Genomic DNA, 57,671 nt, shown 5'->3' with positions numbered 1-57,671 from the left:
CACTCAGAGAAGAAAACCCCGCCGTGGTTACTGAAGCCCAAATTGGTTTGGCAGACAACCTGCTTTTGAGAAAGGAATATGCAAAAGCTGTTGAACTTGCGCTTGAGCTGCTCTCACAGGAAGAACTTAAACAGGATACTGAACTCAGACTTTCGGTATTGCTCATCCTTTCCAATGTTTATGAAGCCCTGAATGAATTACTTACGGCGGAATCCTATGCCCTCAAAGCGCTCGAAAAACCGGTAAACCTGGAAAGTAAAATGCTGGTATATGAACAGTTAGTAGCACTGTATACTCAAACCGATCAGTATGAACAGGCACTTGCCGCCAAAGACTCATTGTTGAGTTTACATACAGACCTCAACAATATCAAAAACGGAAAGCTGTATGAAACGAACAAAGTAAAGTTTGAAATACAAAATTACCAGCAGCAACTAAGAGAGAATAAACAAAAACTGGAAAAGCAGCGCAAATCCTATTTTCAGTTATTGGGTGGTGCTCTTTTGGCTTTTTTACTCACCGGCTGGGCCTTGCGTAACAGCTATATAAAAAACAAACAAGAGAAAGTGTTGCACCGTCGAAATCAGGAATTGAATGCCCTGGAGCTTAAACAAAAGCAAAGCGACAACCTGCTTCTGGAACAACAAATGCAGGAAAAAGAAACACTCGGTTTACTGGAGCAGGAACGATTGAAAAACGAAATAGAAGTGCGCAATCGCAAACTATCGGCCAAGGCACTCTACCTTTCTGAACGCAATGAACTCATTGCCGCCCTCATCAATGATTTATCAAACAATCCGGAAATCAACGACAATAAAAGCATCAAAGAACAAATTAAAAAGCTGAAAGCATTATTGAAAACTGATGCTGAATGGGATGAGTTTATCAGGCATTTTGAAGAGGTAAATCACAACTTTTTGACGCGCTTGAAAAGGCGTCATCCCAGCCTGAATGCCAACGACATTCGGTTTGTGACCTATCTGTATATGAATTTAAGTCATAAAGAAATAGCAGCCTTGCTCAACATCACCGCCGAGGCCTGCAGAAAACGCAAAGAACGCATTTCGAAGAAAATGGAACTGGAAGACAGCTCTTTACTCTTCAATTACCTCTCTTCTTTAAAATAAGCATCACACTTTTGACCAATCCATGTCACACTTTTTCGGTGTAATTTTTAGATTGATTTCATTTGGTTTTGGAACATTTGGCAAATCAATTTTAAAAACGAATAAAAGAGAACAAATGAAACACTTATTTACTTTAACACTGATAGCCGTTTTTAGCATCATGAATATTTGTACGGCTCAAACTCCTTTAAGCTTTGAAGGAACAGATGCCTATGGACGTTTAGACGACATCACTTTTGACCCCACTACTGAAAATAAGCTCTATGCAGTCACCCTGGGCAACCACATCCTCGTTTCAAACGATAAAGGTGAAACCTGGGATATTTTATTTTCTTTTCCTGAAAATGAAGTATACCTGAAAAACCTGCGCTATCTGAACGGGCATCAGCTAAGTTTTTATGTGGACTACTCAGAGCAAAACAACGGCATTTACATCTATGACCTCAACAGCAACAGCATCGTGAAGGAGTTTATATTGCCCATTCCACCAGATTCTGACAAAGAGTGGGTAATGTTTTATGACTTGCAGGAAAACAATACTGATGTGCTGATTGCCTATCAAGGCTACCGTGTAGGCTTTGCCGGCTTTGGAAAAGTATATTACACTAACGACGGAGGAAGTAACTGGAATGAAATCTATTTTACCGAAAACTATGATGGGGTATTTCCAAACAGTGTAGCGGTGAGTCCCAATAATGCTGAAAAAGTTTTCATCATGCGCGATATTGGCCCCGAATACAATGCCGGCGGAATTATGATTTCTGAAGATGCTGGAGCCACCTGGAGTACCGAGCTTATAGGTTCCTCCTTCTATGCACTGACCTTTCACCCGCAAGACCCTGAAAACATACTGGCGGGTACTTATGTGGGTCATGACGAAAACCACCAGCAAGACCTCTATCATTCACTGGACGGTGGGGCCAGCTGGACGGCATCCAACCTCAGCTGGACAGATGACATTATGAACAATATCAACAAAATTGTCTACAATCCAAACGACCTCAACCACTTGTTATTACTGGAGGAAAATGAGGTACTGATAAGCTATGACGGCGCATCAAACTGGACCAATTATGTCTATCCCACCGAAGATCCAACCATTTATTACTATGGTCTGAATGCTTCATTCAATCCTTTTGCATCAAATGAGGTGTTTATCAATGCAAATTATCACCCCATGTTTTCAACAGATGGTGGAGAAAGTATGAGCAGGCATTACAATAGGTTTTACCATTCAACCCTTGTAAGTATTTTTGAAAACGAAACTGAAAAACATTTGTATCACAGTGTTCAGCAGGGCATAGTCCACACTAATATTAATACTGGTGAGGAACAGCATTATGACATTGTGCCCATTTTTATTTTTTCAAATGAAGGCATTCCTTTTTATAAGGCAGATTCTAATATTCCGGGGCGATTATACTCATTTAGAGGTGGTTTTTCCGGTTCTAACTTATATGTAAGTGACGATCATGGACAAACAACTGAAAGCATTTATCAAATCTTTTTTGACAACCTGGTTCAGCTAACTGCAGATCCAAATGATACACACAAAGTATGGGTATCCTTTTTTGAGTCAGGTGTGAAAATCCTTGATTTTTCAGATATGCTCAATGTCGTTGAAACGGAAGTTGTCTTGCCGGAAACAGGCCTTATCTATGCCATCCACATAGATGAGTCAAACTCAGAGCACGTATTAATTTCGCTCAACAATAAAGTATATGAATCTACTAACGGGGGTACTAGCTGGGTGGATATTTCCAATGGATTATCACTGTCCTCAGAAGATATGATTTTTGACCTGCAACGCAATCCGAATAACCCGGAAATGTATCTGTTGGCAGCACAGTCAGGTATTTACAAAACTACAGATGGTGGTCAAAACTGGGAGCAGGTTCACAGTGATTTCAACGTAAGAAAATTAAAATTTTCACAACATACAGACGGTCATGTGATTGCTGCTGTACCCACTTCCAGTTATAACAGTTCAAAGGTACTTTACAGCGGAGACAATGGTGACACCTGGACTACAATCACTACAGATATGTTTGCCAATACCGGCACATACAGTATGGATTTTAGTTTTGAAGAAGAAAGCGTTGAGGTCTATATGGCTACACTCGATTTGGGGCTGGTGAAGTTTTCTATAGATTTAAGTACTCTGTCCGGTCCTGAATTTGAAAATGCTGCTACGGGTAAGCTACGCATCTATCCCAATCCTGCGCACCAGTTGATCACTGTTGATTTAGCGGGTGAAACCATACAACAGGTGGAGGTTTATACTTCTTCCGGAACGAGGGTTTTACAACACAAAGCACAAACCACCATTGCTTTGGACTCCTTAAGTGGCGGGGTCTATTTTGTAAAAGTAACCTCTGAATCTGGGACTGTTTTTGTGAAAAAAATCATCAAGAAATAGGCTTTAACAGGCTTATATTAAGCTTTCTCAGGCTGAATCAAAACCCTTGTCAATAAGAGACAAGGGTTTTTTTGTTTAAGTTAAAAATGTACTTACGAGTGAGGTTGAAAAAATTAAATTTGACAGGTGACTTATTTATGCATTGAGTAACCTAAGTTACATTCCAAAAAGCACAATCTTTGTATTTTTATTGTTCAAATAAAGTATTATGAAACTTGTCATCGCAGCACTAAGTATTCTCTTTTTATTAAGCAGTTGCAAAAATAAATCAGAAGGCTATGAAGCTCAGGAAACCAATGATGCGCTTGCAATCGTAGAACACCCCGGTAAAAAACTACTGGAAACGCATTGTTATGTATGTCATGCCCCACAGGGTGTGGGTCACGACAACCGCATCGCCCCTCCTATGGCCATGGTACAAAATCATTACATTAATTCAAACACCTCTAAAGAAGCCTTTACCAAAGACTTTTTGACGTTTCTTGAAAAACCTTCAGAAGACATTGCTAAAATGCCGGGGGCCATTCGCAATTTTGGATTGATGCCTTATCAGAAATTTCCGCAGGACGCCCTGGAGCAGATTGCTGACTATTTGTATGAACACAATCCGCTGGATGAAACCCGCCCCGGACAAGGGAAAGGTATGGGCAGAGGAATGCGCCGCGGTATGGGTCAAAACGACACCCTGAAAAACACCCTCGAACGAAAAGCTGAAATCGGTCTGGAGTATGCCCTCTCCACCAAACAACTGCTGGGACAAAACCTGATGACCGCCATTCAAAAGGAAGGAACCTTGCACGCATTGGAGTTCTGTAATATTGAAGCCATGCCCCTTACAAAGCAAATGGAAGACAAACACGATGCCGTCATCAAGCGGGTGAGTGACAAAAACCGCAACCCTAACAACGCTGCCAATGAAGAAGAGCAGTATTATATAGCTTATTTTCAAGAACAAATTGACTTGGGAAACGATCCCAAGCCGGTGGTATTACCTCTGGGAAATCAGACGCGGTTTTACTATCCCATTGTGACCAACAGCATGTGCCTGCAGTGCCATGGCAAACCAAATACAATTGATTTAAAAGTGCTGGATAAAATTAAAGAATTGTATCCCAATGACCTGGCAACGGGTTATGAAGAAAATGAGGTGAGAGGCATTTGGAGCATTGTTTTTTAATGTATAAAATTAGTTTCAAAAACTGATAAATGTCATCGTTTATTTGAAATGATCGAAGTAACTTTAAGCATCCAAATACCATTACGGCCTACTAAATGTTTTTACGTTCATTAAAATTTATGTACCATGATTCCTTTGCGTTACAAAGAACGGTACAAACAGCTATTGCATAAAGACAGAATCACCAAAGAGGATGTCAAGCTGTTTAAAGAAGCCGTAGCACATTTTGTAATCAGGTATCCCGACTGGAAAAACTTAAATACAACCTAGTTTTTCTGATGTTTGTTGCCCCTGGTTCAAAAATGTAAGGATCCACTCCGGTCGCTGACCGGATATTCAGAAGTCGCTACTACCCCCCTTCTGAAATAATTATGCTGCTGTGTTTTCTAAAAAGGAGCACCTCAGTTTCTAAACAATTATACAGGTTTCACTTTAAAACCTTTAGATCATGCCACTTGTTGCCAACAAAAAGAGACGCTTACCTGCGTTTGTTGAACCCTCCATCTTTAAACACCCGTTTTTTGATGAAGTGTTGGATCGACCCAAAGACATTTTTAACATCAACCGCCTATTTCAAGGAATTTCAGATGCGGACATTGACTTCAGTCCGGCAGTTAATGTGAAGGAGCAGCCCAAACATTTCACCATTGAAGTCGCCGCTCCCGGATTTTCGAAAGACGATTTTGACATCACCATTGAAAATGGAATGTTGAATTTATATGCCGAAAAAGAACAACAGTCTGAAGAAGAGAAAGAAGGCTATGTTAAAAAAGAGTTTAGTTACAATCGCTTTACAAGAAGTTTGCGTTTACCGGAAACCGTTAACGAAGAAAAAGAAGTAAAAGCTATTTACAAAAATGGTATTTTACAACTCACACTTCAAAAAATGGAGCCCGAAAAAACCATTCCTCCCAAAAAAGTAAAAGTAACCTAAACTTAAGGGAAGGTGCTTTTGTAGTTGGGAGCACCTTCCCTAAATTAATTTAAAGCACCCATAAAACAATCTTATGCACCCCTACTCACGTACTTTTCGCCTGCTCCACTGGGCTATTGCGTTAACATTCCTTTTTCTGGCGCTCACCATCTTTTTAAGGCTAACCTGGCTCAATAAATTTGGTATCGCCGATATCCTTGAACAAACCCTGGTCGCCTCGCAAAGCACACTTAGCTATGACGAATTGATTGTCATTGCAAAACAAATCAGGAAACCAATGTGGGACTGGCATATTTACAGTGGTTATTTGTTGACAGGCTTAATTAGCCTTCGAATATGGCTGGGAGCTAGCGGAAAAATGGTGTTTCAGAATCCATTTAATAAAAATCTCTCATCCCGGGAACGTTTTCAATATGGGGTGTATCTGGTATTTTATCTATTTGTTGCCGTTTCTCTCATCACCGGTCTTTTGATAGAATTGTTCCCTAAAACGTTTAAAGCCTCCCTGGAAGACCTTCACAAACTTTCAGTTTACTACTTAGCAGCCTTCATCGTGCTACACCTGGCCGGGGTGCTCATTGCCGAATTCAGCCATCATAAAGGCATTATCTCAGAAGTAATTAGTGGACACAAACGGTCCACTGAAAAGTAATTAATGGCCTGTTTGTTTTTCAATTGAAATCTGAGAAAACTTTTTCCCGGTAAGCAAAAAAGCCATTATTTTGCCTTGAACTACAATTGTATTTCTCCATGGCAAACAATCATCGTCATTTTAAAGTGTTTAAACCTTATGGGATGTTGAGCCAGTTTGTGTACAATCAAAACACCCGCAAAAACAAACGATTATTAACTGAGCTAGGTGCATTTCCTGAAGGCACTATGTCCATTGGCAGGCTTGATGAAGATTCTGAGGGTTTGTTGTTACTCACCACCTGCGGTAAAACCAGCGCGGCTGTGCGCAGCAAAGAGATTGAAAAGGAATATTATGTACAAGTGGATGGCCTCATCACGCCTGCTGCGATTGCTGCGCTACAACAAGGTGTTGAAATTTCCATTCAGGGAAGTAGCTATACCACCTTAGCTGCTCAGGTGTATATTCCTAAAAAAGTTCCTCAATTTCCTGAGCGCGCTAAAAAAGTGCGGGACGACCGTCACGGTCCTTCAAGCTGGGTGTCAATTACAATTACGGAAGGTAAGTTCAGGCAAGTGCGAAAAATGACTGCCGCTGTGGGGTTTCCAACCCTCAGACTGGTGCGGGTTCGCATAGGCAATGAGCGCCTGGAAGGATTGCCTTCTGAAGGCGTTCAGGAAGTTGAAAATTTTAATGTTGCTACACTTTAATTTTTTACAAAAACTTCTATCTAATACGTCTGTAATGGATTGTAATCCAGGTTGGTCACTGAGAATTGCAACCATTCAAAGTCGCCTTCGGGAAGTTTCCATACAACACTGCATTGCTGTGGCACCCTGATGCCTTCAAATTCAACATGGTCTAAAATATTGACTACCCAAAGGTGTTTTTCTGCTTGGGCGTTTCCGCCGAAATAGCGTTCCGCTTCAAACGAAATCAAATCACCTTTTTCAGAAAACCGAAAGATTCCCGACACTGTTGTTCCTTTTTGTGTGAATGTGGCTTTTGCCGAAAAGGCATCCCTTTCTTCCCAAACAATATAAGGCGAGGCTGCGGCCGATGGAAACCAGCAAATTTCTGCCAAAAAACGAATCATTGAACCGGAATTGATTTGTGGGGTGTGCTTTTCATTTACCACCGGAAAAAGAGATGCCAGCTTGATCATCATTTCTCCTTCACCTTCCTTGAAAGAATCACGTCCTTTGAGAAATAAGCCAAACCCCATTGATACTTCTGCTGTCCAGTAAAAAGCGGGTTGTTGAGCATTAAAATACTGTTCGGCTGTAAAAGGCATCCAGCCGGCTTCAGGCTTGGTTTTCATTTGGCCTGTTTGCTGCAGTCGCAACCCAAAGGCACGTTGATTTCCCACCACACCTGAACGCTTCATCCAATGTTGAACAACTACCGGCAGATGAGAAACATCTTCGGGAAGTAGGGTGTGATTTTGTGTCGCAGTGAGGGATTGGATAAACTGCTTTTTTTCAATATCCAATTTCTTTTCCTGCGACCGAATGCTAAAAGCTATCAGAATGCAAATCAGGATTATAATGTTGGCAAGAGTTCCCCATTTGGCATCCTGCCAATGAAGAAAAATGAGTATTTGAGAACTCACCAGAGCAACCGCTCCCAATACAATCCATATATCTTTTTTGAGAAAATAAGTGAGGGAGGTAATGATAAACAACAAAGCTGTCATCAACCAAAAAACAGCCATTATTTTAGACACAGAAAAAGATATAGACTCCATTTTAAGAATTTGAAACCCTTTGAGGAATCCGAGAAAGTGAATCAATCCGTGTATAACGAACAGTAGGGGGAGGAGCATTCTCATAGACTGACAATCAACTTGATTTTAGAGTAGCAAGTTACTTTGGCTCACAATATGAATCTATGATAAATATCAGCTTAAAAAAGAATTTACTTAGGATTTCGCGGATGGTCTTCATACCAGTCTTTAAAGGTTTTGTTTGAGGAACGTTTTCCTTGTAAGACTTTAAAAACTGCAATGAGTAACAACACCACAGCAGCAATCCAAAGCACCCACAGATATGAAAATACCGGATTCATTACAGAGAGTATTGCTACTGCCAGCACTGCCAGCGTAGCGATACCTAACCATATGTATTTTTGATTTTTCATACACTTAATATACAAAATTTACTGGGAAGAAACTGTTAAACACTTCTAAAGATTGCGTTAATAGCGAGGGATTGTTTTTTTGGTTTGTGGGAAGGAGATTGTGACCTCGGCAAGAATCGAACTTGCATCTAAAGTTTAGGAAACTTCTATTCTATCCATTGAACTACGAGGCCAATATTAAAATAGGTATCTAAATACCGGTTTTGTGTTACAACTAAGTTACCATTTAAAAAACAAAAAGGGATTGCATAAATGCAACCCCTTTGTTTTAATTAGCTCCTCCGCCAGAGGCGGACTCGAAACTTGCTCCTCCGCCAGAGGCGGACTCGAAACTTGCTCCTCCGCCAGAGGCGGACTCGAAACTTGCTCCTCCGCCAGAGGCGGACTCGAAACTTGCTCCCCCTCTAGGGCTCGAACCTAGGACCCTCTGATTAACAGTCAGATGCTCTAACCAACTGAGCTAAGGAGGAAGGTGTTTTCACCATTTTAAATGCTTAACTTTCGCTAAGCGGATGCAAATATATATTAAATTTTATCTGTTACAAAACTAAAGTAAAAAAATTGATAAGAATAATTATCAGCCCCCGAAAAGCCTATTGAAAACCCGATAATTTTTTGTAAATTTAAGTTCGCTCTTTTTCACTCAAAAAAAGTGTTTAAAACGACCTAATAAGCAAAGCTTATTCTCATATAAGAATTATAATTTAAAATTATACTTAACGCCCATTTTAAATTACTTATTTTGTTTTAAACGAATTAATAAACCAGAAATAACTTCAATATTGAATACAGTATTGAATTAATTAATAAAACCTAATTTAAAAAACAATTTCATTATGAACAACCCAGCAACAGGAAAGTGCCCTTTTCATCACGGTGCCAACACAGGAACCGACAGAAGTGTGATGCAATGGTGGCCCAAAGCACTCAATCTCGACATCCTTCATCAGCACGACACCAAAACCAATCCGATGGGGGAAGATTTCAACTATGCAGAAGAATTCAAAAAACTGGATTTGGAAGCGCTCAAAAAAGATTTAAAAGACTTTATGACCGACAGCCAGGACTGGTGGCCGGCTGACTGGGGGCATTACGGTGGTTTAATGATCAGAATGGCCTGGCACGCAGCAGGAACATACAGAGTAGCTGACGGACGTGGAGGAAGTAACACCGGAAACCAACGTTTTGCCCCTCTCAACAGTTGGCCGGATAATGGAAATCTTGACAAAGCCCGAAGACTACTTTGGCCCATCAAGAAAAAATACGGCAACAAAATTTCCTGGTCAGATTTATTCATTCTTGCCGGGAATATGGCTTATGAATCTATGGGCTTTAAAACCTTTGGCTTTGCAGGAGGACGCATAGATATCTGGCATCCCGAAAAAGACATTTACTGGGGTTCAGAAAAAGAATGGCTGGCTGAAACCAAAAACCGTTATGACAGTGACCAAGACCGTGAGTCTCTAGAAAACCCACTTGCAGCCGTGCAAATGGGATTGATTTATGTAAACCCCGAGGGTGTGGATGGCAAGCCCGATCCGCTCAGAACCGCTAAGGATGTTCGCACTACCTTTAAGCGTATGGCGATGAACGATGAAGAAACCGTTGCTTTAACTGCCGGTGGACATACCGTAGGGAAAGCACACGGAAATGGCGATGCCTCCACACTGGGAGAAGCTCCTGAAGGTGGAAATATCCAAGACCAGGGCTTTGGATGGATCAACCCCAAAGGAAATGGAAATGCCGGTGACACTGTGACCAGTGGCCTGGAAGGTGCCTGGACCACAAACCCAACACAATGGGATCCGGGGTATTTTGATTTATTATTTAAATATGACTGGGAACTGCAGAAGAGTCCTGCAGGTGCTTGGCAATGGGAGCCTGTTAACATTGCTGAAGAAGACAAACCGCTGGATGCTCATGATCCTACTAAACGCCAAAACCCGATTATGACCGATGCTGATATGGCGATGAAAATGGACCCCGAATATCGTAAAATATCAGAGCGTTTCCATAAAGACCAAGCTTATTTTGAAGAGGTATTCGCAAGAGCGTGGTTTAAATTAACACATCGTGATTTAGGGCCTAAAAGTCGTTATTTAGGACCTAATGTGCCTCAGGAAGATTTAATCTGGCAAGACCCGATTCCAAGTGTGGATTACACCTTAAGCGAAAGCGAAATCTCCGATTTAAAAGAAAAGTTACTTAACAGCGGATTGAGTAGTACCGAACTCATCAATACTGCCTGGGACAGTGCCCGAACCTTTAGGGGTTCCGATTTTAGAGGTGGTGCCAATGGTGCAAGAATACGGTTAGCGCCTCAAAAAGATTGGGTGGGCAACGAGCCGGATCGCTTACAGAAAGTACTGAATAAACTCACCGAAATTCAATCCGGTTTGAGTAAGAAAGTCAGCATTGCAGACCTGATTGTTTTAGGCGGAAGTGCTGCCGTTGAAAAAGCAGCCAAAGCTGCCGGTGTAAATGTAACGGTACCTTTCAGTCCCGGACGTGGTGATGCCACCGATGAAATGACCGATGCTGAATCATTTTCAGATCTGGAGCCCATCCACGACGGGTACAGAAACTGGTTGAAAAAAGACTATACAGTCGCCCCCGAAGAACTCATGCTCGACAGAACCCAGTTGATGGGGCTTACTGCTCCTGAAATGACTGTGCTTGTAGGTGGAATGCGTGCTTTAGGCACCAATCACGGAGGCACTAAACACGGGGTATTTACAGATCAACCAGGGGTATTGACGAATGATTTCTTTGTCAACCTTACTGATATGAATTACAAATGGATGCCTACCGGCGAAAACCTTTACAGTATTGTAAATAGAAAAACCGGCGAAACCAAATGGACTGCTACCCGAATTGATTTGGTGTTTGGTTCCAATTCTATTCTAAGAGCTTATGCTGAGTTGTATGCTCAAGACGACAACAAAGAAAAATTTGTTCGCGACTTTGTAAAAGCCTGGGTAAAAGTGATGGATGCCGACAGGTTTGATTTGGATTAAACAAATCCTCATATAAAAAGAAAAGGTGATCTCTCGGTCACCTTTTTTGCATTATGTTAATTTTTTTTGAGCATATCCAGAGCTACATCTACAATCATATCTTCTTGTCCGCCCACCATTTTTCTTCTTCCCAGCTCCTGAAGGATATCACCTGTTTTCAGTCCATATGTTATTGCTGCTTTTTCAGCGTGTAATAAAAAGCTGGAATACACACCCGCATAGCCCAGTGATAAGGTTTCCCTATCCACGCGCACCGGTCTTTTTTGAATGGGACGAACAATATCATCAGCCAAATCCATCAAAGGATACAATTTGCAATTGACCGGGACATTCATTCTGTCTAGCACAGCAATGAGCACTTCCAGCGGACAATTACCTGCTCCGGCACCCATTCCTGCCAATGAGGCATCAAGTCGTGTGGCTCCGTGCTCCATCGCAACAATAGTATTGGCGACACCCAGCGAAAGGTTATGATGGCAGTGAATTCCTATTTGTGTTTTGGGGTCTAATGTGTCTTTAAAAGCATTCATTCTATCTACGACATCCTGCATCAGCAAAGCTCCGGCAGAATCGGTTACATAGACACAATCGGCTCCATAGCTTTCCATTAATTTGGCTTGTTCGGCCAGTTTTTGAGGTGGATTCATATGAGCCATCATCAAAAATCCGGCAACGTCCATTCCTAATTCTTTCGCAGCAGCGATGTGTTGAGCCGCCACGTCAGCCTCGGTACAATGAGTAGCAATACGCACGGATTTTACACCCAGTTGTGCAGCCTTTTTTAAGTCTGAAATCGTCCCAATCCCGGGAAGCAATAATGTGGTCAAAACTGCATGTTCCAGGGTTTCGGCCAGCCCTTCCAGCCAGTCCCAGTCAGTATGTGCGCCGAAACCATAATTAAAGCTTCCTCCTGCCAATCCGTCGCCATGAGCCACTTCAATGGCATCTACTTTGGCTTGGTCCAATGCTTTTGCAATTTGAAATACCTGCTCTTTAGTGTACTGATGACCTATGGCATGCATGCCGTCTCTTAAGGTCACGTCTTGTATGTATATTCCCGCGGAGGCGGAAATCTCGTTGTTATTACTCATAATTACTCTTTATTTAATTAATCCCGGTCCCTGAGCGAAGCCGAAGGGGCCACCATCTTTTCACCCGCAGCCAAAGCTGCAGAAGTCATAATATCCAAATTCCCGGCATACTCGGGCAGGTAATGACCTGCGCCTACTACTTCCAGCATGATGGTAGTTTTGAGTCCGTGAACATTTCCAAGTCCTTCAATAAACACAGGATTGCTTTCGGGAATTTCTTCAAATTGTACTTCTTGTTTGAGTTTGTAACCGGGCACATAGTGCTGCACTTCGGTTTCCATTTGTTGGATGCTTTCGCGTATGCGTTCTTTATCTGTAATTTCACTCAGTGTAAAAACGGTATCCCGCATTACCAGTGGTGGTTCGGCGGGATTGAGGATAATAATCGCCTTTCCGCGTGTGGCACCGCCCACTTTGACGATGGCATCGGCAGTGGTTTCGGTAAACTCATCGATATTGGCTCGCGTGCCGGGTCCGGCGGATTTGCTGGCTATAGAGGCTACGATTTCGGCATAATGTACTTTGGCAACCCTGGAGACTGCAGCTACCATCGGGATGGTTGCCTGCCCTCCACAGGTGACCATATTGACGTTGTCTAATTCTTTAATGCCTTCAAAATTAACTGCAGGAACCAAAAACGGACCGATGGCTGCTGGGGTCAAGTCGACCATTTTCTTGTTTGGAAACGATTTGATTTTATCGTAATTAGAATAATGTGCTTTCGCGGATGTGGCATCAAAAATGACTGCTACTTCTTGAAATTCGGGCATTTCAATCAATCCATCAATACCTTTTGCCGTGGTTTTTATGCCCATTTGTTCAGCGCGTTTCAGTCCGTCAGATTTAGGGTCAATTCCAACAAGAACAGACACTTCCAGCAGTTTTGATGTCCTGATGATTTTTATGAGTAAATCGGTTCCTATGTTGCCGGAACCGATGATGGCTGCTTTGATTTTTTGCATACTATTATTTTGTAAAACTAATATTGATATCACCCAATCCCTCGATGGTGGCCTTAAAGTTGTCTTCTTCCTTTATTTCCACCATTGGACCCAAAGCCCCTGAGAGAATAATGTCACCGGCATTTAAAGGACTACCCAGACTACTCATCTTTTTTGCTAACCATTGAAGTGCTATAAGTGGAGACCCCAGACAAGCAGAACCACAACCTTCAGAAACCAAATGATTGTTTTTAAATAGTTGCATTTCACAACCAATGATATCGATGTCATTAAGTTGTTTTTTTACATCTCCTAAGATAAAGTGACTGGCAGAAGCATTATCGGCAATCGTATCAGTGATTTTAATATCCCAATGAGCGATGCGGCTGCCCACGATTTCGATGGCTCCAACAATATAGTCGATTGCTTCAACTAACTCTTTAACTGAAGGATGTGTCCTGTTGATTTTATTTTTAAGAACAAAAGCTATTTCTGCTTCTGCTTTTGGTTGCATCAATTGTTTTACAGAAATGCTTCCTCCATTGGGAATTTGCATATCGTCAAATAAGATACCATAATCGGGTTGGTTTACACCCAGTTGTTGCTGTACTTTTTCAGAGGTGAGGCCTATTTTTTTTCCGATTATTTTTGCTCCTAAATTTAATCGTTCTTGGGTAAGATAGTTTTGAACCTCATAGGCCAGCTCTTGGTTTGACTCTCCAATTAATTCTCTGATGGGAGTACAAGGGATTTTTGAATGTGCTGCCTGCTGTAACTGACGGGCAGCTTCTTTAATTAAACGCATACTTTTTTTTTCAGTATAAATATCGTAAAAACTTATGAAGTCAACCCAATAAAAAAACAAAAGCTGTTTGAATTTTTCAAACAGCTTTTGTTATTGTGTGAGGTTAATTGAGTTATTTGATATTAATTTTTTTAGAAACCGATCCTTGATCAGTTTGTACTTGTACTACATAGACTCCTGCAGCCAGCGATTGCAATGGCAATTCAATATGGCTTTCTCTACCATTATCAATATTCCAGTTTGTCACATTTTGACCCAGCATATTAAACATTGTTGCCTTTAGAATCGTTGTTTCTTCTGAAGGGTTTGCAATGATAACATAATTGTTTTGGTGATAAACTACAATGTTATCAAGTAATTGTTGTGTATTGAGATTGTTTTCAAGCGCAAAGTTTTTAAAACGCAGTGAAAAACGGGTATTGTATTCGCCCTGAGCCAAATTAACAATGTAATCGCTCTTTCTCAGGTTGTGATAAATTTGTTTTTCGTTATCATACAGATACACTGGGGTGTTTTCAGGGAGGTTTTCAATATGGCCTATAGAAAATGTGTATCTCCCCACATTATCTGCAATGACACCCAGTGGATATTTGTTTTCTTCATCAAAGTAGCCCACGCCCTGAATTACTAATTTTTCTTCCGGGTGCATAAAGTAAAATTGATTGGGGTCTGTCTCACGCAATCTGGCATCATACCCATAATCAATCTCTTCACTCGCCTTGGCTTGCATAAAACCAAGAGCAATCTGATGGGTGTAATCACCGGCCGAAATCAAGTTTAATTTAATTTTTGTTGGTCCATCAAAAGTTCCTGTTGAGGCGTTAGATCCATCAGGCATGCCAAGCATTTGCATACCCCCGGCTTCGTCCTCTTTTACGAAAGCACGTTGACTATTTCTAAAAACTATTTGTGAATTGTTAGAAATACCAGGTTTTGCTGACACAAAGAACCCTTGACCCACAGGAATGAATTGTTGAGGTAATCGATTACTCTCATTGCCATCTACATTTACTGCTTCTATTTGTTCTGTTTTATTTAATTTAGCATATCCGCCTTTGTATGCTGCCAATAAGTGACTGTTTGTTGTTTCAAAATGATCCCAGAACTCCAGGTACCCATCAATAACACTTTCATTATCATCTATAAACTTATCAGCATCCAAAGCTGATGCATAAGGGTTTCCTAAAAGTGATATCTGTCCATCTGAAATAGTGTTGGTTATATTACCCGTAAATGGTACACCAACAAATCTATAGTTTTGTGTATCACTTGGATCGTTGGTTCCACTTCCTTTCATGGTATACCCTAATCCGGCTTGAATTGGGTCATTTTGATAAATCTTTTGCCAATTGGCATACAAAGGGCTTGTGCTTTGAAATTTGTAAAGCCATCTGTTCGAAATTGTAATTGGTGTTGTGGGAGCACCATTAACACCTCCAGTCCATTGAATATTTTGAAAGTTTAAGATATCACTGCCGTCTTTCATAACATTGGCAATTTGATAATTTGTGGTTGTGGTTCCTACCGGTGAAGACCAATAGTTGTAATTATACATGTTTGCCTGCCCTCTTTGATCACGCCACAGTTTACCGGTGGTTGCTATAACCGTAGCACCATCAGGTTGTAGTAATTGTGACTTACCTTCCAACCTTAACACACCGTTTTGGAGATTGAGTTGGTTGTTGACATGTAAGCCCTGGTCGTTACCAACCAGTACTTTAAAATCGTTGGTGGTGTTAACCGTTAAGTTGTAAAAGCTAGGTTCTTCAGATAAATCAAGAATTGTTTGATCTGTGTCAGAACCTACAAATGCAACTGTACCATTTCCAGGTATAAGAGTTCCCCAATTATTAGTCCAATTGCCATTTACTTCTAGTATTGAGTTTATCATTTCTAGTGACTTACCATTCATAATGGTAATATCTCTAACCTCAGCTGTTCCATTCGGCGGTGCTAATGAAGAGCCTGAATCTATAATAGGGTTGTTACTGGCTGTAGTTGGGATAGTAGCATTTATATCCTCATTTGGAACAATTCCTTTGTCCCAGTTTGCACAATCAAACCAATCAATATTAACATTACCCGTCCAGTTTACCTGATTTGAGGTGTCATAAAGCATATCTGTATTAACTGAGCTTATGTTATTATCATAGTTTGAGTCATCTGAACCACTTGATGCAAAAGCAGTATTAATTACCTGAGGTGTAACATAACAATTTGGAACCACATCGATGTATATGTTTATTGGAGGGTCACCAGGCTCAAATTTATTTTGATTGTTTGTTGAATAGGTGACTTCAAGAACTCTTGTAATTTCATCAAATGAAATGGTAATATCTCTTGTGTCAGTTGGACTTTTGTAAATATTTACAATATCAAGATTTACCGGAATACTATCTGTCATTGTTGGTAAAATGGCTTCCTGAGTGGTGTTGGTATTATTTAATAAAGTAAGAGTATACTGCATTTGTTCTCCTATAATTGCGTTATTAGGTCCCGATTTGACAATTAATAAATCAGGTGCATCTGGGTTATTAGGTAGACTATTACCATTTCCGCAGTATGTCCAGGTATGAATCACTTCATAATCTGAAATATTTCCATCGCTTTGTGCTGTAGCAATTAACGCAGTGTAGTTGTTTTTATCGGGTTGTGTGCCTTGAATAGCGGCTATTCTCACTAAAAAACTAAATGTGGCCCCAGCACTTAATTGTGGTGTTGAGTTAATAGGTTCACCTTCTAAAGACAAAATGTCTGAAGCTAGGTTTTGCTCGGTAGGTGCAATATTTTCATCCAAACTTAGATCATATGCTTGCGGTAAGTTTCCTGTATTCCTGACTGTTGCCAACCTGTATGATACCGCCGGAGTTTGACATCTTACATAGCCGGTGTCTGTTAATCCTTCTATTGAAACATCATATTTTAACTCAATATCTATTATATTGGAAGACACATTGAATTGTCCACTACGTAACGCTAAAATTCTCATTTGGTATAAACCCGGCGTATATCCAGCAGCCATAAAAAAGTTATGTTCGTAGCTTCCTGAAGCTCCATCACCAACTGGTGGATTTGTTAAATTAATTAGATCGCTAACTGGCACAAAAGTTCCACCTATTGGCCTGATTTGATGTATGTATCGCATATTTCCTCCATGATAGGGCAAAAAATGCCTGTTCGTACCGTTCCCATTTGTTAGAGTGAAAGTAAGTTTGTTAGCTTGGTCAGGATCAAGTGCTAAAGTTGTAATAGTCTGCGCTCCTACAAACCCAAAAGTCAATAGGGCTATTAAAATCAACACATATTTGGTATACATTTTTTTAAGTAATGTTCTTTCCATAATCTTTTTCAAATAATATCAACTTTTAAGTGTCTGCAATTCAACACTCTATTTTGTGGGGAGAAAGGGTTCAATGTATGTTGTCTACATCGAAAAGGAAATTAAGAAATTCAAAATTTTGATTTCTAATTAGTTTTTAATTAGTCCCCCAAATCAAAACAGATTTCACTTCTTTAATTAATTACACATCAAAAATAGCTATTTGGAGGTGTTTTGTTCCTACAAACAGTAGGGTTTTCGATTAAACGGTTAAATCATTGGATGAACCGCAACAATCCAAGCTTTTTTATAAATTTTTTTGTAGGACATGGTTGAGAAGTAAAACTTAAAGTCACTTAATTAGTGAGCTTTAAAGCAATATGCTTCCGTAAGAAAAAAAACGCTATTAAAGAATTAGCGCGGGTATTTTGATTTGAGATTATTAATCATTTCATCAGTGATTGCATCCAGGTCATAGCTGTGTTGCCAGCCCCAGTCAGTTCGCGCATCCATGTCGTCTATACTTTGTGGCCAGCTGTCTGCAATCGCTTGGCGGAAGTCGGGTGCGTAGCTTATTGTAAACTTAGGAATCTGCTTTCTAATGCTGGCGGCAATTTCTTCGGGATTGAAACTGATGGCTGCCAAATTGTAAGAAGAGCGGTTTTTAATTTGTTCCGCCGGGGCACTCATAATATCAATTGTTGCTTTGATGGCGTCGGCCATATACATCATGGGTAAGGTAGTCTCGCCGTTTAAAAAGCAAATGTACTTCTTGTGTTTTAAGGCTTTGTGGTAGATGTCAATGGCATAATCTGTTGTGCCGCCACCGGGCAATGTTTGCCAGCTAATGATACCGGGATAGCGAATACTTCTCACATCCACACCATACCGCTTGTTGTAATATTCACACCAGCGTTCACCGGTTTGCTTGCTGATGCCATAGACAGTTGAAGGTTCCATCACCGTGCGCTGAGGCGTATCCTGTTTTGGAGTTGTGGGACCAAAAACAGCAATACTTGAAGGCCAGAATATTTTTTCAATCTTTTTTTCTTTAGCAAGATTCAGCACATTAAACAGCGAATTCATATTGAGGTTCCACCCTTTCATAGGGAATTTTTCAGCAGTAGCAGAAAGCATGGCAGCCATTAAATAAACCTCACTTATTTCGTAGCGAATGACAATGTTTTCAATGGCTTCATAGTTGGTAGCATCAATGATTTCAAATGGTCCGCTTTGCATCAATTCAGGCTCACCCTCTCTAATGTCACTGGCAATCACTTTATGGTTTCCGTATTTTTCGCGTAAAGCGTTTGTTAATTCTGTGCCTATTTGACCGCAGGCGCCAAGGATAAGTATTCTGGATTTCATGAATTTATTTTTTGTGGCGTAAAGATAAGAAATAAGCCTTGGAACCTCACTTTGTTTTAACAAATAACCAGTTAGATTGAACTAGGTTCTGTATCCTTTTTTGTAATTTTCGTTTAGTTTTAACACAGGTTTTTACCAAATAGTTTAATTTCGTCTTTCATTATGAGTCCTATGCGTTTTCTATCAGTAAGTTTAGTGTTTTTCTTTTTGTTGATTGCCTGCGATGCAGACAAAAAACAAAATAGCGAAGTCTCTTTTGAAAACAGTGACTCGATTAAAATTTCACTTCCAAAAACCGATGTTACATTTCCCAGACTCAGTCCTCACGCTCAGGATGTCATTACTTCATGGCAGTATTTTCAGGAATTTGAGAACGACTTAAGACGCATCAACAGTGGTAATGTGAGAAATTACCAAACAGAAACCGAGCGTATGGTATCTGTGAGCGACTCTCTCCTAAAAAACATTCCTGAACCTCTTAACACAAACGCTATTTCTTCCCGAATGCGCGTTGTAAATGTGCGGGTAAAACTTCTGGATGAAACGATGCATCAACCCAACGTCGAGACTAATATAATTTCTAAAAACCTAGAAGAAACAAATGTTGCTTTTAGCAATTTGATTACTCAAATCAATGAAAAGTTTGAAAAACAACGCATCGACGAATTGACCCGGTCAAGTCAAAATTCTGAACAAGAGGATAGTCTGAGTATCGAGTAGCCCTTTATGACTCTTGCTTTTTTTAGTTTTATTTTAACACTTAAAATGTAACAATAGTAATATCTTGACCAACTTATTGATATCAACTCCAAAAGTTAAATAATGAAAACCAAAACACTAAAACCCATGCTGGCTGTTGCAGCATTGGCAGTTGCAACCATTGGCTGTAAAACTGACAAAGCAGAACAACAAACAGAAGACACTCACCACGGTATTAACCTGGCTTATATGGACACCACCGTAAGCCCCACCGAAGATTTTTTTAGATATGTAAACGGAACCTGGCTGGATGAAAATCCCATCCCAGAAGATGAAACAAACTGGGGAAGCTTTGGTGCTTTACGTGAGAAAACAAACCAAGATGTATTGAACATTCTCAAAGAAGCCATGGACGACCCAACTATTGAAGCCGGATCTGACCAGGCCAAAGCGGTTTATTTGTTCAAATCTATTTTAGATACTGTAACCAGAAATGAAGCCGGTGTAGAACCAATTCTACCTTACATGGAAAAAATTGCTTCCATAGAAAATATGGAAGACCTGCAAAACTATTTAATGGAAATGCAGTCAAAAGGTAGTTCAGACTTTTTTGGCTTTTATGTTTCAGGAGCACCAAATGACAGCAATAAAAATGTACCCTATCTGGGTGCTTCCGGTTTAGGTCTTCCCGACAAAGATTACTACCTGAACGATGATGCCGATTCAAAAGATAAACGTGAAAAGTATGTGGCCCACATCACCCGTATGCTCCAATTTTTAGGTGACACTGAAGAAGAGGCGGCAGCTCAGGCTGAGCGTATTCTGGCATTTGAAACCAAACTTGCTGAGCACAGAATGGATCGTGCAGAGCGTCGTGATGCCCGTAAAAGAAACAACCCCCGTTCAGTTGAGCAACTTCAGGCGATGGTGCCACAAATTAACTGGACAAAATATTTTGAAGGTATTGGTGCAAAAGAAGTCGATACCATTATTATTACTGAGTTAAAATATACAGAATCACTGAATGAAATTTTTGCTAAAAACAATGTTGAGGACTGGAAAACTTTTTTAAGATGGTCTGGCCTCAACAGCGCTACCGGAATGCTTACCATGGAAATAGAAAAAGCCAATTGGGACTTTTATGCTAAAACAATGAGTGGAGCTGAAAAGCAAAAACCCCTTGATGAAAGAGCCTTATCAACTGTTAACGGTGTGTTGGGCGAAGCAGTGGGAAAATTATATGTGGAAAAAATGTTCCCGCCAGAAGCTAAAGAAACTGCTGAAGAAATGATTGAAAAGGTAGTTCAAGCTTATGATACCCGTATCAAAGCGTTACCATGGATGACAGAAGACACCAAGGAAAAAGCATTGGAAAAACTTCACAAAATCAATATTAAAATTGGTTATCCTGATGAATGGAAAGACTATTCTGAACTTGAAGTAAAAGAAGGAGCCACTTATTTTGATAACAGAATGGCTGCATCACAATGGAATTACAACCGAACTTTAGAAAAACTTGGGCAACCGGTTGACAAAACCGAATGGTTTATGCCGCCACAAATTGTGAATGCTTACTACAGTCCACCTTTCAATGAAATTGTATTTCCGGCTGCCATTTTACAACCACCTTTTTATGACTATAAAGCCGACCCTGCTGTGAACTTTGGAGGTATTGGAGCTGTAATTGGACATGAAATATCTCATGGTTTTGATGACAGTGGTGCTCGTTTTGACGCTGAAGGAAACCTTAACAACTGGTGGACTGAAGAAGACTTAACAGCTTTTGAGGAACTAGGAGAAGGTTTGGCTGACCAATACGGTGCTATTGAAGTATTACCGGGTCAAAACATTAATGGAAAACTTTCACTGGGAGAAAACATTGGTGACCTTGGTGGCACCAATGCTGCCCTTGATGGTTTGAGATTGTATTTAGCTGAAAATGGTGATCCCGGAAAAATTGATGGTTTCACTCAGGAGCAACGGTTTTTCTTATCCTGGGCCACAATCTGGAGAATTCAATACCGTGAGGAAGCTATGATGCGCCAATTAAAACTGGGGCCTCACTCTCCCGGAAACTACAGAGCCTGGGTGCCTATCAGAAACCTGGATGCATTTCATGAAGCCTTTGCAACCCAAGAAGGTGACGCTATGTATTTAGCTCCTGAAGACCGAATTAAAATTTGGTAATATATATTCAAATTTAAATCTAAAAGCTGCTTCGTATTGAAGCAGCTTTTTTTATATACTTCTCTGAAACTGATAATTTAAGCTATCTGTTACAGCCTTTGACATCACCTTTTTATATTCCTTATTATTTTCTTCTGAATACTCCGGAGGCTGTAAATTAAATTTTTTTGCTTTTTGAATATAATAGTCTTTTTTAAAAGGATGCTGCGGAAAGACACCATGAAAGACCTTTCCCCAGGCTTCTTTTTTGATAATTTCCTCAATAATACCAATGCAATCCTGTTGTTGAATTAAATTTACCGGAGCATTCCCTCCCTTAAGATTTTTTCTCCCTGCTAAATACTTTACAGGATGTCTATTGGGACCGATAAGTCCGCCAAAACGAATAATAGTGGTATTAAAGTGTGGGTTGTTTTGAAGTATTTGTTCAACTTTAAAAAGATCTTTACCAGATTGAGTATCCGGTTGTGGAATGGTCTCTTCATCAATTGTACCCTGTTGATCGGCAAAAACCGAAGTAGAACTCACAAATAACACTTTTTTTATATCTGACTTTTCAATATACGGAATGAGAAGTTCCATCTTGCTGCTGAATAATTCTTCAGGATTACTCCTCATTCCGGGAGGAATATCTATGATTAATAAATCACTTTCTTGAAGAAATAAAAGAATGTCTCCTGAAATTTCTTTTGATGAAAGCTCTACTAAAAACGGTGAAATAAAAGCATCTGCAAGGGTTTTCAGTTTCTCTTTTGAAGTAGTTGACCCGTTGAGTTTATATCCTTTTTGTCGCAGTGAAATTGCCAACGGTAGTCCCAGCCAGCCACAACCTAATAGACTAATCTGTTTCATCAGTATCAGAAATGTTTTTGGGTTGAATTATTAAGTTCATAGCATCAGGATCAATTGTCTTTTGAAGAATGATTGCATCATTGGTAATGAACGGCTTGGGTAGTTTATTTTTTGAGCGTTCAGGAATAGTAAATTGCTGATGTTCCAGTAAATCAAATGACATTTCCTGAATAATCAAAGGATATTTTGAGTCCGCATGAACACTATATTCTAACTCCAACGGATCGCCGTCTGAAACATAAAAGTTGAGCAATGTATTGGTAAATCTATTTTCGAAAGCATTGCCGGTGCTTTGGTGTTTGGGCACTGATTGCCCATTTACCACAAAGTTTTTGAAGACTGCTTCTTTGTCAGCAAATAGTGCAATTCTATTTACATTTCTTTGCGGGGTTATAAGTACTTTTACCGTTCTGATTTCGTTGTGAATTGTGTCTTGTAACAGTACGATTTCAGGTGCGGGGATTTCTTTTTCAGGACTTGCTACTGCGAATGAAAAACCGGTTCCGTATTTGCTTTCGGCCACATTTGAAATAAGGTCACCGGCATTTAGAGGTTCCTCTCCAAGGTAATTTTGAGTCCAGTCATCCAAGGTTTGGTCATAGGTTACCCAAAAAGATTGTTGACTATCAACATCCTGAAAATAAACCAGACTGTTGGGTTTTTGTCGTTCTTCGTTGAAATCTGAGGTAAAGTGTGCGCTTAGAAAACAGCCTATTGCCGTTAAAAAAAACAGGTATGAAAAGCCTTTTTTCTTTTTAAAAGAAGCCAAAATGGGTATTAACAGACCGAAAAGTAAAACTGTAAATACAGCACTTGCTACCAACATTCCCAAACCTAAACCAACAGGGAAAAACTGAATTAATGGCACAAAAATAAAAATGGCGGGCACACTCAAAATAAGCATCAACAATGGGCTTGGTTCCTTAAGTCGAATCATTAAAAACAGCATGAACAAACCAAAAATCACCGGGATGATAAAATATGCAGCCCCCTGAAGATAAATTGCCAGTAGCGTGCAAAGAATCAACCAAAAAAAGAGGGGTGCTATAAACAAATTAACAGGGCGTTCTTTGCGATTGAAACTTCCGTACAAACGGAAACAAATGGCGAGGGTTAACGCAACAAAAGTGGCAATGTAAAGATGTCCGTTATAAGTAAAACCGTGGAGAATTTCGGTGTAGCCCGGATAAACTTTTAGTATTAATTTCCAACCAAAATAAGCAATAAGTCCGCTCAACACCAATGTTGAAAAGAAGGGAATAAAACCTTTATAGATTTCTTTTCTTTGTAATTTTCCATTTGAAATGCCATAGAGAATCAAGCTAATAAACACAATAATTGAAAGTAATAGCATAGGGATAATCCAGGAAAACGGATAACTCACCATTTTTATAAAAGGCACATTAAAATAAACGGAATCATCCTCTTCTTTCAGGTTATTAAGGTCAATTGTGGTGAAGTGGCTTAAAATAGCCATGACATAGCTTCCCTGATGTTCCAACGTATTTCTATCAAGGTTTTCAAAGGTGTCAGCTGCCGTGTGATAGTGATAGTGATCATCGATAAATGCAAAGAAATAACTGTCAATATCTGCCAATTCTCTAAAGATTGTGGAATCTGTGTCATTCGGCAGCATTTTATAGACACTATACATTAAGGAGGAAGCAACAGGATGTGAAGGGTTCGCTTTGATAAACTCCCTGACGAGGGTTGCATTTCCCTGATTGGTTTCTAGGATCATATTGGAAGGACCGCCACTTCCTCGTGCCTCAAAATTTACAACAACACCAATATCACTAACCCAGGGATGTTCTTCAACAAAAAGTTTGGCTCCCATCAGACCTATTTCTTCAGCATCACTAAATAGAATAATAATATCATTCTGCGGAATCTGTCCAGATGCGAGGTAAGCTCTCACACCTTCAAGGATTGCAACGACCCCAGAACCGGCATCACTCGCTCCATAGCTTTTAGAATGGGGTGCACTGTCATAATGTGCCAACAACATCAGTGCTTTTCCTTTTTCCTTACCGGCTATGCGTGCAAGAATATTTTTTGGTTTAGCTAAAACATTCCATTTTTTATTTAATGTATATCCTTCCTGAATATGTGCTTCAAGGCCCAACAATTCCAATTGACTGACCAGGTATTCACGCACTTCCTGATGAGCCGGACTTCCAATATAGTGAGGCTTTTCTGAAATGACTTTTAAATGAGTCAGTGCTCTTTCAGTTGAAAACTCTGTTTCCGGAGTGTTTAAATCACTTATTTCAGAGGGCATTAATAACCTGAAACTTAAATATGCCAGCAAGGAAAGAATCAAAAAGGTATATAAGGTGGAGGAATTTGTTAGTTTCATAGGGGATGATTTTTAGCAGTTTAAAGATACATTTTTTATTAAACATAAAAATGGGCTATGTAAAATTGAAATATTTTGTGTATATTACTTAACTAAAATTTATTATAATATGGGTATCAAAAGCTTTCAGGGGAAATTTGAGAAACAGCCCAAGGTAATGGTTGAAAACATTCGGGTTTGTGATTTTATGTCAACTTCATTGACCACTTTCAAACCTGAACAAACCGTTCCTGAAGTAATTGAAATTTTAATTAGAAATAAAATTTCCGGGGGTCCTGTAGTAAACGATAAAAATGAACTTGTCGGTATAATTTCAGAAGGTGATTGTATCAAGCAATTATCAGATAGTCAATATTACAATATGCCCATTGAAAACATAAAAGTGGTAGATTGTATGATAGAAAATGTTGAAACCATTGATGGTAACATGACTATTTTTGATGCAGCCAAACAATTTCTCACAGCAAAACGCAGGCGCTTTCCTATTGTTGAGGATAAAAAATTGGTTGGTTTAATCAGTCAGAAAGACATTTTAAAGGCTTCGCTCAAAATGCAATCTCAAACCTGGGACAGGAACCGACAATAATTTATTTTTAACCAAGACCCACATCAAGAATCATCATAATGATAAATCCGCCTATAAAGCCCATAGTGGCAATGTCGGTAAATTTATCCTGTTGGGTTTCGGGAATTACTTCTTCCACAACTACAAAAATCATGGCTCCCGCTGCAAATGCAAGTGCATAGGGTAAAATAGGCTCAAAAGTCAACACTGCCCAAGCACCAATAACAGCAGCAACAGGTTCTACAATAGCTGAAGCCTGACCGTACATAAAACTCTTTTTCCGACTCATTCCGGCACGTCGCAAGGGCATAGCAACGGCAACACCTTCGGGTAAATTTTGCAATCCAATACCCATTGCCAGTGCCACTGCACCACCAATGGTAGCTCCATCCATACCCATGGCAACTCCACCAAATAAAACCCCCACGGCAAGCCCTTCAGGAATGTTGTGAAGGGTAATTGCTAATGTGAGTAAGGTGGTTTTATGCCAAGGGGTTTTGATTCCTTCCTTTTCACTTTCCTTAAAATTGATGTGTAAATGAGGTAATATTTTATCAAGCCCAAATAAAAAAGCTGCGCCTAAAAAGAAGCCCACTGCTGCAGGTATTACTTTTACAAACCCTTCACCCGGACTCATTTCAATGCCGGGTGCCAGCAGACTCCAAAAACTTGCAGCAACCATTACCCCTCCTGTAAAGCCCAGCATGCCATCCAAAGCAGCGCGGCTCATTGTTTTAAACAAAAAGACAACCGATGCACCTAAAGCGGTCAAGCCCCAGGTAAATAATGTTGCATAAAACGCTGCCAGAATTGGGTCTAATTGTTCAAAATATGCAATAATATCTTCCATATATTAATTTGTTTTTAAATATAAATTTGAAGCAATCATATGTGATATGGTCATGGATTCTTTTCCAATTTGTATGCGCATGGAATCGTCAAACTCCTCATGTTCCAATACTTTAATTTTCTTACCTAGTGCCACACCGTTTTTATCCAGAAATTTTAAAAAGGAAGAAGAGGTGTCTTTCACCCCCACACATACTCCTGACTCACCCACTTTTATCTCACTAAGCAATACTTTATCCCTTTCGGGAAACGTGCCGTCTTTTGAAGGAATGGGATCACCGTGAGGATCAAACTTTGGAAAATCAAGATGTTTATCGAGCTTTTCAATAAGAACATCAGATTCAATATGCTCCAGCTGCTCGGCAATCTCATGCACCTCATCCCAGCTAAAGTCAAGTTTTTCCACAAGAAATACTTCCCATAAGCGATGCTTTCTGATAATTTTTGCAGCCGTTTTTTTACCTTCATTCGTTAGCGTCACCCCCTGGTACTTGACATAATTTACCAGTTTTTTATCTGAAAGTTTTTTGAGCATGTCAGTAACCGAAGAGGCCTTGGTGTGCATTTGCTCAGCAATCGCATTTGTGGACACCCCATCTGAGGCAAAACGTTGAAGGTGAAAAATAGCTTTTAAATAGTTTTCTTCTGAATCACTAAACATAAACTGGTATTTAAAGAAACAAAAATACAAATTTATATGATATAAAATACATTTTTAGTCTTATCTAAATTTATTTTATACCTTTGTCGAATAATTATGCGAGATAATGAAAAAGTGTTTATTTATTTTAATGTTCATTGGTCAGGCAGTTGCAGCCCAGGAGACCAATGCAATCTCCGGAACTATACAAACACTTGAAGAGCCGTTACCTTTTGTCAATGTTTATATAGAGGGCACTTCAAAAGGCACAACTACAGACATAAACGGTGTGTACTCATTGACAGGTCTCTTACCAGGTACTTATACTGTGATAGCTTCGCATACAGGTTTTACTTCCCAAAAGGAAAAAATCACACTTACAGATGGTAATATTACCCTCGATTTTGTTTTAACTGAGAATGAATCTTTGGATGAGATCGTAATATCCGGCACACTGAAACCGGTAAACCGATTGGAGAGTTCAGTGCCCGTTGAAGTATATCGCCCTTCGTTTTTCAGAAAAAACCCCACGCCCAATGTTTTTGAGGCGTTGCAAAATGTAAACGGGGTTAGGCCCCAGCTTAATTGTAATGTTTGTAATACCGGTGACATCCATATCAATGGGCTCGAGGGTCCTTACACGCTGGTGATGATAGATGGCATGCCCATCGTGAGTGGTTTATCAACAGTTTACGGGCTTTCAGGAATACCAAATTCACTTATTGAGCAGGTGGAAATCGTCAAAGGACCTGCCTCATCTTTATATGGAAGTGAAGCCGTGGGTGGCCTGATCAATGTCATTACCAAACTGCCGGAACACGCACCCAAGTTTTCAGCAGATGTCAACAGTACTACCTGGGGCGAGATAAATACTGATCTTTCTTATCGGGTTGCGTTTGATGATAAAGCAACGATGCTGCTGGGGTTGAATTATTTCAATTACAGTAATCCCGTTGATAAGAACGGCGATAATTTCACAGATATGACCTTACAAGACCGCATTTCAGTCTTTCAAAAATGGGACATTAAACGGAAAGAAGACCGGAAACTTTCCTTAGCGGGACGCTTTTTTTATGAAGACCGCTGGGGTGGGGAAATGCAATGGAACCCTTCCTTTCGTGGCGGCGATGAGGTGTATGGCGAGAGCATTTATACCACCCGCTGGGAACTGCTTGGCAACTACCAGCTTCCCGTGAAAGAAAAAATGTTTTTTCAGTTTTCACTTACAGACCATGACCAAAACTCAGTGTATGGCGATGTAAAATTCCTTGCGCAACAGCGCATTGGTTTTGGTCAATTTATTTGGGACAAAAAGATAAACAATCATGATTTGCTTTTCGGAACAGCATTGCGCTATAACTACTACGATGACAATACTCCTGCTACGCCACAGGTTGATGAAAATGTAATTCCGTCTCTATTTGTACAGGATGAAATTACTTTTTCCAAAAAACACAAAGTGCTTCTTGGCGGAAGGTATGATTATGACCCACGACACGGAAATATCTTTACGCCCCGGGTCGCATACCGATATAAATCTGAGAAAGATGACTTGCTGCGCTTAAATGCCGGGACCGGTTTCAGGGTTGTGAATATTTTTACCGAAGAACACGCGGCACTTACCGGAGCTCGTGATGTCATCATTGCAGAAAACCTAAAACCGGAACGCTCATATAACATTAACTTCAATTACCTGAAAAAGCTCTATCAAAAAACAGGAAAAATCATTACCCTTGATGCTTCGGTCTGGTACACGCATTTTACCAATGTAATTTTGCCTGATTATGACACTAATCCCAATCAGATTATTTATAACAACCTTGACGGAAGTGCTTCATCAAAGGGGCTCAGTATTGGTCTGGATGCAGTTTTAGGAAGTGGATTTAAAGCTATGGTTGGGGCCACCTTTCAGGATGTGACCACCAAGGAAAACGATGAACGAACACAACAAATTTTAACCGAGCGTTTTATGGGTACCTGGGCCCTCAGTTATAAATTTTACAAGTTTAATACCTGGATTGATTATACCGGAAACATTTATGGACCCATGAGGCTTCCGCTTCTTGGGGAGTTGGATCCACGACCGGAATACAGTTCAACCTGGAGCATCCAAAACATACAAGTTACCTATGGCGGATTTGACAATTTTGAGATTTACGGCGGAGTAAAAAACCTTCTGAACTGGACGCCCACCAAGAATACCCCATTTTTAATTGCCCGGGCAGATGACCCATTTGATGAAGAGGTCACTTTTGACGATAGCGGAAATGCCGTTGCAACACCAAACAACCCTAATGCATTAACCTTTGACCCTTCCTATATGTACGCGCCAAACCAAGGAATTCGGGGATTCATGGGAATTCGATTTACGTTGAAATAATTTAGAAACCTTTCTCCTTCTGCAACTGCTCATAGGCTTCCTGGACTTTCCTGAATTTATCTTCAGCGCCTTTGCGGTAAGCTTCATCCATATGTTGCAGTTTATCAGGATGGTATTTTTTTGCCATCGTTCTGTAAGCAGCTTTGATTTCGGCCACGGTAGCTGTTTTTTCAATTTCCAGGATTTTATAGGCGCTGTCAGGGTTTTTAAAGAACATGGCTTTAATGCTTTCAAAATCTCTAAAACCAACTGCAAGTAAACCAGAAATTTCTTTAATTTTTTCAACTTCAAGTTTAGAAACGTGGCCATCAGCTTGTGCAATATTGAAAAGAAAATGAATGATTTGCAGGCGTGATTCATAACGCATTCTGGGGCGCAAGAAGTCACAAATCGGTTGGGGGGCAATTTCACGTTTTTTAACCACTTCATTGAATGTCCTGAAAGTGGCATTGGCCCGTTCTTTACCATATGCCTGAACAAAATAAGTCTGTACAAATTGCATTTCCTGCTGACTTACTTTTCCATCAGCTTTAATTACTAAAGAAGCAAGAGAGAGCAGATTTAACTCAAAATCTGCAGGTGTAACCCTGTTATTTTTTGAGGAGGTATACACCCTGGAGTTTTTCCCCAAGTTTTCTATGATGCTACCAATTATATAACCAATAATGGCACCTAAAAATCGAAAAAAAATAAAGCCTAAAAGGGCACCAAGCCAACGTATCAATCTACTGTATTTTATAGTTTTTTAAGAGCGGCAAAGATAAGCATTCAAACTGAGAGCTTTCCTAAGAATGTGTTCAAATTTAATTTAACGAAACCTTTAGAATATGTATCCAACTTTAGTAATGATAAAATACATTTTTTGTTACCTTTGCACTTTAGAATAATTTTAAATAAGAAACTTATGTACCCACCGGAATTAGTTAGGCCCATGCGAGAAGACCTTGTTACTGCAGGATTTTCAGAACTGCACACAGCTGAACAGGTTGAAGATGCTCTCAAAAATGAAGGTACTACACTAGTTGTAGTAAATTCAGTTTGTGGATGTGCTGCTGCCAATGCACGTCCCGGAGCTAAAATGTCACTTCAAAACGGGAAAAAACCCGATCAATTAGTAACTGTTTTTGCCGGGGTTGATCGTGAAGCTACAGATGCTGCCAGAGCACAAATGGTTCCATTTCCACCTAGCTCACCATCAATCGCACTTTTTAAAGACGGCGAATTGGTTCACATGTTAGAACGTCATCACATTGAAGGAAGACCAGCAGAATTAATTGCTGAAAATCTAATGGATGCCTACAATCAGCATTGTTAGGGAATTTCAAAATATTATACTATAAAAACCGTCACCAATTGGGGCGGTTTTTTTATTTTTGGAAGGATGAAGTCTTTTGTTTTAAAAATATTCAGTTACATTTTCTCAGTGCTATTCTATCTCATCTTTGGGGTACTATTGCTTTTGTTTGAAGTGATTCAGCGTATTTGCCTGAATGTATTTGGGTATACCGCTCATAAGAAAAGTGTGTCGCTTTTTAATTGGTTGGTGTTACGAAGTCTTCATGTTTTAGGAACAACATACACCATTCAAATGCCAAAAATATTGCCGGATCGTGAGCCTGTAATTATTGTTTCAAACCATCAAAGTATGTGGGACATTCCGCCCTTAATTTGGTTTTTAAGAAAGTTACACCCCAAGTTTATTTCCAAGAAAGAGCTTGGTAAGGGAATACCAACAATTTCATATAATTTGAAACATGGAGGTTCTGTTTTGATAGACCGGAAAAACCCAAAACAAGCTGCTGAAGAAATAAAAAAAATTGCACACTATATTTCTAAACATAACAGAAGCGTTGTCATTTTCCCAGAAGGAACACGCAGCAGAAATGGCACTCCAAAACCCTTTAAGCAAAAGGGTCTAAAAATACTCTTTGAACATGCGTCTGAGGCCTATGTGCTTCCTGTTTCCATAAGTGGCTCCTGGAAGCTTCAAAAGTATGGTGTTTTTCCTATTCCTTTAGGTGTTCATTTACAATTTCACATACAAGAGCCCCTAAAAGTTTCAGAATTTAATCATGAGGAATTGATCCATAAGCTGGAAAAACTAATAACTGAAAACGTAATATTAGAATAAGAATTGAGTCCAACTGAAAAGGAAATAATCAACAATACAAGAGATTATGTAAAACGATCACTATTAAATGCTGAAGCCGGACATGACTGGTTTCACATTGAGCGGGTTTACAAAAACAGTTTATTAATTGCATCCATTGAACCTTGTAATCTATTTGTGGTTTCTCTTGCAGCCTTGCTTCATGACATTGCAGACAGTAAATTTCACAAGGGTGATGAAACAGTGGGGCCAAAAATTGCCAATGAATTTCTCACAACTCAACAGGTTGATTCTGAAACGCTAAATCAAGTTGTAAAGATTATTGAAAACATTTCTTTTAAGGGTGGCCACACAGTCAAAAAGCATCATTCAATTGAACTTGATATCGTTCAGGATGCTGATCGACTTGATGCGATGGGTGCTATTGGAATAAGCAGGGCGTTTCACTATGGTGGTTATAAAAACAGGCTGCTTTATGACCCGGCAATAAAACCAAATGTCTCCATGAGTAAGGAGCAATATAAAAAATCAACCACCCCTACCATCAATCATTTTTATGAAAAATTACTACTTCTAAAAGGGCTAATGAATACAGAAACAGGAAAAAAACTTGCCACTAAAAGACACGACTTTATGCTTGACTTTTTAAATCAATTTTTTGCAGAGTGGAGTGGGGAAGTTTGATTATTTCAACTTCAATAAGCTGCTTTCATCATTGTTTCTAACAATCCAGTAGTATTGCTCACCTCCTATGGTTATTGGAGTAATATGCTGAACATTTCCAGGAATAACAAATCCGCTTTCAGCTGGAGGAACTACTTTGAAATTTAAATTGCCATCTCCTAATAAGAGTGCACCTATTGATGCATCATAGCGCCCAAATTCTGCATCAGTACCATAAAAATTGCCTCCCACAATTAAATCTTTATTTCCATCTTTATCAGCGTCGAGAGTTTGGGCAGAGTTCAAGACTGAAATTTGTGTATAGTCAGGAAGAGATGTAGCTGTAAAGCTGGTTCCGCTTGTGTTTTTAAAAAGAGTGTGTTTTAAGTTATTTGCTTTGAATATTGTTGCTCCCTGAAGCTCCTGGGGTGTAAATATCTCATTGATGGTCGCTTTGGCATAAGGCTCATACCTGGTAAAACGTTTTCTCAACATAATCATTTGTGATAACAGGCGATCTCTGTTTAACAACGGGTAACTTACTCCCCCATCATAATGGCATAAAACAGCATCAAGACTACCGTTATTATCAAAATCTTTGAAATATATTGAAACCGGTTCATTATCTGAAGCCTTTAATTGAGAATTCAATCCTAAGTTTCCTGCAATAATTTCAGGGTAATCGTCTCCATTTAAATCTTCAACGAGTAACGAATACCACCATCCTTTTTGGTTATCTAAACCATAAGAAATAGTTTGGTTTTTAAATGTTCCATTTTCAAATTCAAATACACTAACGGGCATCCATTCACCTGCTAAAATAAGTTCTTTAGTGCCGTTGTTATTCAAATCTTTAAAGGTCGCGTCTGTTATAAGTCCAATGTTTTTTAATCCTTCGGACCATTGGTCAGTAACATCCTTGAAAACTCCATTGTTGTTTTTTAAAAGATAGCTTTGTGGCACTTCAGGATATCTTCCTGGGGTTAACCTACTTCCCACAAATAAATCCAACTGTCCATCACCATCTATATCGTGGGCTTTTACAACACTTCCACTTTCGTAAAAATTAGGGAGCGCGTTTGTAGATTTTTTAAAATTTCCATTTCCATCATTGAGATACAGCCTGTCTTGATATAAGGGGTTGTTTGCAAGATGTTCATTTCCACCGCTTACAACATATAAGTCAAGGTTACCGTTGCCATTTGCATCAAACAATAAAGCGCTTACATCTTCATATTGACGGTCATTTTCAATATCAGAGTTTCTTTTTTTGACGAAATTTCCACTTGGGGTTTGAAGAAATATTTTAGCTTCAAAATCTTTTGCCCCACCCAAAAACATGTCTTGCAGTCCATCTCCATTTATATCTGCAACAGCAATTGCAGGACCTTCTTCACTGTACTTATGGTGCAATAAAGCCTCTCTTTTAAAATCTATATAATCATTTTCTACGTGATTGGTTTCATTCGGGAGTTTTTGAGATACATCTTCAAAATATTCATATTCATTTTTAGGAGTTTTATACTCTTTGGAAGCATTTTTTGTAATTGAAAGTATTTGGTTCAGTGTTGGGTTCTCTATAGTTTGCATTGTTTGGTCAGGCCAAATGACATCTAGTTTTGATACCGATAGACCTTCTTTAACCCCAAAGTGTAAGCGGTGTTGAGAGGAAGAAAGAAAACCTCTAGTGGGGTTGTATTGTTCTGTAATGACTGTGCCGTCAGAAAGATGTGCTTGTGCTTTGGTCCCTAATAAAATTTCATTAGGATTGTGCTCAAATGATAGGGAGAGAAAAGAGTTATTGTTTAGTGAAGCTCCGTTGTTTTTCATTATAAAAGGCTGCTCATTTATGTTGCTGACAACCAAATCTAAAAAGCCATCATTATTCAAATCGGCATAAGCTGATCCATTTGAGAAGGAAGGAGTTCCACTATCCCAGTTACTGGAATAATTATCAAACATGTTATTGCCTTGATTTTTAAAAATAAATGCCGGCACCGGTACGCTAGGTATTTCTTCTATCCACTCTGTTAAAGTAATTTCCTTAGCATTCAATTGTTTTTGAAGCCGGTCCATTTTAAATTTTGAATAATCATTGTGAGTGATATCTCTTACATAGCCATTAGTAATATGTATGTCTTTTAAGCCATCATTGTCATAATCTGCCAGAAGCACACTCCAGCTCCACTCTGTTAGTGCCACATCATTCATGTAAGCTATGTTTGAAAAGTTTCCGGTACAGGAGTTTATTTGTAAAGCATTGGAGGCAAATTGTGCTTTTAAATCATACCTCAGCATTTTCTCAAATTTGTCATAATTTTGAGATTGAGACATCATTTTCCTTCTGAAGTTATCACTGGGAAGCATATCAAGTGTCAACAGGTCAAAGCAACCGTTGTTATTGATGTCTGCATAATCTGAGCCCATTGACGAAAAGGAAGTTTGTCTGAAATAATCTTCCAATTGGTCTTCAAATGTGTTATTCCCTTGATTGATTAAAAGCTGGTCTGGTTTAATATAATCGTTTGCAACATAAATATCTGGTAATGCATCATTATTAAAATCGCCAATCACGGCACTTAATCCAAATGCATGATTTAAAACCCCCGCTTTTTTTGTAATGTCAGAAAATTTTCCATTCGTGTTTTTGTAGAGTCGATCAGAAACATAGTCATAAGTTGTTGGCGTGGCAAGAGCTAACTCACCATCTTTATTTTGTGTGATTTTTATTGCGTTTGCTTCACGCATATCGTTGGGGTGATTTACAAGGTAAACATCAAGGTTATTATCCCCATCCATGTCGAAAAAATAGGCTTGCATAGAATAGCTGGGGTCGTCTAATCCATATTCAGCAGCTCGCTCAGTAAAAGTTAAATCTCCGTTATTGATGTATAGCACATTTCTTCTAAGTTCTGGGTCTCCTATTGCGGATTTACAAACATAAATATCCAAAAAGCCATCATTGTTAATATCAACCATGGTAACACCGGTTTTAAAGCCTCTTCCGCCATGTGCACCTGAAGATTCAGTAATATCCTCAAATTTAAAATCCCCTCGATTTAAGTAAAGTTTATTGGGTGTCATATTGCCCGTAAAATAAATATCCTGTAACCCGTCATTATTTATGTCGCCAATAGCCAATCCTGCACCATTGTAAAGGGATTCATATAACAAGAAATTAAACCGTTCAGTTTCTGTAATTTTATTGTCAAAATTAATTCCGGTTTGACTGCTGTCGAGGTATTCAAAAAGCGCTTGAGGTTTTTCAGTAAGAGGTTCTTTCTTTTCTTCTTCCACTTTTTTTGTACAAGAAAACAAAAAAGCACTTAACATTATTAAAATGATAGATGTTTGCTTTAACATAAAGATGAATTTAATTCATAAGTTTTTTCAATACATTCTCTGCCACATAATATCCTTGTCTAGAACCTTCTTTAACACCCTGCATATAATGTATGCCTCCATAAAACCTACTAGAGTCAACTTGTTTTGCGGCTTCTTTAAACGAGTTAAATGTGCGACTTTTAAGACCATATCTCAGTTGGGTTTCGTCTCTAAATGAGTAGTTTTCACCAAAAATAGCAGTCAAAACACCTGCTGCTGAGGCAGAGGTAGCACTATGTCCACTAGTATATTCTGGAAAAGGAGGGGTTTGGATTATGGGAACCCATTCAGGATCAATATTCTCTTGAATAAATGTAACAGGTCTTACAAGGTCTAATTTGTATTTAAGATGCCAAGCATCTATCAAAGCATCAAACATAGAGATGGAAGTAAAGGTATAAGCTTGTGTTGTTTTGAGGTAAGATGCGTTTTCTTTTTTTGATACCTGATTAACAATATTGAGCCAGTGCCCTGGTGGGGTAAATTTTTGAATCACCATCATCATATGTCCTTTATGGACAGTGCCTATTGGATTACAATCCCAAAACCAAGCGGTATCTTCATAGTGTTGTGTGCTATTATTTACTTGATCATAAACTTCATATACCATTTTGTAGAAGTCTGAAGTTGGTTCTGTGCTGTATTCAGGAATTGGCTTGGGCGTAAACCCCCCAACGGTGTCCAGTAACAGCGGCCTGATTTTATCCCAATGAGGTTCAAGTCCTGACACATAATCAGGTGGGGTTTCGCGCCAATTGTGAGGTAATTTTGTACTTGTCCACTGATCAAAAGTTCTGGTTTCAATGTAGTTGTCGCTAGCTATCCACTTTGATAGTTGGTCTGTTATTAATTTAGCAACACTTTTTGAAGCATCAATCATTTCCTGAGGCATTTTTTTATTGATTGCTATTTTAGTTAATGAGTCTCTTAAGCTTTCAATATAATGTTCTGAGAAGACAACTTTTTGAGCAACATTGGTGAAAGCGTAAAGCGCACTTAATTCTGGATGAGCATCCTCTGTTGCCGGCTCATCAAGATTTTCTAAGTCATTGAGCTTTCCTGTCAAATCTACTAAGCTATCCTTATAGAAATAAGAAAGCGTGATATAATGTGCTATATGAGGGTAAACATACGCTCTGGAAGCCACTGGTGGACTTAGAGCATCTTCCATTACAGTTTCGAGCAGGACTGTATTTGCATGATTAAGTGTGCTAGAATCATAAGCACTTTCGGGGTTGAACTGATTTTTATTACAAGAAAAAACAACCAAACAAACTAAAAATAATCTAACTATTTGACGCATATAATTATAATTTTAAAGCGTAAATATAGTTAATTGTTTGTTAATTCCTAAAATTTCACCAAGATCATTTCCCGGGGAATTTAGCGGTGCGTTTTTCTAAAAATGCTGACGTTCCCTCTTTAAAATCGGCAGTGCCAAAACTATTTCCAAACTCTTCAATTTCAATAGCAAACCCATTTACACCATCCTTGTAATTGGCATTGACGGCTCTGATTGCTGAAGCGACCGCGACAGTCGAGTTTTTCAATATTTTTTCGGCTATTTTTTGTGCTAATGGCAACAATTCCTCTTGTGTAGTGACATGATTAACCAAGCCATAATTCAACGCCTGATTGGCATCAATCATTCCTCCGGTCAAAATTAATTCCATTGCACGTCCTTTACCTACAAGTTGAGGTAACCGTTGTGTGCCCCCATAACCGGGAATTACTCCCAGTGAGACTTCAGGCAATCCCATTTTGGCATTATCACTTGCGATTCTAAAGTGTGCAGACATTGCAAGCTCCAGGCCGCCACCAAGTGCAAAACCATTTATAGCTGCAATTACAGGTGTTGAAAGATTTGCTAAATAATTAAATAAAATTTCGTGTCCTTGAGATGAAAGCTTTTTTCCTTCCTTGACAGAATAGGATGAAAATTCACTGATATCTGCACCGGCTACAAAGGCTTTTTCTCCACTTCCGGTTAAAATGATGACTTTTATTTCTACATCATTATTTGCACTCTTCAATGCCGTATGCAGCTCTTTGATTGTCTCTGTATTTAGGGCATTCAACTTTGAGGGTCTGTTAACCGTAATTGTGGCTATATGATTGTTGGATTCTACTAAAAGATTTTCAAAAGTCATCTTATCGTTGTTTATAGATTAGCTGTTAAATTTAGGAAATTCTACACGAAAAACCGAACCTTTTCCAACTTCTGAATGTAAAGTTATTTTGCCTCCATAGTTTTCTATGATACTCTTCACCATGGCAAGACCAAGCCCCATACCACTACTTTTTGTTGTAAACTTGGGTTCAAAAATACGCTCTAAATTTTCGGTTGGAATTCCTATACCATTATCATATACTTCAATAACTGCTTTATTCTGAGCAGAAAAAACTGTAACTACCACTTTGGGTTCTTTGATTTCTTCTACCGATTGAATTGCATTTTTCACCAGATTAGTCACCACGCGAATCAATTGTGCCCTGTCAAGCTTTACAATTATTTTTTCTTCACTGGTATTAAACTCAATATAATCTTCATTAAAAATATCTAAGGCTAGTTTTGAAATTTTTATCAGGTTGAGTGTTTCATCTTTCTGAGCAGGCATATTTGCATAGGTTGAAAACGCTGAGGCTATGGAGCTCATGGTGTCAATCTGCTGAGTGAGTGTTTGAGCAAACTCTTTCACCTTTTTAGGGTTTTCTGGATCTAAATTATCAAATTTTCGCTCAAAACTTTGTACTGTAAGCCTCATTGGTGTAAGGGGATTTTTGATTTCGTGCGCTACTTGCTTGGCCATTTCACGCCAGGCACTTTCTCTTTCAGTAGCAGCAAGTGCGGCAGCACTTTTTTCAAGTTCGTCAATCATATCATTATAGGCGTTGACCAAAGTTGAAATCTCGTCGCTTACATTTTCAATTTGAATGCGTTTATTGACTGTTTCAAGTCGGGTTTTTTTAATTTTATCACTGATTGTATTGAGGGACTTTGTGATGTGTTTTGATAAAAAATAAGAAAGCACAATAGCTATTATCATCAGGAAAACATACACTTGTGCCAGTCTTATCAAAAAGTTTTTGAGTTCCCTTGTGATAAAGTTATCTTCTTCAATATAGGGTAAATTTAAAATTGCCAGAGGCTTGAAATAGTTGTCAGTGATATAAGAGTAAGAAGATCTGAATTTTTTATCTACCATTTTAAACCTAACGGTATGTTTTTTTGTTGGGGAGTTTTTTAATTGAATCATAATTTCTTTTGGAATCGAATCGGAAGGCTTTTCATAAAAAGAAACATTAGATGATTTTAATACATTTCCCTCAAGATCAAACAAGGATAATTGCATGTTGTGAATGTCTTGAATTTCATAAATTTTATCTTTAAAAATTAATGGAATATTTTCAGTGGTTACTTCATAGGAAGTTTTTCTGAGTTCATAATTGATGTTAGCTTTTATTTGATCTTCCTTTCGCTCCAGCCGATCTTTATGATATTCCAAGGCATCTTCGCTATACTGATAGATTGTTGCAGCAGCAATGAGAATTGTTGCTCCAAGCACCAGCAATATCATAGCCAAAAATATTTTGGTGCGTAATGATCGAATTCCTTTCAGCATATATAATAATTATAAGGTGATATTCATCAAAAAACAAGCCACTCCTGCAAATGGCTCTAGCGTTCTCTAATACGTTTATACGCCTTGAACCCCAACATAAGTAGTAGAGCCAGAGCAATTAAGCCAAGTGATCCGTAAAGCCAGTCCATTGAATATCTGAAATTCACCAAAAAAATAACGGCAAACAACACCAAAGTTGCTCCTTCATTGAATAGCCGCATATAATTTGAAGAATGCTTTACCACATCGTTTTGAAGTTGTTTGAAGTATTTATGACAAACAAGGTGGTACACTATTAAAAAAAGCACAAACCCCAATTTAACCTGCATCCAGGTATCTGTTAAAAGCACTGATCTTTGGGTAAGCATCCAGATTCCCAACAAAACTGCCAAAATCATTGATGGCCAGGTGATGATATACCAAAGCCTGTGAGTCATAATTTTGAATTGTTTTCCAAGAATTTCCTTTTCAGGCGATGGCTTGTGATGTGCTTCTATTTGATAAACAAACAACCGAACAACATAAAATAATCCTGCAAACCAGGTGATTACAAAAATGAGATGAAGGGCTTTCAGATAATTGTAAATCATAGCGCTCGATTTGAATTTCTATTCTTTAAAATTACAAATTCTATTTAAGTATGTGAAGACTTGATGAGATTTAACCTAATTTCTTTATTTAAAAAGTATGCTGTCACGAGTGTTGATAGCAAATCTGCGAGAGGAAAGGAAATCCACACGCCAATTTCGCCATAAAACTGCGGAAGTACCAAAACCAGCGGAATAAAGAAAAACCCCTGTCTAGTCAGAGTCAGCAACAATGCAGGAACTGCTTTTCCAATGGCCTGAAAATAAGCTGCTCCTATTAGCTGTACTGCAATAATAGGAATCATAGAAAACACCCATCTCATAGCATTGGGAGTGTCTTTTAATACCCGGGGATCATCTGTGAAAACTCTGACAATTTCTTCCGCAAAAAACATGATGAACCCAAACACAAAAAGTCCCAAAAAAGCGGCATACATTATCGCCTTGTTAATACTTTCCCTCACTCTTTGCTTGTTGTTTGCACCATAGTTATATCCTGCAATTGGCAAAAATCCCTGGGTAACACCCAAAACCGGGAACAAAGCAAACATCAACATTCTACCAATAATAGCATAAACCGCAACTGAAGATTCTCCTCCCAATTCAAACAAAATATTGTTCATAATGAGATAAGTAATACTTACTACCGCTTGACGCGAAAGTGTTACAAACCCCAAAGAAGCGATTTCCTTAACAATGGGGAAGTCGATTCCAAAATGGGAAAAATCGATCTTTAATTCTGAGTTTTTAGACAAGAAAAACCACAATACATAGGCAAAACACATTCCATAAGAGATTGTGGTTGCCCAGGCGGCACCGGCCATGCCCATATCAAAAACATAAATGAGAATATAATCTAAAACCAAATTACTTACAGACGGGATAATCATTGCATTCATCGCAAACTTAGGCTTGCCTTCAGCTCTGATTACGGTATTTCCCATCATACAGAGAGCGAGCAATGGCACTCCATACAACACGATGCGATAATAAATTTTGGCAGGCTCAAAAATGTTTCCTTTTCCGCCAAAGGCGGGAATTAAATCATTGATATAATACAGGCCAAAACTCACCAAAACAGTAGTCAATAAGATTGTAATGGTGATTTGATTTCCAAAGGTTTTTAGAGCTTTGGCTTTATCATTTGCGCCAAGTGCTCTTGAAATTATCGAGGATCCCCCTATTCCAATTGCCATCCCCAGTGCGGCGATGAAAAATGAAACGGGCAGTACCACATTGATAGCTGCAATGGCAATCGAGCCAATCCAGTTTCCGACAAAAATAGTATCCACAAGAATGTTGAGTGACATTACCAAGATCCCGATGGATGCAGGAACTGATTGTTGAATCAGCAATTTTCCAATAGGTTTTGAGCCAAGACTTTCTGAATGTGGTATTTTTCTCATTAAGCAATCGCTGTTTCTACCTCAACAATAGCCCAGCGATCTATCCAGCCACTCAGCACTCTCACCCAATCCTCTCGATCGTTCAGACAGGGAATGGTGGTAAATTCTTTTCCACCTACTTCGTGAAAGATTTCTTCTCCTTCCATAGCTATTTCTTCAAGGGTCTCTAAGCAATCGCTGACAAATGCCGGTGTGACGATTGCCATTTTATTAATGCCGGTTAGTCCTAGTTTCTCAATAGTTCTATCTGTGTAAGGTTGTAGCCACGGGTCAAATCCAAGTCGCGATTGAAATGAAGTGGAAAAAGTCCCTTCTTTTAATTGTAATTTTTCACCCACTAACCTGGTTACTTCATAACACTGATGACGGTAACAAAACTTGTGTGCAGGGGAATGAGTGATACAGCACTGACCATCAATTTTACAATGTGATTTGGTAATATCTCTCTTTTTAATATGCCTTTCCGGAACACCGTGATAACTGAAAAGCAGGTGCTCATAATCAAGCCCCTCTAGTTTTTCAGCGATGCTTTTAGAAAGCACTTCAATATATTCAGGTTTGTTATAAAAAGCAGGAAGCGAGTCAAAGGTCATTTCCGGAAAAAATTCCTGCCGCAATTCTTCTGCCAGAACCATAATGGTTTCTGTTGTTGCCATTGCAAACTGCGGGTATAGCGGCACGATTAATACTTCTGTAACACCTTTTTCTTTTAATTCCTGAAGCCCTTTTTTAATGGTCATACTTCCGTAGCGCATCGCCAAAGCAATAGGAATTCCTGTGTGGTCGTCAACTTTATCTCTCAATCGCTCAGAAAGAACAATGAGCGGTGATCCTTCTTCCCACCAAATTTTACTGTAAGCTTCTGCTGATTTTTTAGGACGGGTATTTAAAACAATCCCTCTTACTATAAATGAACGGAGCCAATAGGGTACATCAATAACCCTAGGGTCCATTAAAAACTCGTCAAGGTATTTTTTTACATCTTTAGGGTCGGTGCTGTCTGGTGAGCCAAGGTTAACGAGCAATGCGCCTTTTTTAGTCATAGCTTACTTATTTTTTACAAAAATACATTTTTAAAAATGCAGGGTTTACCGGTTTGTCTCATTTTTAAAAATTGAAACATAAATAAAATTGATTAAACAGGAGGTGATAAAGTGGAAAGATATTTTTTTGGTGTAGTGCCAAACTTCTTTTTAAAAGCAGCGATGAAATGACTTGATGTGCTGTAGCCCACTTTATGTCCCACTTCATTAACATTGTGAGAACCCCCTTCTAAAAGTTTTCGGGCATACTCCAGTTTATAGTCCAGCAAAAACCCAAATACTGTATCGCCATAAACTTCTTTAAATCCTTCTTTCAGTTTTTTAAGCGAAAGCCCAATTTCGTCAGCCAATTCTTGCAAGCCTGGTGGTTCTGCCATTTTGCTGATAATTATTTCTTTAGCTTTTCTGATTTTTCGAACGTTTTCTTCATCATTCAGAAATGGACATTGTTCAGTATCAACCTCATCGGGGCGATTAAAGTAAAGCGCTATAAGCTCGTACAGCTTCCCTTTTAAATAAATATGTTTGACAGATTTATTTAGATTAAAATTCAAAACTTGACTTAAAACTACAGCCATTGCGGGTGATATCTGTCCGTCCTGATAATACTTTTTGTCTTTGCTTTCTTCATTTAAAAAATCAACATAGGAAGCTTCTTCTGAAAATAAGGTATGAAATTTTTTAATGCTAACTAATACAGAAACAGTCCAGGACTTTGGAAAAACACTAATATTAATGGGCAATTCTCTTTGGGGGTTGTATAGCAATAATGACTTTTCTTCCAACAGAGGCAAGGAATAACGCCCCTCATTAAAAATAAAAGCTGCTTGCCCTTTCAAGCAAAAGTGAAATTGAATGTAATTACTATCTACCCGCTTTGTAATTTGCTGTTTTTCAGCAGTATCATTTTGCATATATAAAACAATAAACCCTTCCTCAAATGAAATTGTCTTAAGGGAACTTACAGCGTTATTTTCTTCAATAATCATAAATTGATTTTCACTTTATTTATTTAGAACCATTCTAAAGAAGGTGCTCCAAACACCCTTTATTTAGTACAAAAGTATGATAAATATCATTGTTTTTTACTTTTTAGGCTCATTTTAACTCATATCGACAAAAAAAGTACTTTTAGCGTTGTTTTTTATCTTCTTGTTCATTTACATTTGCACAGCTATTCCAAATTTGCTGAATGAATAATTTAAATAGTTTACACACTTCTTTTTATGCCATTGGCCTTAGTTACAAAAAGGCTGATGCTGAAATTCGTGGTAAATTTAGCCTTGATGATGCTGCAAAAGAAAGCATTTTAGCGAAGGCTAAAGAACAAGGTGTTGAGGCTTTATTAATCACCTCTACATGCAACCGAACCGAAATTTACGGTTTTGCTGCCCATCCCTATGTTTTAATCAAATTGCTTTGTGACAGCACCTCAGGAAGTGTTGAAGAGTTTGAAAAAGTGGCTTACGTCTACAAAAACAAAGAAGCTATTTCATTTATGTTTCAAGTGGGAACCGGTCTTGACAGTCAAATTTTAGGTGACTTTGAAATTATCAGTCAGCTGAAAGCCGCCTTTAAACGTTCCAAAAAACAAGGATTGACCAATCCTTTTTTAGAACGTCTTCTAAATTCCGTCATTCAGGCCAGCAAGCGCATCAAGAATGAAACCGAGCTTTCTTCCGGAGCTACTTCGGTAAGTTTTGCTTCAGTTCAATACATTTTAAACAATGTAGAAAATGTTTCCGATAAAAACATTTTGCTTTTCGGAACCGGAAAAATTGGTCGCAACACTTGCGAGAACTTAATAAAGCATACCAAAAACCCACATATCACCCTTATCAACCGAACCAAGGACAAAGCCGAAAAAATAGCAGGTAAGTTCAATCTGGTTGTGAAAGATTATGCCGATTTACAAGCTGAAATCAGAACCACAGATATACTGATTGTTGCAACCGGAGCCCAAAGACCAACCATTTCAAAGGAATTGATATATTCTGATAAGAAATTGTTGATTCTGGATTTATCTATTCCAAAAAACGTCTCAGACGATGTATCTGAACTCGAAAATGTTGAGCTCATCCATCTTGATTACCTTTCTAAAGTGACTGATGATACACTTGAACGCAGAAAAGCATTTATTCCTCAGGCTGAAGCCATCATTGAAGAAATCAAAAGAGGGTTTAATGCTTGGCAAGAGACAAGGAAGTTTGCGCCTACTATTAGCGCCTTAAAGAAAAAATTGAAAACCATTAAAGACGCTGAACTCGACTATCAACGTAAAAAAATCGAAAACTTTGATGAGTATCAGGCTGAAATTATCACCAGCCGAGTGATTCAAAAAATTACCACCCATTTTGCCAATCATCTTCGAAGTGCCAATGGCAGTACAAACGAAGCTATTGATTTAATCGAAAAAGTATTCCGACTGGAAGAAAAAACTTTTACCGAAAAAGAATAATCTTGGGAAATTCAGCTCACAACGAAGATATTCCCGCCAATACGGGAATTATTAGAATCGGAACCCGAGACAGTGAGCTTGCACTTTGGCAAGCCAATAAAGTGAAATCAGCACTTGAAAATTTAGGTTACAAAACCGAACTCGTTCCCGTAAAATCTGAAGGCGACCTCAACCTTGACCAGCCGCTTTATGAAATGGGTATTACCGGAATTTTTACCAAAACCCTGGATGTAGCTATGATTACCGGAAAGGTAGACATCGCCGTTCATTCTATGAAAGACGTGCCAACCACTTTACCTAAAGGCATTGTTGAAGCTGCCGTTTTGGAACGTGCATCAAACAAAGACATCCTTTTACATAAAGGAATCGAGTTTCTAAATGAAGAAAAAGGAACCATCGCTTCCGGAAGCTTACGCCGAAAAGCACAATGGCTCAATAAATACCCCAATCATCAAGTAGTGGATTTGCGTGGAAATGTCAACACACGCTTGCAAAAGTTAAAAGACAATAATTGGAATGGTGCCATTTTCGCCGAAGCCGGTCTGGAACGCATCAACCTGAAACCCAAAGATTTTTTACCACTTGAATGGATGTTGCCGGCACCCGCTCAAGGCGCTATGCTGGTGGTTGCGATGGAAAAAGATACTTTCATACGTGAAGCCTTATCCAAGCTTAACCACCGTGAAACTGAAATTTGTGTGCACATCGAACGTGAATTTCTAAAAGTTTTGGAAGGCGGTTGTACGGCTCCCATTGGTGCTTTGGCAACGATAAATGTTGATGAAATTCATTTTGAAGGTAACCTCTTAAGCCTTGACGGTATGCAAAAATATTCTGTGCAAAAAACGGCAAGTGTTAAGGAAAGTAATGGATTGGGTCAATTATGTGCGAAAGAGCTTTTGAATAATGGTGGAAGGGAATTGATGGAGGAGATTAAAGTAAAGCTTGCTAAATAAATCAAATTGATTAAATAAAATGAAAAAACTAATCCTTCCCACCACCTTCATTGCGGTAATGCTTTTGTTGTTTTCTTGTAAGACTTATACCATTCCCACAGACAGCTTTCGCGAGCAAATGATTAAGACCGAAACAAGAAACTTGAAAGAAGTAGAAATAAATAACCCTTTGAATTTTCACAACATAAAATACCATTCCAATAATTTAAATCAAATTATTGTTTTAGATAAAGACGGGAAGAAAATGTATTTAAAAAACTCTCCTTCAATAGAAATGAGAGTTACTCATATGAATGGAAAAAAATTTCATTTATATTTTGACACTGTAATATTGGAAAATGACACACTTAAAGGAGGTCGCTCTAGATTCATACAAGGACTTAGCAGAGAAATTCCAATGGATAGTATTGTAAAAATTGAAGTGCAGGATGGAGGGAAGAAATTTAATTATCAGAATTAACTAAGAACGAGACCCACGCCTCCGCGGGTGATTGATATGCCAACAGTATTGTCCACAAAAAAACTCACTGAAAGCCAGCGCAGCCTCTTGTTGCAAGCCGGCATCAGTTTGGTGGAATACAATGCTATAGCCATTAGACCCGAGTATTTTGAAGTGAAAACCAAAATTGATAACGCCATTATCACTAGTCAAAATACCGTAAAAGCTCTGTTAGATAAAAAAGTTCAGATTGAAAATTGTTTTTGTGTGGGTAAAAAAACAAAGGAATTGTTGGAGGGAAATGGCTATAAAGTAAAAGTAATGACCAATTACGGAAAAGAGTTGGCTGAAATCATTGTTGATAAATTTGCTGATGAATCATTTACTTTTTTTTGCGGAAATTTGAGACGGGATGAAATTCCGGAACTATTGAAAAAACATAAAGTAAACTTTACTGAAATTGAAGTCTATCAAACCGTTCTAAAACCCAAAAATTTTGAACGCACATTTGATGGTGTCCTATTTTTTAGTCCCAGTGCTGTGGATAGTTTTACGAAAGGAAATAACTTGAAAAACACGACAGCTTTCTGCATTGGAACGACCACTGCCGCTGAAGTTGGGAAATATACTAATGAAATAAATGTTGCCACAAAACCCACGATTGAGAATGTGATTGTGCAGATAGTGAAATATTTCAAAAAATATAAATAATATAGATGCGTAATATATTACGCATCCCACAAATAAGCATATGGAAAACCCTTCTTTAAAAAATGATTTATTCCTTCGGGCTTTAAAAGGTGAAACAGTTAACCGTCCACCGGTATGGATGATGCGTCAGGCCGGGCGCTATTTGCCCGAATTTCAGGAAATCAAAGCCAAATATGATTTCTTTACCCGATGTCAAACCCCAGAGCTGGCTTCAGAAATTACTGTGCAGCCCATTCGCCGTTATGGGATGGATGCTGCGATTTTGTTTAGTGATATTTTGGTCATACCTCAGGCGATGAATATTGATGTGGAAATGAAACCCGGTGTGGGACCATGGTTGCCTAAGCCTATTCGCTCCCAGAAAGATGTGGATAACGTGATTGTTCCGGATATTCAGGAAACCCTTGGGTATGTGATGGATGCCATCAAAATGACCAAAGAAAAACTGAATAATGAAATTCCGTTAATTGGTTTTGCAGGTTCGCCGTGGACGATTTTGTGTTATTGCGTTCAGGGACAAGGCTCAAAAAACTTTGACCTCGCCAAAGAGTTTTGCTTTACCCAGCCACTTGCAGCACACACTTTGCTTCAAAAAATAACAGACACCACCATCGCCTATTTGAAAGAAAAAGTAAAAGCCGGTGTCAACGCTGTTCAACTATTTGACAGTTGGGGCGGGATGCTTTCACCCTCAGATTATCAGGAATTCTCCTGGAAATATATGCAGCAAATTATTGATGCCTTGAAAGAGGAAACGCCTGTGATTGCTTTTGGAAAAGGCTGCTGGTTTGCGCTGGATGTTATGGCAAAATCCGGAGCTACTGCTTTGGGAGTGGACTGGACTTGTTCGCCGAGAAACGCGCGTTATTTAACAGGCGGCAACATTACTTTACAGGGAAATTTTGACCCCACACGCTTATTTTCACCACCGGCGGAAATCAAACGTATGGTCACTCAAATGATTAATGAATTTGGAAAAGACAAATACATCGTCAATTTAGGCCACGGTATTTTGCCCAATATTCCTTTGGAAAATGCAGGTGCGTTTATAGAGGCCGTGAAGGAATATAAAGGATAAAAAAATGATATGGCTGTTTGGAATCGAATTAAAAACCTAAACTTCAAACAGTTTTTTTCACTGGCCGGGACATTTATGAAACGTCCTACCTACTTTTTTCCAACCCACAGGGCGACTTTAAAAACAGTGCAGATTTGTGATCGATTGTTTAAAAAAGCCCATCATAAAAACAATGTGACCAATGCGTTCAGGCACGCATTGTGGAACGTGTTGATTGCAAAAAAGTGTTTTGCAAAAAATGATTCGGTGGAGAAATCGGTAGAATGGGCAAAAACCATTACCGATTTGCACGAAAAACTGGCTCCAAATGATGAACTGGAAATGAGTATGGATTTGCACAATAATGAAATCGGCAGAAAACTTTTCGCTGAAAAGCAAATGCAAAATATGGAAGAAGAAAGTATTATTGCTGTGCTTAAAGAAAAAATGCAAACTGCGGTGAAAGTGAGTTCCATTGAAGAAATAAAGGGAAATAAAAGTGAATTTGTTTATATTGAGGATTTGATAACTTAATAACGAGACCCCCGCCTTCGCGGGGGTAGGGGAATGAAAGAAAAATTTTACAACTACATACAGCAATTGCAAGACACTATCACTTCCAAACTAGAAGAAGTAGATAACAAAGCCTCATTTCAGGAAGATATATGGGACCGAAAAGAGGGCGGTGGCGGAAGAACACGAGTTATTGAAAATGGAAATGTTTTTGAAAAAGGAGGTGTGAATATTTCAGCCGTTCACGGGGAATTGCCCAAAGCGATGCAGGGGTATTTTAATGTACAGGATTGCGACTTTTTTGCTTGTGGATTGAGTCTTGTTTTACATCCCAAAAACCCCATGGTTCCTACAGTGCATGCCAATTGGCGTTATTTTGAAATGTATAACAAAGAAGGAAGCGTCATCGACAGCTGGTTTGGTGGCGGGCAGGATTTAACGCCTTATTACCTCTTTGAAGAAGATGCCATACATTTTCACAGCATTTGTAAAAAAGCCTGTGACAATCATAATCCCAATTTCTATTCGGAATATAAAAAGAAATGCGATGACTATTTTTACAACAACCATCGCGGGGAAGGACGTGGTTTAGGCGGTTTGTTTTTTGACTATTGCAAAGAAAAGAATGATTTCACAATGGAAGACTGGTATAACTTTGTTACCGAAGTGGGCGACAGTTTTCTGGAAGCCTATGTGCCCATTGTTGAAAGAAGAAAAGGGTTGCCTTACACTTCCGAACAGAGAGAATGGCAGGAAATTCGCCGTGGCCGTTATGTGGAATTCAATTTAGTCCATGATAAGGGAACCCTTTTCGGATTGAAAACCAACGGCCGCATTGAAAGTATTTTGATGAGTTTGCCTCCCACAGTACAATGGAAATATGACCACCATCCCGAGAAAAATACTGAAGAAGCTAAACTACTTGACGTATTAAAGAACCCGAAAGAATGGGTATAACTGAACACTGAAACTGAACACTACAACTATGTATCCACTAAGAAGAAACCGAAGACTACGCGCCAACGAGACGATAAGAAGTTTAGTGCGTGAAACCATCATAACACCCAATGATTTTCTTGTACCGCTTTTTGTGGTAGAAGGCAAGGGAGTGAAAGAAGAAATCGCTTCCATGCCCAATTATTACCGATTGAGTCTTGACAATCTTTCAAAAGAGGTGAAAGTGCTTTGGAGCTTAGGTTTAAAATCTGTATTGCTTTTTGTAAAAGTAGATGACAAACTGAAAGACAACAAAGGTACCGAAGCATTAAACCCCAACGGACTGATGCAACGCGCCATCAAAACAGTAAAAAATTCTTGTCCTGAAATGCTGGTTATGACTGATGTAGCTTTGGACCCTTTCTCAGTTTATGGTCACGATGGTATAATCCACGCCGGTGAGATTTTGAATGATGAAACCAACTCGGTTTTAGCTGAAATGTCCTTATCACACGCCAAAGCCGGAGCTGATTTTGTAGCTCCCAGCGATATGATGGATGGCCGCATTTTTGAAATCCGCACGCTGCTGGAAGACGAAGGGTTTCACAATACAGGTATCATGAGCTACAGTGCCAAGTATGCTTCAGCGTTTTACGGGCCCTTTCGCGATGCGCTCGATTCTGCTCCCGTGGATGTTCAAGATATTCCCAAAGACAAAAAAACCTATCAAATGGACCCCGCCAATCGGGAGGAAGCGCTTAGGGAAACTTTGATGGACATAGACGAAGGCGCAGACATTGTTATGGTAAAACCGGGACTTTGTTATCTTGATATAGTGCGTGAGATTGCAGATGCTGTAACGGTACCTGTAGCTGTTTATCAGGTGAGCGGTGAATATGCCATGCTCAAAGCCGCAGCAGAAAAAGGCTGGCTCAATCACGATGCCGTGATGATGGAGCAGGTTACTGCTATCAAAAGAGCCGGGGCAGGGATAATTGCTTCTTATTTTGCCAAGGATGTGGTGAAGTTGATTTCTTAAAATAATTATCTATACTTTAAGAATCACGAATCATTTTTTGTTGTAATCTTGCATTGTGAAAGTGCAAAAATATAATTGGCTACGTATACTCCCCCTGCTGTTGGTCTTCCTGCAGCCTGTCTTGTCTTTTGGTAATGTTTCATCGCTATCTTCAGAAATTATAAATACACAGGAGGAACTTGCTTTATTCAAAACCAAAAGCACGAAAGCAATTGTATTTCAGGAAGTCAATATTGCTTCGGTTGAGCTTGTTGTTTCTTCTGCTTCCATATACAAAAGTGGATTTTTAGGAAGCTATCATTCCATTACAACTAAAGATTCTGCTGAGGGTTCAAACTATCTCATCGACTTCAGGGGTGTATTAACCATCCAGATTTTTCCTTTCCATTTCTTTCTGTAAAGGTTCTTTGGTTTTTTCTAAAATCACTTCGTTGCTTTTTTAAAGCAATACAAACTTTTTACACAAAAATCAAACAACATAAAAATTTAAAAGAAATGGATATAGTATCAATTGAAATAGGCATTGGCCTGTTATTATTATTTGTAGTACCTGTTATTTACGCAATCACCAACCAATCCCGAAAAGAGAAAAAAACAGTTAAAAAAGTTGAGGATTTGTGCAAATCAAAATCAATTAAACTCAACGAAACTGGAATATTTCAGGCCTTATTTATTGGAATTGATGAGATCTCAGGTTATTTGGTTACTTCATCAGTACCTGTGAAAGAGAATCAAATTGAGCTTTTTGCACTAAGCTCTATCAATAAGGTTCAAATGATTAAGGAATTGGCACCAAAGACTTCCCGAACAAAAACTGAAGTCATAGAAAAAGTTGCTATTGAACTTCAATTTAAATCAAAAGAAACCCCCACCCATCAAATTGTGTTTTTTGATGAACAAGTAGGCACTGATGCACATCAAAGTTCTCATGAAGTTTCAAAATGGGTAAAATTAATTGAAAAACATTTATAATATATAAAAGCGGGCTCAAAAAAGCCCGCTTTTATGAATAAAAAACTAACAACTTTGTTGTAAATTTTGGAAAAATTTATTAAAATACTTCAACACATATAAGATTTATTAAGTAGCTTTGTATTAACTTTTAATACAACTATGGCCTTATTAATTGTATACGCATCAGTATCAATTTTCTTTTCTTTTTTATGTTCCATTTTAGAAGCTGCACTTCTAAGTTTTAGCCCCTCTTTTTTAAAAATGAAAATGAACGAGGGAAAATCCTATGCAAAAAAGTTAATTAATTTAAAAAAGGATATCGATGTTCCATTAACGGCTATTCTTACATTCAACACTATCGCTCACACTGTCGGAGCTATCCTTGTTGGAGTTCAGGCAGAAATTACTTTTGGTAGCGGTGACAACTCTGTGGCAATTATTTCTGCTATAATGACCTTTTTGATTTTAGTGCTTTCAGAAATCATTCCAAAAACAATTGGTGCCTCTTATTGGAAATCATTAGGTTCATTTACAGCCATAACTTTAACTATTTTAATCTTTCCTCTAAAGTATACAGGAATCATTTGGTTTTTAACCTTGACCACTAAATTAATTGGAAAATCTGCACACGTACATACCTTTAGCAGGGAAGAGTTTCTCGTTATGACACATACAGCCGAAGAAGAGGGTGTATTTGAGGAAAATGAAACCACCTTTATCAAAAACCTTCTAATTTTTAGAAATGTTCAAGCGAAAGATGTTATGACACCATTTTCTGTTGTAATCACAGAAGATGAAGACACCAGTATTGAAGAGTTTTATGAAGAAAACAAGCATTTAAAGCACTCCCGAATACCCATTTATAAAGAGCGATCCAACAACATTACAGGTTTTATTCTTAAAGATGATGTACTTGAAGAAATGATTGATCAAAAAGGTCCCGAACCTTTAAGCACTTTAAAAAGAGAAGTGCTTACAACATCCAGTGATACCCCCATACCTGAACTTTTTGAGATTTTGATTGAAAAACGCACACATATAACTATTGTAAGTGATGAGTATGGCAACCCCATTGGAATAGTCACCATGGAAGATATCATTGAGACTCTCCTGGGGCTTGAAATTATGGATGAGAGTGATAACGTAGCAGACATGCAAGCCATGGCTAGAAAAAACTGGGAAATTCGTGCCAAGCGTTTAGGAATTATAAGCCCAAAGTCTGACTCAGACTCCAAGTAAATCTTTTAAACAAATTTTGAAACTTTTTGAAAGGAAAGGCGTCAAATTGGCTATATTTGAGGATAGTAACAATTTTAATCAAAAGGAATTATGAGCAGCACATTAATTATTATCGGAATAATTGTATTACTCGGCATTTGGCTGGTATCAATTTATAATACCCTCGTTAGTTTAAGAAATCATCGAGAAAATGCTTTTGCAGATATTGATGTACAACTTAAACAACGCCACGACTTAATCCCTCAACTTTTAGGCGCAGTAAAAGGTTATATGGAGCACGAGCGGGGAACACTTGAAGCTGTTACAAATGCAAGAACACAAGCTATGAACGCCTCTTCTATCAATGAAAAAATTGAAGCTGAGCAACAATTAACATCTGCTATCAGGGGATTAAACGTGCAAGTAGAGGCCTATCCTGATTTGAAAGCCAGTCAAAATTTCTTACAACTACAAAATGAAATTTCAGACATTGAAAATAAACTGGCAGCAGTGCGCAGATTTTTCAATGCAGCTACTAAAGAGCTCAATATTGCTGTTCAGAAATTTCCCAACACTATTTTTGCAGGAATGTTTGGATTCAAAACCGAACCCATGTTTGATTTAGGGGAAACACAAAGGGCAGATTTAGACAAGGCTCCTGAGGTTAAGTTTTAAGCCGTGCAATTTATTGGCATACAAAAACAAATTCGCAGGAATAACCAAAAGTCTATTCTCCTGCTCATAGCATTTCCCTTACTGGTATTAGCTGCAGTATTTGCCGTGGTTTACTTTTTAACCTATGATGAATATGGAAATCCCAATCCTGATCTTGCAATTGATTTGTTTGTACAGGCAATTCCTTTTGTGACTGCAATCGTTCTTGTGTGGTTTCTCATCGCATATTTTGCCCACAACAAAATGATTTCTCTTGCCACCGGTGCCAAAACGCTGGAGCGAAAAGAGAATATGCGGGTGTATAACCTTGTGGAAAACCTTTGTATGAGTGTGGGTATGCGTATGCCGAAAGTCCAGATTATAGAAAGTGATGCTCTTAATGCTTACGCAAGCGGCATCAAAGAAAAGGACTACACAGTAACCCTTACCCGTGGAATTATTGACACACTTAATGATGATGAACTTGAGGGCGTGATTGCTCACGAATTAATGCATATTAGAAACAAAGACGTCCGCTTACTGGTTGTGAGCATTATTTTTGTGGGGATTTTTGCATTTGTGGTGCAAATCGCTTTCAGGGGTTTTCTCTATGGTGGAATGGGAAGCAGAAGAAACAACAGGGACTCCGGAAAATTAATGATTATCATTTTGATTGTTGCTGCCGTGGCATATCTTTTCTCTTTGCTATTTAAATTTTCTTTAAGCCGAAGAAGGGAATATATGGCCGACAGTGGTGCAGCTGAAATGACACGCAAACCCTGGGCATTAGCTTCCGCATTAAAGAAAATTGCACCTAATCATCACGTAAAAGTAAAAAGCGAGGAAGTACAACAACTTTTTATTGAAAACACACCAAAAGACACTTCGGCTAACTTTTTTGGCAAATTGGGTGGACTCTTCGCTACCCACCCTCCCATTGAAAAACGCATTCAGTTTTTAGAACAATTTTAATCTTCAGCATTGGAAACAGCATTCTTAAAAACTCCTTTGGGTATTGCTTCAATTGAAGGAGATGAAAAAGGCATCACACACATTTCAATTTTGGACGACCAGCAGTTGATTTCTGATGAAGTCCCTCTCAACCTGAGAGATTGTGTTTTACAACTACAGGAATATTTTGCCGGTGAGCGCCAGGAGTTTGATCTCAAACTCAATCCACAAGGAACCAAGTTTCAGCAAAAAGTATGGAAGACATTACAGGAAATTCCTTATGGAAAAACAATTTCTTATATGGAACTTTCTTCCAAGGTAGGCGACATCAAAGCAATTAGAGCCGTTGCTGCTGCAAATGGGAAAAACCCTATATGGGTTGTGATTCCCTGTCACAGGGTGATTGGCAGTGATGGTTCTTTAACAGGATATGCCGGAGGGTTGTGGAGAAAAAAACACTTGATAGAGCTCGAAAACCCTTCAAATCAAATATCCCTTTTCTAGAAAAGTTTCTTATTTAACATTTTTTGCTATTTTTATAGGAACAATCTAAATCTAAAGTATTGAAACGTTTACTATCTACCCTCCTGATCATAAGTGGTGTTATCATAATTCTAGCTTACCTTTTTGATGTCACATATTTATTTAAAGCTATAAGAACGATCTATTTAAAAGGTCATACTACAGCCTTTTTGGAAGATTACAAATCCTTTGATAATGACACCGTAAAGGCCGGTAGTTATCCGATATCTTGGCCGTTGCATTCAAGCTATAACGAGGTTTTACCTACAGAAAAATTAATTCAAACCCACGAGGAGTATGGCACTATTGCTTATTTAATCATTAAAAATGACAGTATATTTCATGAGGCATATTATGATGGTTTTGACAGCAATAGTTTAACAAACTCATTTTCGATGGCAAAAACATTTATTTCAGCCTTGTTAGGAAAAGCCATAATGGATGGACATATTCAAAGTCTTGATCAGCCTCTGGGAGATTTCTTTCCTAAATATAAAGACACAAAAACAACAGTTGGCGATCTTTCATCAATGGCATCAGGTTTGGATTGGGATGAACGATACTACAGTCCTTTCTCTATTACAACTAAAGCCTATTTTTATGATGAACTTGATAAAATGATGTTGGAGCTAGATATAGTAGAAGAACCGGGAATTGAATTCAAATACCTTAGTGGAAGTACTCAATTACTTGCTATGGTTATTGAAAAAGCCAGTGGAAAAAAAATAGCCGAATACTTTTCTGAAGCCTTCTGGCTACCTCTTGGTGCAAAAAACGATGCCCTTTGGCAATTGGACAGTAGTGAAAATGGCCTGGTAAAAGCTTATTGTTGTTTTGCCTCCAATGCTAGAGATTTTGCCCGTTTTGGAAAGTTATATAAAAATTTTGGTAAGTTAAATGGGAATCAAATTCTCGATTCCACTTTTGTCGCAACTTCAACACAAAGGCGTTTTCCTGAATCTCCTTATGGTTATGGTGTATGGATCAAAGAGTTTAATGGAAAGCATCAATATGCATTACGTGGACATTTAGGTCAATATGTGATGGTAATTCCTGAGGATAATTTAATTGTAGTTAGATTAGGACATATGAAGGGCCCCTTAAGTGATGATAATCAATACCCTGTTAATTACTGGACTTATCTTGAAGAAGCGTATGAAATGTTAAAATAAATTTAATGCTATGCTCAACAAAATAAACCTCGAACACATACTTTTTTTGGACATCGAAACAGTTCCGGTTCACGAGCACTTTGAAGATGTAGAGGACTCTGTTAAATTGCTTTGGGAAAAGAAAACCGAATACCAACGACGTGACGAGCATACCCCTGAAGAGTTTTATGACCGTGCAGGTATTTGGGCTGAATTTGGGAAAATCATCTGTATTTCAGTGGGTTATTTTGTATTGAAAGGTGATCTAAAGAATTTTAGAGTTACCTCTTTTTACGGTGAAGAAAAAACACTGCTTCAAGATTTTAAAAATCTGCTAGACACACACTTTAACAGTCCGCATAATGTATTGTGTGCACACAACGGCAAAGAGTTTGATTTTCCATTTATTGCAAGACGAATGATTATTCACCGTATTGATTTGCCTTCGAAGTTGAATTTGTTTGGAAAAAAGCCCTGGGAGGTTCCTCATCTGGATACGCTTGAGCTTTGGAAGTTTGGTGATTATAAACATTTTACATCCTTAAAGCTTCTCACCCATATATTGGATATTCCTTCTCCAAAAGACGATATTGATGGTAGTCAGGTGCGTGATGTTTATTATAATGAGAAAGACATTGACCGCATTATTCGTTATTGTGAAAAAGACACCGTGGCAGTAGCACAAGTCTTTTTAAGATTGAGAAATGAGGAAATTTTAATCCCAGAGGAAATCCTTACAATTTAATCAAAATGATTATAAAACAAAAAAGCCCGCCAAAATGCGGGCTTTTATTTTAATTTTATAAAGCATTACTCCTTGATAAAGCGTTTTCTAAATGTTAGTCCATTTTCAGTGGTAACTTCAACCAAATAAACACCACTGTTTAAATTTGAAACATCCAATATAGAATTAAATATTTGTTGAGTTACTACCTGACCTAGCATATTAAACACTTTTGTTTCAGCTCCAACAGCTTCCGATAGCTTTAAGTTTAAAACGTTTCCTTTTACTGGGTTTGGATAAACTTTAAATTGAGCTTTAGTATCATTGTTAGCTTCATCTCCGTTAAGGCCCTCGCTACCTGAAATTACAACGGTATAGTCTTCAACCTCACCATTAGAAAAAATATCACAAGAATTTGCAGAATTGTTTCGCTTCATTGAAATACGCATTCTGGTTGAACCTTCAAGTGCAGATGAAGGAATAGTAAAACTTCCTCCAACTGAAGAAGCATCTGTTCTGTTGATGTTGACTACCAGTTCTCCTTGTCCTTCAAAATTTCCATCTTGATTAAAGTCTATCCATACTCGATAAGTCTCTTTTTGACTTCTTCTAGGCCATCCTGGTATTATAGTAATTGAATTGTTGGATTCTTTTACTATAGTGGTTGACAAGTTTGTAAAATCTGCGTAGCCATCATTATTTCCCGAATTGTTATTGATATTCCCTAACTGAACTGTTTCAATCCATTCACTATTTGAGTTTGTACTGTAAGAATCACAATATGTTATACTACCACTTTCTGTAGTTATTGTAACAACATTGCTTGAACCGGATATGTTTCCGGCGGCATCTTTTGCCTTTACTGAAAAATCATACGAAGTGCTGGCCGTCAATCCCGTAACTGTCGTGGAAGTGCCCGTTACTGAAAACAGTAAGTCCGTGCCTTCATAAACATCATATCCCGTTACCCCCACATTGTCCGTCGAGGCAGTCCAGGCTAAATCTACACTGGTCTGTGTGACATCAGATGCCGTTAGGTTTGTGGGCGCTGTGGGTGCCTCTGTATCCGGAAG

52 protein-coding genes and 2 tRNA genes (1 of these 54 running past the window's edge) are annotated in these 57,671 nt (G+C 38.7%); 31 read left to right on the top strand and 23 right to left on the bottom strand.

What is annotated here, in order from left to right; genetic code table 11:
- The 7 genes from IEV69_RS09375 to IEV69_RS09345 all read left to right on the top strand — a co-directional run.
- A protein-coding gene (locus IEV69_RS09375) for a tetratricopeptide repeat protein (protein ID WP_188441797.1) crosses the window boundary here: on the top strand, positions 1-1,127 show its 3' portion. The gene continues 511 nt to the left of window position 1, outside the view; 1,127 of the gene's 1,638 nt are visible here — the last part of the coding sequence; its start codon lies beyond the left edge, outside the window; the stop codon is at positions 1,125-1,127.
- Positions 1,128-1,242: 115 nt separating this feature from the next.
- Positions 1,243-3,546, top strand: coding sequence for a VPS10 domain-containing protein (locus tag IEV69_RS09370; RefSeq protein WP_188441795.1), 2,304 nt, complete (start codon positions 1,243-1,245; stop codon positions 3,544-3,546).
- 208 nt (positions 3,547-3,754) lie between these two features.
- On the top strand, positions 3,755-4,723 hold the full coding sequence (locus IEV69_RS09365) for a c-type heme family protein (protein ID WP_188441793.1): 969 nt from the start codon (positions 3,755-3,757) through the stop codon (positions 4,721-4,723).
- Positions 4,724-4,849: 126 nt separating this feature from the next.
- On the top strand, positions 4,850-4,993 hold the full coding sequence (locus IEV69_RS09360) for a hypothetical protein (protein WP_188441792.1): 144 nt from the start codon (positions 4,850-4,852) through the stop codon (positions 4,991-4,993).
- Positions 4,994-5,171: 178 nt separating this feature from the next.
- A complete protein-coding gene (locus tag IEV69_RS09355; RefSeq protein ID WP_188441790.1) occupies positions 5,172-5,657 on the top strand; it encodes an Hsp20/alpha crystallin family protein in 486 nt (161 codons plus the stop codon).
- Positions 5,658-5,730: 73 nt separating this feature from the next.
- Positions 5,731-6,309, top strand: coding sequence for a cytochrome b/b6 domain-containing protein (locus tag IEV69_RS09350; protein ID WP_188441788.1), 579 nt, complete (start codon positions 5,731-5,733; stop codon positions 6,307-6,309).
- Between the two features lie 98 nt (positions 6,310-6,407).
- Positions 6,408-6,998 (top strand): pseudouridine synthase, encoded by a 591-nt coding sequence (locus IEV69_RS09345; RefSeq protein ID WP_188441786.1) that lies wholly within the window; start codon positions 6,408-6,410, stop codon positions 6,996-6,998.
- A 20-nt stretch (positions 6,999-7,018) separates the two neighbouring features.
- Here the strand turns inward: IEV69_RS09345 and IEV69_RS09340 are convergent, their stop codons facing one another.
- The 4 genes from IEV69_RS09340 to IEV69_RS09325 form a co-directional block, all read right to left on the bottom strand.
- A complete protein-coding gene (locus tag IEV69_RS09340; protein WP_188441784.1) occupies positions 7,019-8,035 on the bottom strand; it encodes a DUF6920 family protein in 1,017 nt (338 codons plus the stop codon).
- Between the two features lie 170 nt (positions 8,036-8,205).
- Complete coding sequence (locus tag IEV69_RS09335) at positions 8,206-8,427, bottom strand: hypothetical protein (protein WP_188441782.1); 222 nt, start codon at positions 8,425-8,427, stop codon at positions 8,206-8,208.
- Between the two features lie 101 nt (positions 8,428-8,528).
- Positions 8,529-8,600, bottom strand: a tRNA-Arg gene (locus IEV69_RS09330).
- Positions 8,601-8,823: 223 nt separating this feature from the next.
- Positions 8,824-8,897 (bottom strand) — tRNA-Asn (locus IEV69_RS09325).
- 366 nt (positions 8,898-9,263) lie between these two features.
- On the opposite strand from IEV69_RS09325, the gene katG reads away from it, so the two are divergent.
- Positions 9,264-11,444 (top strand): catalase/peroxidase HPI, encoded by a 2,181-nt coding sequence (gene katG, locus IEV69_RS09320; protein ID WP_188441780.1) that lies wholly within the window; start codon positions 9,264-9,266, stop codon positions 11,442-11,444.
- A gap of 56 nt (positions 11,445-11,500) precedes the next feature.
- Here the strand turns inward: katG and dmpG are convergent, their stop codons facing one another.
- From dmpG to IEV69_RS09295, 5 genes are all read right to left on the bottom strand, one after another.
- A complete protein-coding gene (dmpG, locus tag IEV69_RS09315; protein WP_188441778.1) occupies positions 11,501-12,535 on the bottom strand; it encodes a 4-hydroxy-2-oxovalerate aldolase in 1,035 nt (344 codons plus the stop codon).
- Positions 12,536-12,552: 17 nt separating this feature from the next.
- Positions 12,553-13,497: an acetaldehyde dehydrogenase (acetylating) gene (locus IEV69_RS09310; RefSeq protein WP_188441776.1), complete on the bottom strand. Its 945-nt coding sequence runs from the start codon at positions 13,495-13,497 to the stop codon at positions 12,553-12,555.
- 4 nt (positions 13,498-13,501) lie between these two features.
- Entirely contained in the window at positions 13,502-14,281 is a 780-nt protein-coding gene (locus IEV69_RS09305) for a 2-keto-4-pentenoate hydratase (protein ID WP_188441774.1), read from the bottom strand.
- A gap of 112 nt (positions 14,282-14,393) precedes the next feature.
- Entirely contained in the window at positions 14,394-17,621 is a 3,228-nt protein-coding gene (locus IEV69_RS09300; RefSeq protein ID WP_188441772.1) for a DUF8693 domain-containing protein, read from the bottom strand.
- Between the two features lie 393 nt (positions 17,622-18,014).
- Entirely contained in the window at positions 18,015-18,968 is a 954-nt protein-coding gene (locus IEV69_RS09295) for an NAD-dependent epimerase/dehydratase family protein (RefSeq protein ID WP_188441770.1), read from the bottom strand.
- Positions 18,969-19,139: 171 nt separating this feature from the next.
- Between IEV69_RS09295 and IEV69_RS09290 the strand changes: the two genes are divergently transcribed.
- On the top strand, positions 19,140-19,688 hold the full coding sequence (locus IEV69_RS09290) for a hypothetical protein (RefSeq protein WP_188441768.1): 549 nt from the start codon (positions 19,140-19,142) through the stop codon (positions 19,686-19,688).
- A gap of 102 nt (positions 19,689-19,790) precedes the next feature.
- Entirely contained in the window at positions 19,791-21,854 is a 2,064-nt protein-coding gene (locus IEV69_RS09285) for a M13 family metallopeptidase (RefSeq protein WP_188441766.1), read from the top strand.
- Positions 21,855-21,905: 51 nt separating this feature from the next.
- On the opposite strand, the gene IEV69_RS09280 is transcribed toward IEV69_RS09285, so the two are convergent.
- Positions 21,906-22,706 (bottom strand): Rossmann-fold NAD(P)-binding domain-containing protein, encoded by an 801-nt coding sequence (locus tag IEV69_RS09280; RefSeq protein WP_188441764.1) that lies wholly within the window; start codon positions 22,704-22,706, stop codon positions 21,906-21,908.
- Positions 22,693-25,065: a M20/M25/M40 family metallo-hydrolase gene (locus IEV69_RS09275; RefSeq protein WP_188441761.1), complete on the bottom strand. Its 2,373-nt coding sequence runs from the start codon at positions 25,063-25,065 to the stop codon at positions 22,693-22,695. The genes IEV69_RS09280 and IEV69_RS09275 overlap by 14 nt, the downstream gene beginning before the upstream one ends.
- 109 nt (positions 25,066-25,174) lie before the next feature.
- Between IEV69_RS09275 and IEV69_RS09270 the strand changes: the two genes are divergently transcribed.
- Complete coding sequence (locus IEV69_RS09270) at positions 25,175-25,651, top strand: CBS domain-containing protein (RefSeq protein WP_188441759.1); 477 nt, start codon at positions 25,175-25,177, stop codon at positions 25,649-25,651.
- A gap of 7 nt (positions 25,652-25,658) precedes the next feature.
- Here the strand turns inward: IEV69_RS09270 and IEV69_RS09265 are convergent, their stop codons facing one another.
- Together IEV69_RS09265 and IEV69_RS09260 are read right to left on the bottom strand one after the other, a co-directional pair.
- Positions 25,659-26,480, bottom strand: a complete 822-nt coding sequence (locus IEV69_RS09265; RefSeq protein WP_188441757.1) for a ZIP family metal transporter — start codon at positions 26,478-26,480, stop codon at positions 25,659-25,661.
- A gap of 3 nt (positions 26,481-26,483) precedes the next feature.
- On the bottom strand, positions 26,484-27,140 hold the full coding sequence (locus tag IEV69_RS09260) for a metal-dependent transcriptional regulator (RefSeq protein WP_188441755.1): 657 nt from the start codon (positions 27,138-27,140) through the stop codon (positions 26,484-26,486).
- Between the two features lie 106 nt (positions 27,141-27,246).
- Between IEV69_RS09260 and IEV69_RS09255 the strand changes: the two genes are divergently transcribed.
- Positions 27,247-29,499 carry a TonB-dependent receptor gene (locus tag IEV69_RS09255; protein WP_188441753.1) on the top strand — a complete coding sequence of 751 codons (2,253 nt, stop codon included), beginning with the start codon at positions 27,247-27,249 and terminating at the stop codon, positions 29,497-29,499.
- A gap of 1 nt (position 29,500) precedes the next feature.
- On the opposite strand, the gene IEV69_RS09250 is transcribed toward IEV69_RS09255, so the two are convergent.
- On the bottom strand, positions 29,501-30,223 hold the full coding sequence (locus IEV69_RS09250) for a tellurite resistance TerB family protein (RefSeq protein ID WP_188441751.1): 723 nt from the start codon (positions 30,221-30,223) through the stop codon (positions 29,501-29,503).
- Between the two features lie 180 nt (positions 30,224-30,403).
- Here IEV69_RS09250 and IEV69_RS09245 point away from each other — a divergent pair, with 180 nt between their 5' ends.
- The 3 genes from IEV69_RS09245 (at position 30,404) to IEV69_RS09235 (ending at position 32,293) form a co-directional block, all read left to right on the top strand.
- Entirely contained in the window at positions 30,404-30,814 is a 411-nt protein-coding gene (locus IEV69_RS09245; RefSeq protein WP_188441749.1) for a BrxA/BrxB family bacilliredoxin, read from the top strand.
- Between the two features lie 66 nt (positions 30,815-30,880).
- Positions 30,881-31,630, top strand: a complete 750-nt coding sequence (locus IEV69_RS09240) for a lysophospholipid acyltransferase family protein (protein ID WP_188441747.1) — start codon at positions 30,881-30,883, stop codon at positions 31,628-31,630.
- 3 nt (positions 31,631-31,633) lie between these two features.
- The gene (locus IEV69_RS09235; protein ID WP_188441745.1) at positions 31,634-32,293 is read left to right on the top strand and encodes an HD domain-containing protein; all 660 of its coding nucleotides are present in this window, start codon (positions 31,634-31,636) and stop codon (positions 32,291-32,293) included.
- Here the strand turns inward: IEV69_RS09235 and IEV69_RS09230 are convergent, their stop codons facing one another.
- The 8 genes from IEV69_RS09230 to IEV69_RS09195 all read right to left on the bottom strand — a co-directional run bounded on the left by IEV69_RS09230 (position 32,294) and on the right by IEV69_RS09195 (position 43,304).
- Complete coding sequence (locus IEV69_RS09230; protein WP_188441744.1) at positions 32,294-35,635, bottom strand: VCBS repeat-containing protein; 3,342 nt, start codon at positions 35,633-35,635, stop codon at positions 32,294-32,296.
- A 10-nt stretch (positions 35,636-35,645) separates the two neighbouring features.
- On the bottom strand, positions 35,646-36,959 hold the full coding sequence (locus tag IEV69_RS09225) for a vanadium-dependent haloperoxidase (RefSeq protein WP_188441742.1): 1,314 nt from the start codon (positions 36,957-36,959) through the stop codon (positions 35,646-35,648).
- 64 nt (positions 36,960-37,023) lie between these two features.
- The gene (locus tag IEV69_RS09220; RefSeq protein ID WP_188441740.1) at positions 37,024-37,806 is read right to left on the bottom strand and encodes an enoyl-CoA hydratase/isomerase family protein; all 783 of its coding nucleotides are present in this window, start codon (positions 37,804-37,806) and stop codon (positions 37,024-37,026) included.
- 18 nt (positions 37,807-37,824) lie between these two features.
- Positions 37,825-39,279: a sensor histidine kinase gene (locus tag IEV69_RS09215; RefSeq protein ID WP_229741414.1), complete on the bottom strand. Its 1,455-nt coding sequence runs from the start codon at positions 39,277-39,279 to the stop codon at positions 37,825-37,827.
- A 56-nt stretch (positions 39,280-39,335) separates the two neighbouring features.
- Entirely contained in the window at positions 39,336-39,869 is a 534-nt protein-coding gene (locus IEV69_RS09210; RefSeq protein WP_188441738.1) for a CopD family protein, read from the bottom strand.
- A gap of 44 nt (positions 39,870-39,913) precedes the next feature.
- Positions 39,914-41,272 (bottom strand): MATE family efflux transporter, encoded by a 1,359-nt coding sequence (locus tag IEV69_RS09205; RefSeq protein WP_188441736.1) that lies wholly within the window; start codon positions 41,270-41,272, stop codon positions 39,914-39,916.
- Positions 41,272-42,315 carry a ferrochelatase gene (hemH, locus tag IEV69_RS09200; protein WP_188441734.1) on the bottom strand — a complete coding sequence of 348 codons (1,044 nt, stop codon included), beginning with the start codon at positions 42,313-42,315 and terminating at the stop codon, positions 41,272-41,274. The genes IEV69_RS09205 and hemH overlap by 1 nt, the downstream gene beginning before the upstream one ends.
- A gap of 92 nt (positions 42,316-42,407) precedes the next feature.
- A complete protein-coding gene (locus IEV69_RS09195) occupies positions 42,408-43,304 on the bottom strand; it encodes an AraC family transcriptional regulator (protein ID WP_188441733.1) in 897 nt (298 codons plus the stop codon).
- A 203-nt stretch (positions 43,305-43,507) separates the two neighbouring features.
- Here IEV69_RS09195 and hemA point away from each other — a divergent pair, with 203 nt between their 5' ends.
- The 16 genes from hemA to IEV69_RS09115 all read left to right on the top strand — a co-directional run bounded on the left by hemA (position 43,508) and on the right by IEV69_RS09115 (position 56,619).
- Entirely contained in the window at positions 43,508-44,773 is a 1,266-nt protein-coding gene (gene hemA, locus IEV69_RS09190; protein WP_188441730.1) for a glutamyl-tRNA reductase, read from the top strand.
- 2 nt (positions 44,774-44,775) lie between these two features.
- The gene (gene hemC, locus IEV69_RS09185; protein WP_229741413.1) at positions 44,776-45,729 is read left to right on the top strand and encodes a hydroxymethylbilane synthase; all 954 of its coding nucleotides are present in this window, start codon (positions 44,776-44,778) and stop codon (positions 45,727-45,729) included.
- A 19-nt stretch (positions 45,730-45,748) separates the two neighbouring features.
- Entirely contained in the window at positions 45,749-46,189 is a 441-nt protein-coding gene (locus tag IEV69_RS09180) for a hypothetical protein (protein WP_188441728.1), read from the top strand.
- Positions 46,190-46,225: 36 nt separating this feature from the next.
- Positions 46,226-46,879: a uroporphyrinogen-III synthase gene (locus tag IEV69_RS09175; protein ID WP_188441726.1), complete on the top strand. Its 654-nt coding sequence runs from the start codon at positions 46,226-46,228 to the stop codon at positions 46,877-46,879.
- Between the two features lie 40 nt (positions 46,880-46,919).
- Positions 46,920-47,957, top strand: coding sequence for a uroporphyrinogen decarboxylase (hemE, locus tag IEV69_RS09170; RefSeq protein ID WP_188441724.1), 1,038 nt, complete (start codon positions 46,920-46,922; stop codon positions 47,955-47,957).
- Between the two features lie 9 nt (positions 47,958-47,966).
- Positions 47,967-48,470, top strand: a complete 504-nt coding sequence (locus IEV69_RS09165; RefSeq protein WP_188441722.1) for a DUF6973 domain-containing protein — start codon at positions 47,967-47,969, stop codon at positions 48,468-48,470.
- Positions 48,471-48,503: 33 nt separating this feature from the next.
- Positions 48,504-49,406, top strand: coding sequence for an oxygen-dependent coproporphyrinogen oxidase (hemF, locus tag IEV69_RS09160; RefSeq protein ID WP_188441720.1), 903 nt, complete (start codon positions 48,504-48,506; stop codon positions 49,404-49,406).
- A gap of 28 nt (positions 49,407-49,434) precedes the next feature.
- Complete coding sequence (gene hemB / locus IEV69_RS09155) at positions 49,435-50,424, top strand: porphobilinogen synthase (RefSeq protein WP_188441718.1); 990 nt, start codon at positions 49,435-49,437, stop codon at positions 50,422-50,424.
- 55 nt (positions 50,425-50,479) lie between these two features.
- Positions 50,480-50,824, top strand: a complete 345-nt coding sequence (locus IEV69_RS09150; protein WP_188441716.1) for a hypothetical protein — start codon at positions 50,480-50,482, stop codon at positions 50,822-50,824.
- Positions 50,825-50,919: 95 nt separating this feature from the next.
- Positions 50,920-51,396 carry a hypothetical protein gene (locus tag IEV69_RS09145; protein ID WP_188441714.1) on the top strand — a complete coding sequence of 159 codons (477 nt, stop codon included), beginning with the start codon at positions 50,920-50,922 and terminating at the stop codon, positions 51,394-51,396.
- Positions 51,397-51,537: 141 nt separating this feature from the next.
- Positions 51,538-52,617, top strand: coding sequence for a CNNM domain-containing protein (locus IEV69_RS09140; protein ID WP_188441712.1), 1,080 nt, complete (start codon positions 51,538-51,540; stop codon positions 52,615-52,617).
- Positions 52,618-52,707: 90 nt separating this feature from the next.
- Positions 52,708-53,271, top strand: coding sequence for a LemA family protein (locus IEV69_RS09135; RefSeq protein ID WP_188441705.1), 564 nt, complete (start codon positions 52,708-52,710; stop codon positions 53,269-53,271).
- A gap of 3 nt (positions 53,272-53,274) precedes the next feature.
- Positions 53,275-54,222, top strand: coding sequence for a M48 family metallopeptidase (locus IEV69_RS09130; protein ID WP_188441703.1), 948 nt, complete (start codon positions 53,275-53,277; stop codon positions 54,220-54,222).
- 9 nt (positions 54,223-54,231) lie between these two features.
- Positions 54,232-54,705, top strand: a complete 474-nt coding sequence (locus IEV69_RS09125) for a methylated-DNA--[protein]-cysteine S-methyltransferase (RefSeq protein WP_188441701.1) — start codon at positions 54,232-54,234, stop codon at positions 54,703-54,705.
- 59 nt (positions 54,706-54,764) lie between these two features.
- The gene (locus IEV69_RS09120; RefSeq protein ID WP_188441699.1) at positions 54,765-55,895 is read left to right on the top strand and encodes a serine hydrolase domain-containing protein; all 1,131 of its coding nucleotides are present in this window, start codon (positions 54,765-54,767) and stop codon (positions 55,893-55,895) included.
- 10 nt (positions 55,896-55,905) lie between these two features.
- Positions 55,906-56,619 (top strand): 3'-5' exonuclease, encoded by a 714-nt coding sequence (locus IEV69_RS09115; protein ID WP_188441697.1) that lies wholly within the window; start codon positions 55,906-55,908, stop codon positions 56,617-56,619.
- Between the two features lie 65 nt (positions 56,620-56,684).
- On the opposite strand, the gene IEV69_RS09110 is transcribed toward IEV69_RS09115, so the two are convergent.
- Positions 56,685-57,671 (bottom strand): GEVED domain-containing protein (locus IEV69_RS09110; protein ID WP_188441695.1); only part of this gene is annotated, 987 nt, incomplete at its 5' end.

Origin of the sequence: Planktosalinus lacus, assembly GCF_014640155.1 — a bacterium.
Lineage (GTDB): Bacteria > Bacteroidota > Bacteroidia > Flavobacteriales > Flavobacteriaceae > Planktosalinus > Planktosalinus lacus.
The sequence above is the reverse complement of the archived record's forward strand: the minus strand, read 5'-3'. Positions and strand labels throughout refer to the sequence as shown.

What these genes read in the sequence shown, in the direction of transcription:
- IEV69_RS09370 (WP_188441795.1), top strand. Translation starts at nt 1,243, where the DNA reads ATGAAACACTTATTTACTTTAACACTGATAGCCGTTTTTAGCATCATG.
- IEV69_RS09365 (WP_188441793.1), top strand. Translation starts at nt 3,755, where the DNA reads ATGAAACTTGTCATCGCAGCACTAAGTATTCTCTTTTTATTAAGCAGT.
- IEV69_RS09360 (WP_188441792.1), top strand. Translation starts at nt 4,850, where the DNA reads ATGATTCCTTTGCGTTACAAAGAACGGTACAAACAGCTATTGCATAAA.
- IEV69_RS09355 (WP_188441790.1), top strand. Translation starts at nt 5,172, where the DNA reads ATGCCACTTGTTGCCAACAAAAAGAGACGCTTACCTGCGTTTGTTGAA.
- IEV69_RS09350 (WP_188441788.1), top strand. Translation starts at nt 5,731, where the DNA reads ATGCACCCCTACTCACGTACTTTTCGCCTGCTCCACTGGGCTATTGCG.
- IEV69_RS09345 (WP_188441786.1), top strand. Translation starts at nt 6,408, where the DNA reads ATGGCAAACAATCATCGTCATTTTAAAGTGTTTAAACCTTATGGGATG.
- IEV69_RS09340 (WP_188441784.1), bottom strand. Translation starts at nt 8,035, where the DNA reads ATGGAGTCTATATCTTTTTCTGTGTCTAAAATAATGGCTGTTTTTTGG.
- IEV69_RS09335 (WP_188441782.1), bottom strand. Translation starts at nt 8,427, where the DNA reads ATGAAAAATCAAAAATACATATGGTTAGGTATCGCTACGCTGGCAGTG.
- katG (WP_188441780.1), top strand. Translation starts at nt 9,264, where the DNA reads ATGAACAACCCAGCAACAGGAAAGTGCCCTTTTCATCACGGTGCCAAC.
- dmpG (WP_188441778.1), bottom strand. Translation starts at nt 12,535, where the DNA reads ATGAGTAATAACAACGAGATTTCCGCCTCCGCGGGAATATACATACAA.
- IEV69_RS09310 (WP_188441776.1), bottom strand. Translation starts at nt 13,497, where the DNA reads ATGCAAAAAATCAAAGCAGCCATCATCGGTTCCGGCAACATAGGAACC.
- IEV69_RS09305 (WP_188441774.1), bottom strand. Translation starts at nt 14,281, where the DNA reads ATGCGTTTAATTAAAGAAGCTGCCCGTCAGTTACAGCAGGCAGCACAT.
- IEV69_RS09300 (WP_188441772.1), bottom strand. Translation starts at nt 17,621, where the DNA reads ATGGAAAGAACATTACTTAAAAAAATGTATACCAAATATGTGTTGATT.
- IEV69_RS09295 (WP_188441770.1), bottom strand. Translation starts at nt 18,968, where the DNA reads ATGAAATCCAGAATACTTATCCTTGGCGCCTGCGGTCAAATAGGCACA.
- IEV69_RS09290 (WP_188441768.1), top strand. Translation starts at nt 19,140, where the DNA reads ATGCGTTTTCTATCAGTAAGTTTAGTGTTTTTCTTTTTGTTGATTGCC.
- IEV69_RS09285 (WP_188441766.1), top strand. Translation starts at nt 19,791, where the DNA reads ATGAAAACCAAAACACTAAAACCCATGCTGGCTGTTGCAGCATTGGCA.
- IEV69_RS09280 (WP_188441764.1), bottom strand. Translation starts at nt 22,706, where the DNA reads ATGAAACAGATTAGTCTATTAGGTTGTGGCTGGCTGGGACTACCGTTG.
- IEV69_RS09275 (WP_188441761.1), bottom strand. Translation starts at nt 25,065, where the DNA reads ATGAAACTAACAAATTCCTCCACCTTATATACCTTTTTGATTCTTTCC.
- IEV69_RS09270 (WP_188441759.1), top strand. Translation starts at nt 25,175, where the DNA reads ATGGGTATCAAAAGCTTTCAGGGGAAATTTGAGAAACAGCCCAAGGTA.
- IEV69_RS09265 (WP_188441757.1), bottom strand. Translation starts at nt 26,480, where the DNA reads ATGGAAGATATTATTGCATATTTTGAACAATTAGACCCAATTCTGGCA.
- IEV69_RS09260 (WP_188441755.1), bottom strand. Translation starts at nt 27,140, where the DNA reads ATGTTTAGTGATTCAGAAGAAAACTATTTAAAAGCTATTTTTCACCTT.
- IEV69_RS09255 (WP_188441753.1), top strand. Translation starts at nt 27,247, where the DNA reads ATGAAAAAGTGTTTATTTATTTTAATGTTCATTGGTCAGGCAGTTGCA.
- IEV69_RS09245 (WP_188441749.1), top strand. Translation starts at nt 30,404, where the DNA reads ATGTACCCACCGGAATTAGTTAGGCCCATGCGAGAAGACCTTGTTACT.
- IEV69_RS09240 (WP_188441747.1), top strand. Translation starts at nt 30,881, where the DNA reads ATGAAGTCTTTTGTTTTAAAAATATTCAGTTACATTTTCTCAGTGCTA.
- IEV69_RS09230 (WP_188441744.1), bottom strand. Translation starts at nt 35,635, where the DNA reads ATGTTAAAGCAAACATCTATCATTTTAATAATGTTAAGTGCTTTTTTG.
- IEV69_RS09225 (WP_188441742.1), bottom strand. Translation starts at nt 36,959, where the DNA reads ATGCGTCAAATAGTTAGATTATTTTTAGTTTGTTTGGTTGTTTTTTCT.
- IEV69_RS09220 (WP_188441740.1), bottom strand. Translation starts at nt 37,806, where the DNA reads ATGACTTTTGAAAATCTTTTAGTAGAATCCAACAATCATATAGCCACA.
- IEV69_RS09215 (WP_229741414.1), bottom strand. Translation starts at nt 39,279, where the DNA reads ATGCTGAAAGGAATTCGATCATTACGCACCAAAATATTTTTGGCTATG.
- IEV69_RS09210 (WP_188441738.1), bottom strand. Translation starts at nt 39,869, where the DNA reads ATGATTTACAATTATCTGAAAGCCCTTCATCTCATTTTTGTAATCACC.
- IEV69_RS09205 (WP_188441736.1), bottom strand. Translation starts at nt 41,272, where the DNA reads ATGAGAAAAATACCACATTCAGAAAGTCTTGGCTCAAAACCTATTGGA.
- hemH (WP_188441734.1), bottom strand. Translation starts at nt 42,315, where the DNA reads ATGACTAAAAAAGGCGCATTGCTCGTTAACCTTGGCTCACCAGACAGC.
- IEV69_RS09195 (WP_188441733.1), bottom strand. Translation starts at nt 43,304, where the DNA reads ATGATTATTGAAGAAAATAACGCTGTAAGTTCCCTTAAGACAATTTCA.
- hemA (WP_188441730.1), top strand. Translation starts at nt 43,508, where the DNA reads ATGAATAATTTAAATAGTTTACACACTTCTTTTTATGCCATTGGCCTT.
- IEV69_RS09180 (WP_188441728.1), top strand. Translation starts at nt 45,749, where the DNA reads ATGAAAAAACTAATCCTTCCCACCACCTTCATTGCGGTAATGCTTTTG.
- IEV69_RS09175 (WP_188441726.1), top strand. Translation starts at nt 46,226, where the DNA reads ATGCCAACAGTATTGTCCACAAAAAAACTCACTGAAAGCCAGCGCAGC.
- hemE (WP_188441724.1), top strand. Translation starts at nt 46,920, where the DNA reads ATGGAAAACCCTTCTTTAAAAAATGATTTATTCCTTCGGGCTTTAAAA.
- IEV69_RS09165 (WP_188441722.1), top strand. Translation starts at nt 47,967, where the DNA reads ATGGCTGTTTGGAATCGAATTAAAAACCTAAACTTCAAACAGTTTTTT.
- hemF (WP_188441720.1), top strand. Translation starts at nt 48,504, where the DNA reads ATGAAAGAAAAATTTTACAACTACATACAGCAATTGCAAGACACTATC.
- hemB (WP_188441718.1), top strand. Translation starts at nt 49,435, where the DNA reads ATGTATCCACTAAGAAGAAACCGAAGACTACGCGCCAACGAGACGATA.
- IEV69_RS09145 (WP_188441714.1), top strand. Translation starts at nt 50,920, where the DNA reads ATGGATATAGTATCAATTGAAATAGGCATTGGCCTGTTATTATTATTT.
- IEV69_RS09140 (WP_188441712.1), top strand. Translation starts at nt 51,538, where the DNA reads ATGGCCTTATTAATTGTATACGCATCAGTATCAATTTTCTTTTCTTTT.
- IEV69_RS09135 (WP_188441705.1), top strand. Translation starts at nt 52,708, where the DNA reads ATGAGCAGCACATTAATTATTATCGGAATAATTGTATTACTCGGCATT.
- IEV69_RS09115 (WP_188441697.1), top strand. Translation starts at nt 55,906, where the DNA reads ATGCTCAACAAAATAAACCTCGAACACATACTTTTTTTGGACATCGAA.